This is a genomic window from Pseudomonas flavocrustae (genome assembly GCF_029872515.1).
Lineage (GTDB): Bacteria > Pseudomonadota > Gammaproteobacteria > Pseudomonadales > Pseudomonadaceae > Chryseomonas > Chryseomonas aestiva.
The window spans coordinates 1-56271 of sequence record NZ_JAPDIQ010000015.1 but is presented as its reverse complement, the minus strand read 5'-3'; the positions used below and the strand labels follow the sequence as shown (position 1 = coordinate 56271).

The following is a 56271-nucleotide window of genomic DNA, read 5'->3' as shown; positions in this document are numbered from 1 at the left end:
ACGAACAGAACTCCCAGACCCCCGAGCACGAAGCAGCCGTTCAGGGCGACGTCCAGCACGAGGATCTCGCCACCCGCGTCGCCACGCTCGAAGAGCAGCTCGCTGCTGCCCAGGATCAGTCGCTGCGCAGCGTCGCCGAACTGCAGAACGTGCGTCGTCGCGCCGAGCAGGATGTGGAGAAGGCGCACAAGTTCGCGCTGGAAAAATTCGCCGGCGATCTCCTGCCGGTGCTCGACAGCCTGGAGCGTGGCCTGGAGTTGTCCAACGCCAGCGACGAGGCCCTCAAGCCCATGCGTGAAGGCATGGAGCTGACCTTGAAGATGCTGCAGGACACCCTCAAGCGCTATCAGGTCGAGGCCGTCGATCCCCACGGCGCGCCCTTCAACCCGGAGCACCACCAGGCCATGGCCATGGAGGAGAGCGCTACCGCCGAGCCGGGCAGCGTGCTCAAGGTGTTTCAAAAGGGCTATCTGCTCAATGGTCGCCTGCTGCGGCCGGCGATGGTGGTAGTCAGCAAGGCACCTGCGGCGCAGCAGCCGAGCATCGACGAAAAGGCTTGAAATTCTTTCGCTCGGCCCCATCTGGTAGGCAAGCGAACATCAAAGGCCCCCTGAGCGGGCCGCGCGGAATCTGAGATTTCTGGAGAAGACTACATGGGCAAGATCATCGGTATCGACCTGGGGACGACCAACTCCTGCGTCGCGATCCTCGAAAACGGTAACGTCAAGGTACTGGAAAACGCCGAAGGCACCCGTACCACGCCGTCCATCATCGCCTACACCAACGATGGCGAGACCCTGGTCGGCCAGCCGGCCAAGCGCCAGGCGGTGACCAATCCGCAGAACACCCTGTACGCGGTCAAGCGTCTGATCGGTCGGCGTTATGAAGAAAACGTCGTGCAGAAAGACATCGAGATGGTCCCCTACAAGATCGTCAAGGCCGACAACGGTGACGCCTGGGTCGAGGCCAAGGGCCAGAAGATGGCGCCGCCCCAGGTGTCTGCCGAAGTCCTGAAAAAGATGAAGAAGACCGCCGAGGACTACCTGGGCGAAGCCGTGACCGAGGCGGTCATCACCGTACCGGCCTACTTCAACGACAGCCAGCGCCAGGCCACCAAGGATGCCGGTCGCATCGCCGGTCTGGACGTCAAGCGCATCATCAACGAGCCCACCGCGGCTGCCCTGGCCTATGGCCTGGACAAGGCCAAGGGCGACCACACCGTGATCGTCTATGACCTGGGCGGCGGCACCTTCGACGTCTCGGTCATCGAGATCGCCGAGGTAGATGGTGAGCATCAGTTCGAGGTGCTGGCCACCAATGGCGACACCTTCCTGGGTGGCGAAGACTTCGACATCCGCCTCATCGACTATCTCGTCGAAGAATTCAAGAAAGAAAGCGGCATGAACCTCAAGGGTGACCCGCTGGCCATGCAGCGCCTGAAGGAAGCTGCCGAGAAGGCCAAGATCGAGTTGTCCTCGGCTACCCAGACCGACGTCAACCTGCCGTACATCACCGCCGATGCCAGCGGTCCCAAGCACCTGAACGTCAAGGTCTCCCGCGCCAAGCTGGAGTCCCTGGTGGAAGAGCTGGTCGAGCGCACCATCGAGCCGTGCCGCACTGCGCTGAAGGACTCCGGCCTGGACGTCTCCGACATCCACGAGGTCATCCTGGTGGGCGGTCAGACCCGCATGCCGCTGGTGCAGAAGCGCGTAGCCGACTTCTTCGGCAAGGAAGCGCGCAAGGACGTCAACCCGGATGAAGCCGTCGCCATCGGTGCCGCCATCCAGGGCGCCGTGCTGGCCGGCGACGTCAAGGACGTGCTGCTGCTGGACGTCACTCCGCTGACCCTGGGCATCGAGACCATGGGTGGTGTGATGACCGCGCTGATCGAGAAGAACACCACCATCCCGACCAAGAAGTCGCAGGTGTTCTCCACCGCCGACGACAACCAGGGCGCCGTGACCATCCACGTGCTGCAGGGCGAGCGCAAGCAGGCCGCGCAGAACAAGTCGCTGGGCAAGTTCGACCTGGCCGAGATCCCGCCGGCGCCGCGTGGCGTGCCGCAGATCGAGGTGACCTTCGACATCGACGCCAACGGCATCCTCAACGTGTCCGCCAAGGACAAGGCCACCGGCAAGCAGCAGTCCATCGTCATCAAGGCGTCCTCCGGTCTGTCCGAGGACGAGATTCAGCAGATGGTGCGTGACGCCGAGGCCAATGCCGACGAGGATCGCAAGTTCGAAGAGCTGGCTGCCGCCCGCAACCAGGGTGATGCCCTGGTGCACGGCACCCGCAAGATGCTGACCGAGGCCGGCGACAAGGCCACCGCGGAAGAGAAGAGCACCATCGAGAAGGCCATCGGCGAACTGGAAACCGCGGTACGCGGCGACGACAAGGATGCCATCGAAGCCAAGATGAATGCCCTGTCCCAGGCCTCCGCGCCGCTGGCCCAGAAGCTCTATTCCGAGCAGGGTGCTGCCGCGGGTGCCGAAGGCGCCTCGGCCAAGGCGGACGGTGATGCCAAGAAGCCCGGCGACGACGTGGTCGATGCCGAGTTCGAGGAAGTGAAGGACAACAAGTAAGCCGCGTGCTTACCGCACCTGACGGGCTTCGGCCCGTCGGATCCGCCACGCGGGAGCCTGCTCCCGCGTTGGCGTGTCTGGAGGGTGAGAAAATTTAAGGTGCAGAAAGTCTATGGCCAAACGTGATTACTATGAGGTGCTCGGGGTCGAGCGCGGCGCCAGCGAAGCCGAGCTCAAGAAGGCCTACCGACGCCTGGCGATGAAATACCACCCGGATCGCAATCCGGGTGACGCGGCTGCCGAGGAGCAGTTCAAGGAGGCCGCCGAGGCCTACGAAGTGCTGTCCGATGCGGGCAAGCGCTCGGCCTACGACCAGTACGGCCATGCTGGCGTCGATCCGAGCATGGGTGGCGGCGGTTTCGGTGGTGCGGCGGGTGGCGCGAGCTTCTCCGACATCTTCGGCGACGTCTTCAGCGACTTCTTCGGTGGGCGCGGTGGTGCCGGTGGGCGTGGCGGTCCGCAGCGCGGCGCCGATCTGCGCTACACCCTGGACTTGGATCTGGAAGAGGCGGTGCGCGGGACCACGGTCACCATTCGCGTGCCCACCCTGGTCGAGTGCAAGGTCTGCGACGGCAACGGCGCCAAGCCGGGTACCTCGGCGTCCACCTGCCCTACCTGCGGCGGCATCGGTCAGGTGCGCATGCAGCAGGGCTTCTTCTCGGTGCAGCAGACCTGCCCACGCTGCCACGGCAGCGGCAAGATCATTCCCGAGCCTTGCAACGCCTGCCATGGTCAGGGACGTGTGGAAGAGCAGAAGACCCTGTCGGTCAAGGTGCCGGCGGGCGTCGACACTGGCGACCGCATCCGCCTGACCGGCGAGGGCGAGGCCGGGACCCTGGGTGGTCCGAGCGGCGATCTCTACGTGGTGGTCAATGTGCGCGAGCACTCGATCTTCCAGCGCGACGGCAAGCATCTCTATTGCGAGGTGCCGATCAACTTCACCGATGCCGCCCTGGGTGGCGAGCTGGAAGTGCCGACCCTGGATGGCCGCGTCAAGCTGAAGATCCCCGAGGGTACCCAGACCGGCAAAATGTTCCGCCTGCGTGGCAAGGGCGTGACGCCCGTGCGTGGCGGTGGCGCCGGCGACCTGATGTGCAAGGTGGTGGTGGAGACTCCGGTCAACCTGAGCCGGCGGCAGCGCGAGCTGCTCGAGGAATTCCGCAACACCCTGCAGAGCGACAGTTCCCATTCGCCCCGGGCCAGTGGCTGGTTCGACGGCATGAAGCGCTTCTTCGACGACCTCTAAACCGGCAGGGGCGCCGTCGCGAGGCGGCGCCCGGCCAGCAGCCTGGAGCTGATGATGCGACGTATAGCTGTAATGGGCGCCGCGGGGCGCATGGGCAAGACCCTGATCGAAGCGGTCCAGCAGACCCAGGGCGCTGCCGGCCTGACCGCCGCGGTGGATCGTCCCGAGAGCAGCCTGGTGGGTGCCGACGCAGGCGAACTCGCCGGCATCGGCCGTAACGGGGTGATGCTGTCGGGTGACCTAGCGCGGGTGCTGGATGATTTCGATGTCGTCATCGACTTCACCCACCCCAACGTGACCCTGCAGAATCTGGCGCTCTGCCGCAAGGCGAAGAAGGCCATGGTGATCGGCACCACCGGCTTCACCGCCGAGCAGAAGCTGACCCTGCTGGAGGCCAGCAAGGAAATCCCCATCGTCTTCGCGGCCAACTTCAGCGTCGGCGTCAATCTCTGTCTCAAGTTGCTGGATACCGCTGCCCGGGTGCTGGGTGACGAGGTCGATATCGAGATCATCGAGGCGCACCACAGGCACAAGGTCGATGCGCCCTCGGGTACTGCCCTGCGCATGGGCGAGGTCGTTGCCCAGGCGCTGGGTCGTGATCTGGAAGAAGTGGCCGTCTATGGCCGGGAAGGCCAGACCGGTGCCCGCGATCGCCAGACCATCGGCTTCGCCACCGTACGTGCCGGCGACGTGGTGGGCGATCACACGGTGCTGTTCGCCAGTGAAGGCGAGCGGGTCGAGATCACCCACAAGGCGTCCAGTCGCATGACCTTCGCCAAGGGCGCCGTACGCGCAGCCCTCTGGCTCAAGGACAAACAACCGGCGCTATATGACATGCAGGACGTGCTGGAGTTGCGCTGAACCGCTCGCGGGGGTGCCAGCCGTGATCAATTCCTGTACAATGCAGCTTTAGTGTATCCACTAAAAGCTAGCGCAGAATGAAATCACAACATTAAAACGGGATGACTCTTCGAGATGTCATCCCGTTTTTTTGCACCCTGCGTTTGCCCGCCAAGGCTTGATTTTCGGAGGTCTTCTTGACTAAGCCAGCCATACTCGCACTTGCCGATGGCAGCATCTTTCGCGGTGAATCCATCGGTGCCGACGGCCACACGGTCGGCGAAGTGGTGTTCAACACCGCCATGACCGGCTACCAGGAAATCCTGACCGATCCTTCCTATGCGAAGCAGATCGTCACCCTGACCTATCCGCACATCGGCAACACCGGCACCACGCCGCAGGATGGCGAGGCCGCCCAGGTCTGGGCCGCCGGACTGATCATCCGTGACCTGCCGCTGCTGGCCAGCAACTGGCGCAACAAGCAGTCGCTGCCGGACTATCTCAGGGAAAACGGCACCATCGCCATCGCCGGCATCGACACCCGTCGACTGACCCGCATCCTCCGCGAGAAGGGCGCCCAGGATGGCTGCATCCTCACCGGCGAAGACGCCACCGAAGAGCGCGCCCTGGAACTGGCCCGCGCCTTCCCCGGCCTCAAGGGCATGGACCTGGCCAAGGAAGTCAGCGTCAAGGAACGCTACGAATGGCGTTCCAGCGTCTGGTCGCTGGAGACCGACAGCCACGCCGAGATCCCGGCCGAACAGCTGCCCTATCACGTGGTGGCCTTCGACTACGGCGTCAAGCTGAACATCCTGCGCATGCTGGTGGCCCGCGGCTGCCGCATCACCGTGCTGCCGGCCCAGACCCCGGCCAGCGAAGCCCTGGCGCTGCAGCCCGACGGTGTCTTCCTGGCCAATGGCCCGGGCGATCCCGAGCCCTGCGACTACGCCATCAAGGCGATCCAGGACGTCCTGGAAACCGAGATTCCGGTGTTCGGCATCTGCCTGGGCCACCAGTTGCTGGCCCTGGCTTCCGGCGCCAAGACGGTGAAGATGCCCAATGGTCACCACGGCGCCAACCATCCGGTGCAGGATCTCGACAGCGGCGTGGTGATGATCACCAGCCAGAACCACGGTTTCGCCGTGGACGAGGCCAGTCTGCCGGCCAATGTGCGGGCCACCCACAAGTCGCTGTTCGACGGCACCCTGCAGGGCATCGAGCGTACCGACAAGGTCGCCTTCAGCTTCCAGGGTCACCCCGAGGCGAGCCCTGGTCCGCACGACGTGGCACCGCTGTTCGACAAGTTCATCCAGGCCATGGCGGCACGCCGCTAAGACGGAAGGAGGGTAAGGCTCATGCTGGCGAATCTGGGTGTCATCGACTTCTGGACCTACGTGGTCGGGACCCTGTTCGTCATCCTGCTGCCCGGCCCCAACTCCTTCTTCGTGCTTGCCACCAGCGCCCAGCGCGGTATCCGCAGCGGTTACCAGGCGGCTTCCGCGGTGTTCCTCGGTGACGCCGTGCTGATGCTGCTCTCCGCCCTGGGCGTCGCCTCGCTGCTCAAGGCCGAGCCACTGTTCTTCCAGATCCTCAAGTATCTGGGCGCGGCCTATCTGTTCTACCTCGGCTGGGGCATGTTGCGCGGCGGACTCAAGTCCTGGCGCAGTCCGGCCCAGGGCCAGGCCGAGGCGACCCTGCGCGAAGACGTCCACCAGCCGTTCCGCAAGGCCCTGCTGCTGAGTCTGTCGAACCCGAAGGCGATCCTGTTCTTCGTCTCCTTCTTCATCCAGTTCGTGGACCCCGGTTACGCCCATCCGGCGCTGTCCTTTCTGGTGCTGGGCGCGGTCCTGGAAGCCATCAGCTTCTGCTACCTGTCGTTCCTGATTTTCTGCGGCGTTCGCCTGGCGGCCTGGTTCCGTCAGCGGCGTCGCCTCAGCGCGGGCGCCACCGGTGGCGTCGGCGCCCTGTTCGTGGGGTTCGGTGTGAAGTTGGCCACCGCGACCCTGACCTGATTACCTGCATTCGAGAAGCCCATGCCTAAGCGTACAGACATCAAGAGCATCCTGATCCTCGGGGCCGGCCCCATCGTCATCGGCCAGGCCTGCGAATTCGACTATTCCGGCGCCCAGGCCTGCAAGGCCCTGCGCGAGGAAGGCTTCCGCGTCATCCTGGTGAACTCCAATCCGGCCACCATCATGACCGACCCGTCGATGGCCGACGCCACCTACATCGAGCCGATCAAGTGGGCCACCGTGGCCAAGATCATCGAGAAGGAGCGCCCCGACGCCCTGCTGCCGACCATGGGTGGCCAGACCGCACTGAACTGCGCCCTGGATCTGGAGCGCCATGGCGTGCTGGCGAAGTTCGGCGTCGAGATGATCGGCGCCAACGCCGATACCATCGACAAGGCCGAGGATCGCTCGCGCTTCGACAAGGCCATGAAGGACATCGGTCTGGCCTGTCCGGTCTCGGGCATCGCCCACAGCATGGAAGAAGCCTACGGCGTGCTGGAGAAGGTCGGCTTCCCCTGCATCATTCGCCCGTCCTTCACCATGGGCGGCACCGGTGGCGGCATCGCCTACAACCGGGAAGAATTCGAAGAGATCTGCAATCGCGGTCTGGACCTGTCGCCGACCAACGAACTGCTGATCGACGAATCCCTGATCGGCTGGAAGGAATACGAGATGGAGGTGGTCCGTGACAAGAAGGACAACTGCATCATCGTCTGCTCCATCGAGAACTTCGATCCCATGGGCGTGCACACCGGTGACTCCATCACCGTGGCGCCGGCGCAGACGCTGACCGACAAGGAATACCAGATCCTGCGCAACGCCTCCCTGGCGGTGCTGCGCGAGATCGGCGTCGAGACCGGCGGCTCCAACGTCCAGTTCGGCATCTGCCCGGACACCGGGCGCATGGTGGTGATCGAGATGAATCCGCGGGTGTCGCGTTCCTCGGCGCTGGCCTCCAAGGCCACCGGCTTCCCCATCGCCAAGATCGCCGCCAAGCTGGCGGTCGGCTACACCCTGGACGAGCTGCAGAACGACATCACCGGCGGTCGTACCCCGGCGTCCTTCGAGCCGGCCATCGACTATGTGGTCACCAAGATCCCGCGCTTCGCCTTCGAGAAATTCCCCAAGGCCGACGCCCGTCTGACCACCCAGATGAAATCCGTGGGCGAGGTCATGTCCATCGGCCGTACCTTCCAGGAATCCCTGCAGAAAGCCCTGCGCGGTCTGGAAGTGGGCGTGGTCGGCTTCGATCCCAAGCTGGACCCGACCGATCCCGAGGCCGACAGCACCCTCAAGCGCGAGCTGACCGTGCCCGGTGCCGATCGCATCTGGTACATCGGCGACGCCTTCCGTCAGGGCTACAGCCTGGACAAGGTCTTCGAACTGACTCGTATCGATCCCTGGTTCCTGGTGCAGATCGAAGACCTGATCAAGGACGAGGAGCGCATCAAGACCCTGGGCCTGGCCGACCTCGACTACGACCTGATGCGCAAGCTCAAGCGCAAGGGCTTCTCCGATGCGCGTCTGGCCAAGCTGCTCGGCGTCACCGAGAAGAACCTGCGGGCCCATCGCCACAAGCTCAAGGTGCTGCCGGTATACAAGCGGGTGGATACCTGCGCCGCCGAATTCGCCACCGACACCGCCTACCTCTACTCCACCTACGAGGAAGAGTGCGAGGCCAAGCCCAGCGGTCGCGACAAGATCATGATCCTCGGCGGCGGTCCCAACCGCATCGGCCAGGGCATCGAGTTCGACTACTGCTGCGTGCACGCGGCCCTGGCCATGCGTGAAGACGGCTACGAGACCATCATGGTCAACTGCAACCCGGAAACCGTCTCCACCGACTACGACACCTCCGACCGCCTGTTCTTCGAGCCGGTGACCCTGGAGGACGTGCTGGAGATCGTTCGCGTCGAGCAGCCCAAGGGCGTCATCGTCCAGTACGGCGGCCAGACCCCGCTCAAGCTCTGCCGCGCCCTGGAAGAAGCCGGCGTGCCCATCATCGGCACCAGCCCCGACGCCATCGACCGCGCCGAAGACCGCGAGCGCTTCCAGCAGATGGTGCAGCGTCTGAATCTGCGTCAGCCGGCCAACGCCACCGCGCGCAGTGAAGACGAGGCCCTGGCCCTGTCCAAGAACATCGGCTATCCGATGGTGGTCCGTCCCTCCTACGTGCTGGGCGGCCGGGCGATGGAAATCGTCTACCAGGAAGAAGAGCTCAAGCGCTACATGCGCGAAGCGGTGAAGGTGTCCAACGACAGTCCCGTGCTGCTCGACCACTTCCTCAACTGCGCCATCGAGGTGGACGTGGATGCGGTGTGCGACGGCAAGACCGTGGTGATCGGCGCCATCATGCAGCACATCGAACAGGCCGGCGTGCACTCCGGTGACTCCGCCTGTTCGCTGCCGCCCTATTCGCTGCCCAAGCACATCCAGGACGAGATCCGCGAGCAGGTCAAAAAGATGGCCCTGGAACTTGGCGTAATCGGTCTGATGAACGTGCAGATGGCCGTGCAGGGTGAAGACATCTACGTCATCGAGGTCAACCCGCGCGCTTCCCGTACCGTGCCCTTCGTCTCCAAGTGCATCGGCGAGTCCCTGGCCAAGGTGGCCGCCCGGGTCATGGCTGGCAAGACCCTGGCCGAGGTGGGCTTCACCCAGGAGATCATCCCGCCGTTCTTCAGCGTCAAGGAAGCGGTGTTCCCCTTCAACAAGTTCCCCGGCGTCGACCCCATCCTCGGCCCGGAAATGAAGTCCACCGGCGAGGTGATGGGGGTCGGCGACAGCTTCGGCGAAGCCTTCGCCAAGGCCCAGCTGGGCGCCAACGAGATCCTGCCGAATTCCGGTTGCGCCTTCATCAGTGTGCGGGACGATGACAAGCCCGAAGCCGTGCAGGTCGCCCGCGATCTGGTCGGCCTCGGCTTCGAGGTCGTGGCCACCGCCGGTACCGCGCGGGTGATCGAGGCAGCCGGCCTGCCGGTGCGCCGCGTGAACAAGGTGACCGAAGGCCGTCCCCACGTGGTCGACATGATCAAGAATGACGAGGTCACCCTGATCATCAACACCACCGAAGGCCGGCAGTCCATCGCCGATTCCTATTCGATCCGCCGCAACGCGCTGCAGCACAAGCTCTGCTGCACCACCACCATTGCCGGCGGCCAGGCCATTTGCGAAGCTTTGAAATTCGGCGCCGAGAAGACCGTGCGCCGTCTGCAAGATCTGCATGCAGGAGTGAAGGCATGACCAAGTACCCGATGACCGTTCAGGGCGCTCGCGCCCTGGAAGACGAACTCAAGCATCTCAAGACCGAGCTACGCCCGCAGATCACCCAGGCCATCGCCGAGGCGCGCGAGCTGGGTGACCTCAAGGAGAACGCCGAATACCATGCCGCCCGTGAGCAGCAGGGTATGGTCGAGGCGCGTATCCGCGATATCGAAGGTCGCCTGCAGAACGCTCAGGTGATCGACGTGGCCGCCTTGCCGCACACCGGCAAGGTGATCTTCGGCACCACCGTGGAGATCGCCAACACCGAGACCGACGAGACGGTGACCTACCAGATCGTTGGTGACGACGAGGCGGATATCAAGCAGAGCAAGCTGTCGGTGGGTTCGCCCATCGCGCGCGCGCTGATCGGCAAGGAAGAAGGGGACGTGGTGGTGGTGAAGACCCCGGGTGGCAATGTCGAATACGAAATTGTCGCCGTCCGTCACGTCTGATCACCGCGCCAGCGGCTGGCTCGCCAGGCTGCTCGCCGCCGCCTGGCAGCTGGCCCAGGTGTTCTGGGTCGGCCCGCTGGTCGCCCTGCACCTGTGCATCCCCGTGGCGCTGGCCCAGGCGGGCTGGGCGCCGCTGCTGATCCAGTCCGGACGCGAAGAATTGCTACGCATGATGCTCAGCGCCGCAGGCGGTGGGGTCTTTACTCAGATCGTGGTGCTGGTGTGGTGGGCAGGTGTGGGCGCCTTGTGGCGTGACCTGCGCGGCCAGCTGCTGCTGGCCAGTGCACTGGCGGTGCTGCTGCAGAACGAACTGGCACGCTTCTGGACCGGGCCGACCGCCTTGGCCGGCTACCTGGTTCTGCTGCTCTGCGGACTGATCCTGGTGCTGCAGCCCGTTCCCGGGCGCGCGCCGGGCAATCAGGCGGTGTAGCGCACCACGTTGGACAGATTGCGATTCTGCTCGCGGGCCTTGCGATAGATCAGCGCCATCTTGCCGATCACCTGCACCAGCTCCGCCTTGCTCGACGCGCACAGCTCGTCGATCAGGGCCCGGCGGTCATCACGCTCGGTGACGGCCAGCTTGATCTTGATCAGTTCGTGATCGTTCAGCGCGCGGTCGAGTTCACCCAGTACGCCTTCGCTCAGGCCGTTCTCGCTGATGGTGACCACCGGCTTGAGTTGATGACCGATCGCCTTGAACCGCTTTTTGAGCTCGTTGTTGAGCGCCATAATTCACCCCGGATAAAAGCCGAACAGTTTATCCCAGCTGCCCGGTGCCGCCCAGCGATACGCGACAACGTGACGGTGGCCCCCGACAGAACCGGTCTCGCCGGCTCAAGGGATACCGCCACGAGCGCAGGCGTCAGGTCACTGTGAGGCATGACCGTAGTGGATGGACTCGCGGCTGGAAGCAAGCCACCCGGGGGACCTGCCTGGGCAGTTCGCAGGGCCAGATACCAGGTGTCCGGCGGGAGGCCTTGTTATTTCCGTCCTGGCCCCCATATGAGCGAGCGGAGTACGGCGGGCTGATCCAAGGCTCTCCGTGTCGCGGGACCAGATCGCGCCAGCAATAGCTATTGGGTCGCGGTTTTAGGGGCAATTGAGAGAATTGATGGCCGCAACGTCTGCCTTGCCCTAGAGTCAAAGGCAGAGGACTCATATAGCGTTACAGACGATGTCTGCCGTGGGCCAGGCTTTGTGTAGTAACTTACCGGTCACTGCCGGTTTCGCTTCGAACGGTTTACCCACGAAACCGGCGCAGAGGGTAGTCAATTGAACGACATGGCAAAGAATCTGATCCTGTGGCTGATCATCGCCGCGGTGCTCGTCACCGTGATGAACAACTTCTCCAGCCCCAACGAACCCCAGACGCTCAACTATTCCGACTTCATCCAGCAGGTGAAGGACGGGCAGATCGAGAGCGTGACCGTGGATGGCTATGTCATCACCGGCAAGCATCGTGACGGCGATCCCTTCAAGACCATCCGTCCGGCGATCCAGGACAATGGCCTGATCGGCGATCTGGTGAACAACAGCGTCACCATCACCGGCAAGCAGCCCGAGCAGCAGAGCATCTGGACTCAGCTGCTGGTGGCCAGCTTCCCGATCCTGGTGATCATCGCGGTCTTCATGTTCTTCATGCGCCAGATGCAGGGGGGCGCTGGTGGTCGCGGCGGCCCCATGAGCTTTGGCAAGAGCAAGGCGCGGCTGTTGTCGGAAGACCAGGTCAAGACCACCTTCGCCGACGTCGCCGGGTGCGACGAAGCCAAGGAAGAAGTCACCGAGCTGGTCGAATTCCTGCGTGATCCGGGCAAGTTCCAGCGCCTCGGCGGGCGTATTCCCCGCGGTGTGCTGATGGTCGGTTCGCCGGGTACCGGCAAGACGCTGCTGGCCAAGGCCGTGGCAGGCGAGGCCAAGGTGCCGTTCTTCACCATTTCCGGCTCGGACTTCGTCGAGATGTTCGTCGGTGTCGGCGCCAGCCGTGTCCGCGACATGTTCGACCAGGCCAAGAAGCATGCCCCCTGCATCATCTTCATCGACGAGATCGATGCGGTCGGTCGCCATCGTGGCAATGGCATGGGCGGTGGTCACGACGAGCGCGAGCAGACCCTGAACCAGCTGCTGGTCGAGATGGACGGCTTCGAAATGAACGATGGCATCATCGTCATCGCAGCCACCAACCGGCCTGACGTACTGGACCCGGCACTGCTGCGTCCCGGTCGTTTCGACCGCCAGGTCGTGGTCGGTCTGCCGGACATCCGCGGCCGCGAGCAGATCCTCAAGGTGCACATGCGCAAGGTGCCGATTGGCGAGCGCGTCGACGCGGGCGTCATCGCGCGGGGTACCCCGGGTTTCTCCGGTGCCGACCTTGCCAACCTGGTCAATGAGGCCTCCCTGTTCGCCGCTCGTTCCAACAAGCGCACCGTTGATATGCGCGAGTTCGAGCTGGCCAAGGACAAGATCATGATGGGCGCCGAGCGCAAGACCATGGTCATGTCCGAGAAGGAGAAGCGCAACACTGCCTATCACGAAGCGGGCCATGCCATCGTGGGTCGCCTGGTGCCCGAGCACGATCCGGTCTACAAGGTCTCCATCATTCCCCGTGGCCGGGCCCTGGGCGTGACCATGTTCCTGCCCGAGGAAGATCGCTACAGCCTGTCCAAGCGGGCGCTGGAAAGCCAGATCTGTTCGCTGTTCGGTGGCCGTATCGCCGAAGAGATGACCCTGGGCTTCGAAGGCGTCACCACGGGCGCTTCCAACGACATCATGCGGGCGACCTCCCTGGCGCGAAACATGGTGACCAAGTGGGGCCTGTCCGAGAAGCTCGGTCCGCTGCTGTATGGTGAGGAAGAGAACGAAGGCTACCTGGGTCGTTCGGGGGGTAGTGGCGCCGGCAACATGTCGGGAGAGACCGCCAAGCTGATCGATCTGGAGATTCGTCGCATCATCGACGACTGCTATAACACTGCCAAGCGCCTGCTGGACGAGAATCGCGACAAGCTCGAACTCATGTCCGATGCCCTGATGAAGTACGAGACCATCGATTCGGACCAGATCGACGACATCATGGCGGGCAAGGTGCCGCGTGAGCCGCGCGACTGGCATGACCGGGGTGGTCCTACCGGTGATTCGCCGGCACCGCAGAGCGGTAGCGATCGTCCTGAAACACCCATCGGTGGTCCGGCCGGAGAACACTGAAACACCCATGTTCAATCCGTTCCCTTCGACCCGATTGCCTTGCGGCAATCGGGTTCTTGTTTTTGACGCGCCCAAAGTCATGGGCATCCTCAACGTGACGCCAGATTCCTTCTCCGACGGCGGTCGCTATACGGCTGTCGACAGCGCGTTGCGCCATGCCGAGGCGATGATGACGGCCGGTGCTGCCATCATCGATGTGGGTGGAGAGTCCACGCGACCAGGGGCGCCCCCAGTGTCCGAGGTCGAGGAGCTCGAGCGTGTCGTGCCGGTGGTCGAGGCGATCGCCCGAGAGCTGGATGTCGTCATCTCCATGGACACCTCCTCGCCGGTAGTCATGCGGGAAGGTGCTCAGGCAGGGGCCGGTCTGATCAATGATGTCCGCTCGCTGCGCCGGCCCGGCGCCCTGGAAGCTGCCGCCGCGACCGATCTGGCGGTCTGCCTGATGCACATGCGGGGCGAGCCCGGCACCATGCAGCAGGCGCCCGTCTATGCTGACGTCGCCGGCGAAGTCGGCGCCTTTCTCGCCGAGCAGATTGCCCGTTGCGAAGCGGCCGGGATCTGCCGCGGGCGGCTGGTGCTGGATCCGGGCTATGGCTTTGCCAAGACCCTGGAGCACAACCTCGAGCTGTTCAGACGACAAACCGAGTTGCTCGCCTTTGGGCTACCCTTGCTGGTGGGCGTTTCTCGCAAGAGCATGATCGGCGCGGTTACCGGGCGACCCGTAGAGGGACGCCTGGCAGGCGGTCTGGCTCTGGCGGCGCTGGCGCTGGCCAAGGGTGCGCAGATCCTCAGGGTCCATGATGTGGCGGAAACGGTGGACGCGGTGAAGATGATCACCGCGGTCGAAGGCTTCAGGCAGGAACAGAACTGATGGCAAGAAAGTATTTTGGAACCGATGGTATTCGCGGCAAGGTCGGAACGTATCCCATCACCCCCGAGTTCATGCTCAAGCTGGGCTGGGCGGCGGGTATCGCCTTTCGCAGTCGCGGCGGTTGTCGAGTGCTGGTGGGCAAGGACACCCGCAACTCCGGCTACATGTTCGAATCGGCACTGGAAGCCGGTCTTTCCGCTGCCGGTGCCGACGTTATGCTGCTGGGTCCCATGCCGACGCCGGGTATCGCCTATCTGACGCGGACCTTCCAGGCCAGCGCCGGCATCGTTATCAGTGCTTCGCACAATCCCTACTACGACAATGGCATCAAGTTCTTTTCCGGCGCCGGCACCAAGCTGCCCGATGAACTGGAAACCATGATCGAGGAGCTGCTCGACACGCCCATGACCGTGGTCGACTCGGCGCGTATCGGCAAGGTCTCGCGCATCAACGATGCCGCGGGTCGTTACATCGAATTCTGCAAGAGCAGCGTGCCGACCGGGACCAGTTTCGCCGGTATGAAGATCGTGCTGGACTGCGCCAATGGCGCTACCTACAAGATCGCACCCAGCGTCTTCCGTGAGCTCGGAGCTGATGTCAGCGTGCTCGGGGTGCAGCCGGACGGTCTCAATATCAACAAGGATTGCGGTTCCACCCATCTGGAGGGGCTGCAACAGGCGGTGCTCGACCAGCACGCCGACATCGGCATCGCCTTCGACGGCGACGGTGATCGAGTGCTGATGGTGGATCACACCGGAGCGGCAGTGGATGGCGATGAGCTGCTCTATCTGATCGCCCGCGATCTCAAGCGTCGTGGTCGCCTCGAGGGTGGGGTGGTCGGTACCCTGATGAGCAATCTCGGTCTCGAGCTGGGGCTGGCCGAACTGGATATTCCCTTCGTGCGCGCCAAGGTAGGCGATCGCTATGTGATGGCCGAGCTGCTGGAGCGCAACTGGGTGCTGGGCGGCGAGAATTCCGGGCATGTGGTCTGTTGCCAGTACACCACCACCGGCGACGCCACCATCGCCGCGCTGCAGGTGCTCATCGCCCTGCGCAATGCCGGCCAGACCCTGGCCCAGGCGCGCATGGCGCTGCGCAAGTGCCCACAGGTGCTGATAAACGTGAGGTTCGGTGGCGGCCAGGATCCCTTGGAGAACCCGCGGGTCAAGCAGGCCAGTGCCGAGGTCACCGAGAAGATGGCCGGCAAGGGACGGGTACTGCTGCGCAAATCCGGTACCGAGCCGCTGCTGCGCGTCATGGTCGAAGGCGAGAACGAGCGCGAGGTGCGCGCCCATGCCGAGGCCCTCGCCGAGCTGATAAGCGAGGTATGTGCTTGATTTGCTTGCATGCCTGTTTTCGATTGAGTAACATCTGCGCCCACTTCGCTCCCTGAGGTAAAACGCATGCGTCGTTCCCTGGTTGCCGGTAACTGGAAAATGCATGGCTCGCTGCAAGGCGTGTCGGCGCTGGTCGCAGGCTTGAAAGGGTTGGATGGCGCAGCGGGTGTTGATGTCGTGGTGATTCCGACATTGGTGCATCTGCCGGGGGTGGCTGAAGCGCTGGCGGCAACGTCGCTGATGGTGGGGGCTCAGACTTGTGCCTCCGTCGCGGGTGAGAGGGCTCTGACTGGCGAGGTGTCCTCGACCCAGTTGGCAGAATTCGGTTGCCGTTACGTACTGGTGGGGCACTCCGAGCGGCGTGCACTGCTGGGCGAGGATGATGCGGTGGTGGCGAAGAAATTCGCGGCCATTCAGGAGGGCGGGATGATTCCCGTGCTCTGCGTCGGCGAAACCCGTGAAGAGCGGGAGGCTGAGCGCACTTTGGACGTGGTAGGTGGCCAGCTGAAGGCGGTCATCGAGGTGGTTGGAGTGGCAGCTTTTGCCAATGCCGTCGTGGCCTACGAGCCGGTCTGGGCGATAGGTACGGGGCTCACGGCAACGCCGGAGCAGGCGCAAGAGGTTCATGCGGCGATTCGTGCCTTGGTGCGCGAAGCCGATGCTGAGGTCGCTGATGGCCTTCAGCTGCTGTATGGCGGCAGTGTCAAGGCTGCCAGTGCTGCCGAGTTGTTCGGCATGCCGGATATTGATGGGGGGTTGGTGGGTGGAGCCTCCCTGAATGCTGAAGAGTTCAGTGCGATTTGCCGCGCTGCAGGACGTGGATAATGTTGGAAACTGCAGTAGTTGTGATCCACTTGCTGATGGCGCTTGGCCTGATCGTGCTGGTATTGATGCAGCAGGGCAAGGGTGCCGAAGCCGGTGCATCCTTTGGTGCGGGCGCCTCGGGTACCGTGTTTGGTAGTCAAGGTTCTGCTACCTTTCTGAGTCGTTTTACTGCTATACTAGCCGCGGTTTTTTTCGCGACTAGCCTAGGTCTGGGGTATTACGCCAAAGACCGTGCGCTGGGTCTGCGTGAGGTGGGTCTGCCCACTCAGCCAGTCCAGCAGGCTCCTCAGCCGAAGCAGGATGGTAACGATGTTCCTCTGAGCCAGCCACGTGCTGCCCAGGGTGGTACTTCCGGGGACGTGCCCCAGGAGTCCAAGTAGGTTTAAAAGGTTTCATGCCGAAGTGGTGGAATTGGTAGACACGCTATCTTGAGGGGGTAGTGGCCATAGGCTGTATGGGTTCGAGTCCCATCTTCGGCACCAAATAGCAAAGACGTCCTGCAGGACGCGGCGAGAATAGAGTAGGTTGACTCCTAGAGTTCAGTTGAATATAATCTCGCTCCAGCTTTGACGCGGGGTGGAGCAGTCTGGTAGCTCGTCGGGCTCATAACCCGAAGGTCGTTGGTTCAAATCCAGCCCCCGCAACCAGTTATTTAAAGCCCCTTTTTAGGGGCTTTTTGTTGGCTGGACAGTTCGGGTCGCGCTTTCTTGCGCAGACCTCTTAGGGATGGGCGTAATGCCCATTTTTTATTCTCAAAAAACGCGAGGCAACCAGGTGTCGAGCAAGCTAGAACAGTTGCAGGCCTTGCTGGCCCCCGTCGTCGAGGCGCTTGGCTATGTCTGCTGGGGTGTCGAGTACATCTCCCAAGGGCGGCATTCGCTACTGCGTGTCTACATCGATCATCCCAACGGCATTCTCGTCGAAGATTGCGAGGCTGTCAGTCGCCAGGTAAGTGGCGTACTCGATGTGGAAGATCCGATCACCAATGAATACACCCTTGAGGTGTCTTCCCCCGGTATGGATAGACCGCTGTTCACCCTGGAGCAATTCGCTGCCCACGTCGGTGAACAGGTCAAGGTCAAACTTCGGTCGCCCTTCGAAGGGCGACGTAATTTCCAGGGTTTGCTGCGCGGTGTGGAAGACCAGGACGTCGTGGTGCAGGTGGACGAGCATGAGTATCTGCTGCCCATCGAGATGATCGACAAGGCCAACGTCGTTCCCCGTTTCGAGTGATTTGAGCGCGAGACCGCGGATCCCAAGGATTGCGAATACGAGGCGTAAGATGAGCAAAGAAGTTCTGCTGGTAGTGGAATCTGTTTCGAACGAGAAGGGTGTTCCACCCGGCGTCATCTTCGAGGCACTGGAGTTGGCTCTCGCCACGGCTACCAAGAAGCGCTACGAAGAAGATGTGGATCTGCGGGTGTCGATCAACAGACACAACGGCAGCTACGAAACCTTCCGCCGCTGGACCGTGGTGGAAGACCAAGACTATCAGTTGCCCGATTCGCATCTGACGGTGGAAGACGCCCAGGAAGAGCATCCCGGCGTCAAGGCCGGTGAAGTGATCGAAGAGAAGATCGAGTCCATCGAGTTCGGTCGGATTGCCGCCCAGACCGCCAAGCAGGTGATCGTGCAGAAGGTGCGCGAGGCCGAGCGGGCTCAGGTGGTGGACGCCTATCGCGAGAAGGTCGGCGAGATCATCTCGGGTACCGTCAAGAAGGTCACCCGTGACAGCGTGATCGTCGACCTGGGCAACAATGCCGAGGCGCTGCTGCCGCGCGAGCACATCATTCCCCGCGAGACCTTCCGCATGGGCGTGCGTCTGCGTGCCCTGCTCAAGGAAATCCGTACGGAAAACCGCGGTCCGCAGCTGATGCTGTCGCGTACCGATCCGCAGATGCTGATCGAGCTGTTCCGCATCGAAGTACCGGAAATTTCCGAACAGCTGATCGATGTCATGGCGGCTGCCCGGGATCCGGGTTCGCGGGCCAAGATCGCCGTCCGTTCCAAGGACAAGCGCATCGATCCCCAGGGTGCCTGCATCGGCATGCGCGGTTCGCGTGTCCAGGCGGTATCCGGTGAACTGGGTGGCGAGCGGGTCGACATCGTCCTCTGGGACGACAACCCTGCGCAGTTCGTCATCAATGCCATGGCCCCGGCCGAAGTCGCTTCGATCATCGTCGACGAAGACAGCCGTACCATGGATATCGCCGTCGCCGAGGACAACCTGGCCCAGGCCATCGGTCGTGGCGGTCAGAACGTGCGCCTGGCCAGTCAACTGACCGGCTGGACGCTCAACGTGATGACCGAGGCGGATATCAACGCCAAGCAGCAGGCGGAGACCGGCGACATCATCCAGCGCTTCATCGACGAGCTGGATGTCGACGAGGAGCTGGCTCAGGTACTGGTGGAAGAAGGCTTCACCTCCCTCGAGGAAGTGGCCTACGTGCCCATGGAAGAGATGCTCAACATCGATGGCTTCGACGAAGACATCGTCAACGAGCTGCGTACCCGGGCCAAGGATCGCCTGCTTACCCGGGCCATCGCGACCGAAGAACAGAAGAGCCCCAGCGAAGATCTGCTGACCCTCGACGGCATGGATCCCCAGCTCGCCAGCGCGCTGGCCCAGCGTGGCGTGGTCAATCGCGAAGAGCTCGCCGAGCAGTCGATCGACGACCTGCTCGACATCAACGGCATGACCGAAGAGCGTGCCGGCAAGCTGATCATGGCTGCCCGTGCCCATTGGTTCGAGTAAGCGGCGCAGTCTGAGGAGAGAAGTGCATGACGCAAGTCACGGTGAAAGAACTGGCCCAAACGGTCAATACGCCGGTGGAACGTCTGCTACAGCAGATGCGCGAGGCAGGTCTGACGCACAGCAGTGCTGAGCAGTTGGTGAGCGATGCGGAAAAGCAGGCCCTGCTGACGCACCTGAAGGGGACCGCGCAGCTCGACGAGCCAAGCAAGATCACCCTGCAGCGCAAGACCCAGACCACGCTGAAAGTGGCCGGCAGCAAGACAGTCAGCGTCGAAGTGCGCAAGAAGAAGACCTTCGTCAAGCGCAGCACCGCTGAACTCGAGGCCGAACAGCGCCGCGAGCAGGAAGCCCAGCGCGCCGCCGAAGAGGCCGCTGTCCAGGCACGTGCCGAGGAAGAAGCCCAGCGCGCTGCCGAGGCCGCTGCCCAGCAGCAGGCCGAAGCCGCGGCTCAGGCCACGCAGCAGGCGGTCCCCGCCGAGGCTGCAGCCCCTGCCGCGCCGGAAGCCCCGGCCGTGGTGGCCGAGCAGCAACCCGCTGCCGCGCCTGCCGCCGAGGTCAAGAAAGCCGACCCGGCTGGTGAGCGCAAGCGCGAAGAACCGCGTCGTCCCGTGCATCCTGCCCCGAGCAGCAAGCGCGAAGAAGACGAGCGCCGTGAGCGCAAGAATGCCCAGCATCGCCCGTCGATCAAGGACAAGGTCGCAGCTCCCCGTACCGTGCGCAGTGGCGACGACGAGGAAGAGGGCTTTGGCCGGCGTGGCGGTCGCGGTGGCAAATCGCGACTCAAGAAGCGAAACCAACACGGGTTCCAGAGCCCGACAGGACCTGTAGTGCGCGAAGTCAATCTAGGTGAGACCATCACCGTCTCTGAGCTAGCTCAGCAGATGTCGGTGAAGGCCGCCGAAGTCATCAAGTTCATGTTCAAGATGGGGTCTCCCGCCACCATCAACCAGGTGCTCGACCGCGAGACGGCGCAGCTGGTGGCCGAAGAGCTGGGCCACAAGGTCAAGCTGGTCAACGAGAACGCCCTGGAAGACCAGCTGGCCGAGTCCCTCAAGTTCGAGGGTGGCAAGGCCCTGCACCGTGCGCCGGTGGTGACCGTCATGGGTCACGTCGACCACGGCAAGACCTCGCTGCTGGACTACATCCGTCGCGCCAAGGTCGCGTCGGGCGAAGCCGGTGGCATCACCCAGCACATCGGTGCCTACCACGTCGAAACCGAGCGTGGCATGGTGACCTTCCTGGATACCCCTGGCCACGCCGCGTTCACCGCGATGCGTGCCCGTGGTGCCAAGGCCACCGACATCGTCATCCTGGTCGTCGCGGCCGATGACGGCGTCATGCCGCAGACCGAGGAAGCCATCCAGCACGCCAAGGCGGCGGGTGTCCCCATCGTCGTGGCGGTCAACAAGATCGACAAGCCCGATGCCGATCCGGATCGCGTCAAGCACGATCTGGCCGGTCGTCAGGTCATCCCGGAAGAGTGGGGCGGCGATACCCAGTTCGTGCACGTCTCGGCCAAGGCCGGTACCGGTGTGGACGAGCTGCTCGAAGCCATCCTGCTGCAGGCCGAAGTCCTGGAGCTGACCGCTACGCCGGAAGCACCCGGTCGCGGTGTGGTCATCGAATCGCGCCTGGACAAGGGTCGTGGTCCGGTCGCTACCGTGCTGGTCCAGAACGGTACCCTGCGGCAGGGCGACATGGCGCTGGTCGGCGTCAACTTCGGCCGCATCCGTGCCATGCTCGACGAGAACGGCAAGCCGATCAAGGAAGCCGGCCCGTCCATCCCGGTCGAGATTCTCGGCCTGGACGGCACCCCGGATGCCGGTGACGAACTCACCGTGCTGACCGACGAGAAGAAGGCCCGCGAAGTGGCGCTGTTCCGTCAGGGCAAGTTCCGCGAGATCAAGCTGGCCCGCGCTCACGCCGGCAAGCTCGAGAACATCTTCGAGAACATGGGCCAGGACGAGAAAAAGACCCTCAACATCGTGCTCAAGTCCGATGTGCGCGGCTCCCTCGAGGCGCTGCAGGGTTCGCTGTCCGGTCTAGGCAACGACGAAGTCCAGGTACGGGTAGTCGGCGGTGGCGTCGGTGGTATCACCGAGAGCGATGCCAACCTGGCGCTGGCGTCCAATGCCGTGCTGTTCGGCTTCAACGTCCGGGCCGATGCCGGGGCGCGGAAGATCGTCGAGCAGGAAGGCCTCGACATGCGCTACTACAACGTCATCTACGACATCATCGAAGATGTGAAGAAGGCGCTGACCGGCATGCTGGGCAGTGACGTCCGGGAGAACATCCTGGGTATCGCCGAGGTGCGTGACGTCTTCCGTTCGCCCAAGTTCGGCGCCGTCGCCGGCTGCATGGTCACCGAGGGCATGGTGCACCGCAACCGTCCGATCCGCGTCCTGCGCGAAGACGTGGTCATCTTCGAAGGCGAGCTGGAATCCCTGCGTCGCTTCAAGGATGACGTGGCCGAAGTACGCGCTGGCATGGAATGCGGTATCGGCGTGAAGAGCTACAACGACGTCCGCGTCGGCGACAAGATCGAAGTGTTCGAGAAGGTTCAGGTCGCCCGTTCGCTGTAACGACGACTCTGCACCAGGACGGCAGGTCGCGGACCTGGCAGAACCCTGCCAGGTCCGGACTTGCCGTTCGCGTTTCCAAGGTTCATGGCTGGCAGGCCTGACGTCTGCGGCCTTTTGTACGAGAGTTTCGACATGGCCAAAGAATTCAGCCGTACCCAGCGTATCGGTGATCAGATACAGCGCGAACTGGCGCTGTTGATCCATCGCGAAATCAAAGATCCACGGCTGGGCATGGTGACGATCACCGGCGTGGACGTGGCCCGGGATCTGTCCCATGCCAAGGTGCACATCACCGTGCTGGGCAAGGACGATGACCCCGAGGCGATCAAGCAGAATATCGCCATCCTCAAGGATGCCTCCGGCTTCCTGCGGCAGCAGTTGGGTCGGGCGATGAAGCTGCGGACCGTTCCGCAACTGGGTTTCCAGTATGACGAGAGCATCCGTCGCGGCGCCCAGCTGTCGGCGCTGATCGAGCGGGCGGTCGCCGAAGACCGTCGGCAGGACGGGGAGGAGTAGGGTGGCCCAGGTCAAGCGAATTCGCCGGCAGGTGCATGGCGTGCTGGTGCTGGACAAGCCGCGCGGCTTTTCCTCCAATGCCGCCCTGCAAAAGGTCCGCTGGCTGCTCAATGCCGAAAAGGCCGGGCACACCGGTAGCCTGGATCCCCTGGCCACCGGCGTACTGCCGCTGTGCTTTGGCGAGGCGACCAAGTTTTCCCAGTACCTGCTGGATGCCGACAAGGGCTACAGCACCGTGGCGCAACTTGGCGTCACCACCACCACCGGCGATGCCGAGGGTGAGGTGCTGGAGCGACGAGCGGTCGCGGTCGACGAAGCGGCCATCCGGGCGGCGCTACCGGCCTTCCGGGGCCAGATAGAGCAGATTCCGCCGATGTATTCGGCGCTGAAGCGCGACGGTCAGCCGCTCTACAAGCTGGCGCGTGCGGGCGAAGTAGTGGAGCGCGAGCCGCGTTCTGTTACTATTGCCCGGCTGGAACTGCTGGCGTTGCAGGAAGATCGCGCGACGTTGGAAGTGGCCTGCAGCAAGGGCACCTATGTGCGCACCCTGGTCGAAGACCTCGGCGCCCTGCTCGGCTGCGGTGCCCATGTGGCCGAGTTGCGCCGTACCCAGGCCGGCCCCTTCGGTCTGGCGCAGGCCATCAGCCTGGAAGAGCTGGAGGCGGTGCACGCCGAAGGCGGTTCCGCAGCGCTGGATCGCTTCCTGCTGCCGGTCGACAGTGGCCTGGAGCACTGGCCGCTGGTGCAGTTGACTCAGCACAGCGCCTACTACTGGTTGCACGGTCAGCCCGTCCGGGCGGCCAATGCACCGAAATTCGGCTTGATGCGGGTGCAGGACGACCAGGGTCGTTTCATCGGCATCGGCGAGATTGATGACGAGGGGCAGGTTGCCCCCCGTAGACTGATTCGGTCCTAGACCGATACCGAGGGTGGCTGTCAGCAGGCACGGTCACACCTCTTTCCTAAGCACGGGACCTATCCCGGCCTGTTCCTCAGAGGAGCCCTATCATGGCACTGAGCGTTGAAGACAAAGCCCAGATCGTAAACGAGTTCAAGCGCGCCGAAGGCGACACCGGTTCGCCGGAAGTGCAGGTTGCCCTGCTGTCCGCCAACATCGACAAGCTGCAAGGTCACTTCAAGATCAACGGCAAGGATCACCACAGCCGTCGTGGTCTGATCCGCATGGTCAACCAGCGTCGTAAGCTGCTGGACTACCTGAAGTCCAAAGACACCTCTCGTTACAGCGCACTGATCGCTCGCCTGGGCCTGCGTCGTTAATACGATGCAGACCTGCTGCAAGCAGTCTGAAGCTGGAGGTCGGCTCGCGCCGGCCTCCGGCTTTTTTGCTTGAAAGGCCGGCAGAATCGGCCTGCGTCACCCCGGAGATCAGCGAGGGTCCGAATCCCTCTGGTCGCCCCTGTTTCCCCCAAGGCAATAAAGAGAAGGAAAGACTGTGAATCCAGTAATCAAGCAATTCAAGTTCGGTGAGCAGAACTTCACCCTGGAAACCGGCCGCATCGCGCGCCAGGCGACCGGTGCCGTGCTGGTCTCCACCGATGACGTCAGCGTGCTGGTCACCGTGGTCGGTGCCAAGCAGCCCGCCGTCGGCAAGGACTTCTTCCCGCTGTCCGTGCACTACCAGGAGAAGACCTACGCCGCTGGCCGTATCCCCGGTGGTTACTTCAAGCGTGAAGGCCGTCCTTCCGAGAAGGAAACCCTGACCTCGCGCCTGATCGATCGTCCGATCCGTCCGCTGTTCCCCGAAGGCTTCCTCAACGAAGTCCAGGTGGTCTGCACCGTGGTCAGCACCAACAAGAAGTCCGATCCGGACATCGCCGCCATGATCGGCACCTCCGCCGCCCTGGCCATTTCCGGTATCCCCTTTGCCGGTCCGATCGCCGCCGCCCGCGTGGGCTACCACAGCGAACTGGGCTACCTGCTGAACCCCAGCTACGAGCAGCTGCAGAGCTCCAGCCTGGACATGGTCGTGGCCGGCACCCGTGACGCCGTGCTGATGGTGGAATCCGAAGCCGACGAGCTGACCGAAGACCAGATGCTGGGCGGCGTGCTGTTCGCCCACGAAGAATTCCAGGTGGCCATCGAGGCCATCAGCCAGTTCGCTGCCGAAGCCGGCAAGCCGACCTGGAACTGGCAGGCGCCTGCCGAGAACACCGCCCTGATCGAAGCCGTCAAGGCCGAAGTCGGCGACGCCGTGTCCCGTGCCTACACCATCACCATCAAGCAGGATCGCTATGCGGCCCTGGGTGCCCTGCGTGACCAGGCCATCGCCAAGCTGGCCGGTGAGAACGGTCAGTACAGCGAAGCCGAGGTCAAGGAGACCTTCGGTCTGCTGGAATACCGCACCGTGCGCCAGAACATCGTCGACGGCAAGCCGCGTATCGATGGTCGCGACACCCGCACCGTTCGCCCGCTGCAGATCGAAGTCGGTCCGCTGAAGAAGACCCACGGTTCGGCACTGTTCACCCGTGGCGAAACCCAGGCCCTGGTCACCGCGACCCTGGGTACCGCCCGTGACTCGCAGCTGCTGGACACCCTGGAAGGCGAGCGCCGTGACAGCTTCATGCTGCACTACAACTTCCCGCCCTTCTCGGTCGGCGAGTGCGGCCGCATGGGCAGCCCGGGCCGTCGCGAGATCGGTCACGGCCGTCTGGCCCGTCGTGGCATCCAGGCCATGCTGCCGACCCAGGACGCCTTCCCCTACAGCATCCGCGTGGTCTCCGAGATCACCGAATCCAACGGCTCCAGCTCCATGGCCTCGGTCTGCGGTGCCTCTCTGGCGCTGATGGATGCCGGTGTGCCGGTCAAGGCCCCGGTTGCCGGTATCGCCATGGGTCTGGTCAAGGAAGGCGAGAAGTTCGCCGTCCTGACCGACATCCTGGGTGACGAAGATCACCTCGGCGACATGGACTTCAAGGTGGCCGGTACTGCCAAGGGCGTCACCGCCCTGCAGATGGACATCAAGATCAACGGCATCACCGAAGAGATCATGGAGATCGCTCTGGAGCAGGCGCTGGAAGCGCGTCTGAACATCCTGGGTCAGATGAACCAGGTGATCTCCGAGTCGCGTGCCGAGCTGTCCGAAAATGCCCCGACCATGCTGGCGATGAAGATCGACCAGGACAAGATCCGCGACGTGATCGGCAAGGGTGGCGCCACCATCCGTGGTATCTGCGAAGAGACCAAGGCGTCGATCGACATCGAAGACGACGGCACCATCAAGATCTACGGCGAGACTCGCGAAGCCGCTGAAGCGGCCAAGCAGCGCGTCCTGGGCATCACTGCCGAGGCCGAGATCGGCAAGATCTATGTCGGCAAGGTGGAGCGCATCGTCGACTTCGGCGCCTTCGTCAGCATCCTGCCTGGCAAGGATGGCCTGGTGCACATCTCGCAGCTGAGCGATCAGCGCATCGAGAAGGTCACCGACGTGCTGAAAGAAGGTCAGGAAGTGAAGGTGCTGGTGCTGGACGTGGACAACCGCGGTCGCATCAAGCTGTCGATCAAGGATGTGGCGGCGGCGGAAGCCTCCGGCGTCTAAGACGACCCTGAATAAAAAACCCGGCCTCGGCCGGGTTTTTCGTTTCTGGTGCGGGATGAAGTTCGCGGTGGACATCCTCATCGCGGCCGTGGCGGTCCGCCGATGCGGCCGCTCCTACAGAGAGTGATGTTTTGTAGGAGCGGCCCATGGCCGCGATCAGCAAACGGCAAGCGGTCGCACCTGCGAACCGCCATGGTCACGATTGGCCAGTGCATCAAGCCTTCTCGCGGATCCACTCGATAAAGCTGCGCACCTTGGGCACCTCGGCCATCTGTTCCGGATAGGCCAGCCAGTAGGCATGTGGGCTGGCCAGGCGATGGGGCCAGGCGAGCACCAGGCGACCGGAAGCCAGTTCTTCGGCGACCAGGAATTCCGGGAGCAGGGCTACCCCGCAGCCTTCCTGGGCGGCGCGGGCGCAGAGGGTGAAGGTGTCGAAGCGCGGGCCGTGGTGGCTGTGCACCTCGTCGCGCCCGAGGCTGGCGTACCAGTCGTGCCAGGATTCCGGGCGGGTGGTGTTCTGCAGCAGGACGAAGTCCACCAGTTGCTCGGGTCCGGCGATGCCCTCGGCGGGTAGCAGGTCCGGCGCGCAGACCGCGACCATGTGCTCGTGCAGCAGCAGTTCGCACTCGGCGCCCGGCCAGCTGCCGTGGCCGTAGAACAGCGCCACGTCATGCCGGGGGTCGCGGAAGTCCACCGGTTCCAGCGCACTGGAGACATCCAGGTGGATGTTGGGAAAGCGCAGGCGCCAGCCCTTGAGCCGCGGCACCAGCCAGCGCTCGCCAAAGGTCGGCGGGGTGGCCACGCGCAGCACCTCGGTCTCGCCGCCATAGGACCTCAGATAGCGCGCCGACATCTCCAGCTGATTGAGGATCTTGTCCACCTCGGCGAGGTAGAGGGCGCCCGCCGGGGTAAGCTGCAGGCGGCGACGGACCCGGCGAAACAAACTGTGCTGCAGCAGGTCCTCGAGCTGGGCGACCTGTTTGCTGACGGCGCTCTGGGTCAGCGCCAGTTCGTCGGCCGCGCGGGTGAAGCTCAGATGACGCGCGACCGCCTCGAAGCACTGCATGGCGGTGATGGACGGCAGGTGGCGGCGTTGCATGAGCGGACTCGCGGCATGAAAAAAGGGAATGATATGCCGAGCAAAGGTCGGTTGTCCGGCGCCGCTGGGCTGACCATACTCAGGGACGATTCCCTTTCCGCGGAGACCTCAGCATGAGCAAGGCCCTGTTGGAACGCCTCGGCGTTTCTGCCCAGCACTACACCCAAGGCGAGCACCGGGTGCATTCCCCCATCGATGGCAGCCAACTGGGCAGCGTCGCCCTGGAAAGCGCCGCCGAAGTGGAGCAGAAGATCTCCCGTGCCGAGCGCGCCTTCCAGGCCTGGCGCGCGGTGCCGGCGCCGCGCCGGGGCGAACTGGTGCGGCTGCTGGGTGAAGAACTGCGCGCGCACAAGACCGATCTCGGCGAGCTGGTGTCCTGGGAAGCCGGCAAGATCACCCAGGAGGGCCTGGGTGAAGTCCAGGAGATGATCGACATCTGCGACTTCGCCGTTGGCCTGTCGCGCCAGCTCTATGGTCTGACCATCGCCTCCGAGCGGCCCGGTCACCACATGCGCGAATCCTGGCAGCCGCTGGGCGTGGTGGGCATCATCAGTGCCTTCAACTTCCCGGTGGCGGTCTGGTCGTGGAACGCCGCCCTGGCCCTGGTCTGCGGCAATCCGGTGATCTGGAAGCCTTCGGAAAAGACCCCGCTGACCGCCCTGGCCTGCCAGGCGCTGTTCGAGAAGGCCCTGGCGCGCTTTGGCGATGCCCCGGCCGATCTGAGTCAGGTCATCGTCGGTGATCGCGCCGCCGGTGAGGCTCTGGTGGACGATCCGCGGGTGGCGCTGGTGAGCGCCACGGGTAGCACCCGCATGGGTCGCGAGGTAGGACCGCGGGTTGCAGCGCGCTTCGGCCGCAGCATCCTCGAGCTGGGTGGCAACAATGCCATGATCCTCGCGCCGAGCGCCGATCTGGACATGGCGGTACGCGCCATCCTGTTCAGCGCCGTCGGTACCGCCGGCCAGCGCTGCACCACCCTGCGCCGGCTGATCGCCCACCGTTCGGTGAAGGACGAGATCGTCGCCCGGCTGAAGACCGCCTATGCCAAAGTCCGCATCGGCCATCCGCTGGAAGGCAACCTGATCGGTCCGCTGATCGATGCGGCCAGTTTCCAGGCCATGCAGGGTGCACTGGAACAGGCGCGTGGCGAGGGCGGCGTGGTCTACGGCGGCGAGCGTCAGCTGGCTGAGCAGTATCCCGAGGCCTACTACGTGGCGCCGGCCATCGTCGAGATGCCCGAGCAGAGCGAGGCGGTGCGCCATGAGACCTTCGCCCCCATCCTCTATGTGCTGACCTATGACGATTTCGACGAGGCGGTGGCGCTGAACAACGCCGTACCCCAGGGCCTGTCGTCCTGCATCTTCACCACCGACGTGCGCGAGGCCGAGGCCTTCATGTCGGCGACCGGCAGCGACTGCGGCATCGCCAACGTCAACATCGGACCGAGCGGTGCCGAGATCGGTGGCGCCTTCGGTGGCGAGAAGGAAACCGGTGGCGGTCGCGAATCCGGCTCCGACGCCTGGAAGGCCTACATGCGCCGCCAGACCAACACCGTCAACTATTCCCGCGAACTGCCGCTGGCCCAGGGCATCGTCTTCGACTGAGTGGGTCCGCCAGGAGCGCAGAGAATGCAGTTGCGTGAAGAGTGCCTGTGGGAGCGGCTGTATCCGGCGGTGCCGGGGGCGTCGTTGCAGGGCGAGCGTGACACCGAGGTCTGCGTTATCGGCGGTGGCTATACCGGCCTGTCCACCGGCCTGCACCTGGCGCAGGCCGGGCGGCGGGTGGTGCTGCTGGAAGCCCATGGCGTCGGCCATGGCGGCTCCGGACGCAATGTCGGACTGGTCAATGCCGGCATGTGGATCCCGCCGGACGAAGCCGTGGCGACCCTGGGGCCGGAGGTCGGAGAGCGCCTGCTGGGCGTGATGGGCGATGCGCCGAGTCAGGTATTCGGTCTCATCGAGCGCTATGGCATCGATTGCCAGCCGCGCCGCGCCGGCACTCTGCACATGGCGCACAGCGCCAAGGGCCTGGCCGATCTGGGGCAGCGTGCCGAGCAATGGCAGCGGCGCGGTGCCCGGGTCGAGCTGCTGGAGGGGGAAGCCTGTTACAGCGCCTGCGGCACGCGCGACATCAGTGGCGCACTGCTCGATCATCGCGCCGGCACCCTGGTGCCCATGGGTTATGCCCTGGGCCTGGCCAGGGCGCTGCGTCAGGAAGGCGGCGAGCTGTTCGAGCGGAGCGCGGTACAGCGCCTGCAGCGGGTCGGCGAACGCTGGCAGGTGGAAACCCCACAGGGACGAGTCACCGCCGACCAGGTGGTGATCGCTTCCAATGCCTACACCGAAGGCGAGTGGACCACTCTGCGGACGCAATTCTTCCCGGGCTACTACTACCAGGTGGCCTCGCGGCCGCTCGGTCCGGAAGCGGATTTCATCCTGCCCCAGGGCCGTGGTTCCTGGGATACCCGGACGGTGCTCAGCAGCATCCGCCGCGATGCCGATGGCCGTCTGCTGCTGGGCAGTCTCGGCAACATGGCGGGGCGGCCGGCCGGCTTCATCCGCGCCTGGGCCGATCGTATCCAGCGGCACTATTTCCCGGCGCTCGGAAAGGTCGAGTGGGAGTGCAGCTGGACGGGCCGTATCGGCTTCACGCCCGATCATCTGATGCGACTGTTCGAGCCGGCGCCGGGGTTGCTGGCGGTGTCCGGCTACAACGGTCGCGGGGTGACCACGGGCACGGTGGTGGGGCAGGCCTTTGCCCGCTATCTGTGCAGCGGCGATCGCCACGACCTGCCGCTGCCCCTGGCGTCGCTGGATGCCAATCCGGTCGGCCAGTGGCGCAGTCTGATGTACGAAGCCGGCTTCACCCTCTATCACGCGGGGCAGTGCCTGCGCGTGGTGCTCTAGCGACCCCGCCATACCCGCTGTCACCGGCCCTCGGGCCGGGCGATAACGCCCCGAAGCGGCCGATTTGCGCATCTAGACCTGTGCAAGTCGGCCGCTTTTTCATGGCTGTTCATAACCGCCAGCAGGCTGAGAGAACGGCGGATTTCCCAGGGGCCTGAGGCCGCAGGATCATGGTTACTTTGGTGGCACAGTGTGGGGACGGTGTTACGTTTTGGTGCGAAACAGGTGCAACCGGGTTGCTATCTGGTAACAAACCGCTGCCTTTTGCCTGTTCCGCTGCTACCGCTTTGCAGAATTATCCAGACTAATGAGCCAGTTAAGACAAAAGTCTAAGGCGTAGTCGAGTCCACTGGCAGCAGCCCTCGCCGCCCGCAAACGAAGGTTTTGGCTCATCGCGGTGGCGGCAAATGGCCTTTGCGCCCGATACACAGCTGGGTGATGGCACAGGCTTTGCTCCGGCGAACAGGCCAACCACCCTCTGGAGCACACCTCCCATGTCGAAGATTTACAGAAAAGGCATTCTGGCTCTCGCTATCGGTTCTGCGTTCACTCTCTCCTCCCTGGCGCATGCCGACATCGTGATCGGTGTCGCCGGTCCCTACACCGGGGCCAGTGCCGCCTATGGCGAGCAGTTCTGGAAGGGGGCTACCCAGGCCGCGGCGGACATCAACGCCGCCGGTGGCATCAATGGCGAGAAGATCAAGCTGGTGCAGGGTGATGACGCCTGCGAGCCCAAGCAGGCCGTGGCCGTGGCCAACCGCCTGGTGGACTCGGAGAAGGTCAAGGCCGTGATCGGCCACTTCTGCTCCTCCAACACCATGCCCGCCTCGGAGATCTACGACGAAGCCGGCATCATCTCCATCACCCCGGCGTCCACCAACCCCAAGATCACCGAGCGTGGCCTGACCGGCGTGTTCCGCATGTGCGGACGTGACGACCAGCAGGGCATCGTGGCCGGCGACTACATCGTCGATACCCTCAAGGCCAAGAAGGTCGCCATCATCCACGACAAGGACACCTACGGTCAGGGCCTGGCCGACGCCACCAAGGCGCAGCTCAACAAGCGCGGCGTGAAAGAGGTGCTCTACGAGGGTCTGACCCGCGGCGAGAAGGACTTCAACTCCCTGGTCACCAAGATCCGTGCCTCCGGCGCCGACGTGGTCTACTTCGGCGGCCTGCACCCCGAAGCCGGTCCGCTGGTACGCCAGATGCGCGAGCAGGGCGTGACCGCCAAGTTCGTCTCCGGCGACGGCATCGTCTCCGCCGACCTGGTCACCACCGCCGGTGGCGCCCAGTACACCAAGGGCGTGCTGATGACCTTCGGCGCCGACCCGCTGCAGAACCCCGCCGGCAAGACCGTGGTGGAAACCCTGCGCAAGTCCGGCTACGAGCCCGAGGGCTATACCCTCTACTCCTACGCCTCGCTGCAGGCCGTGGCCGCCGCCTTCAACGGCATCAAGGGCACCGACGGCGCCAAGGCCGCCGAGTGGCTGAAGTCCCACAGCGTCAACACCGTACTGGGTGAGAAGAGCTGGGACAGCAAGGGCGACCTCAAGGTCTCCGACTACGTGATGTACGAATGGGACGACAAGGGCAAGTACCACCAGCTGCCCTGATCCTCGCGTGAATCCGCCAGCCGCCACCTCGTCTCCGCCCCAGGACGAGGCGGTGGCTGGCGGCCCTCGTCATCCATCCAGCGCGAGACTGCAAACGTGGACGGTATCTTCCTGCAACAACTGGTCAACGGCCTGACCCTGGGCTCGGTCTACGGACTTATCGCCATCGGCTACACCATGGTCTATGGCATCATCGGCATGATCAACTTCGCCCACGGCGACGTGTACATGGTGTCGGCCTATCTCGCCGCCATCGGCATCGCCCTGCTGAGCGTGTTCGGCCTGCATTCCTTCCCGGTGCTGATCCTCGGCACCCTGATCTTCACCGTGGTGGTCACCTCCGTGTACGGCTGGGCCATCGAGCGCATCGCCTACAAGCCGTTGCGCAACTCCACGCGCCTGGCCCCGCTGATCTCGGCCATAGGCATGTCGCTGATCCTGCAGAACTACGTGCAGCTCGCCCAGGGCGCGCGCCAGCAGGGCGTACCGACGCTGCTCGACGGCGCCCTGCGCCTGCACATCGGCGAAGGCTTCGTGATCATCACCTACACCAAGATCTTCATCATCCTGGCCTCCATCATCGGCATGGGGCTGCTCACCTACGTGATCCAGAAGACCACCCTCGGTCGCATGTGCCGGGCCACCCAGCAGGATCGCAAGATGGCGCAGATCCTCGGCATCAACACCGACCGGGTGATCTCCTACGTCTTCATCATCGGCGCGGCCATGGCGGCGCTGGCCGGGGTGCTGATCACTCTCAACTACGGCACCTTCGACTTCTATGCCGGCTTCATCATCGGCATCAAGGCCTTTACCGCGGCGGTGCTCGGCGGCATCGGTTCGCTGCCCGGCGCCATGCTCGGCGGGATCATCCTCGGCATCTCCGAAGCCCAGTTCGCCAGCCTGGTGAACTCGGACTACAAGGACGTCTTCAGCTTTTCGCTGCTGGTGGCGATCCTGATCTTTAGGCCCCAGGGGCTGCTCGGCAAACCCCAGGTCACGAAGGTGTGAATCCATGAGTCAGACGTCTTCCTCCTTCGATCTCAAGGTCGTGCTGCGCGACACCTTCATGGTCGGCCTGGTCTCGCTGATCCTGTTCGGCCCCATCGTCGGCATCGTGCTCGACGGCTATGGCTACAACGTCCAGCCCGGCCGCGTCGGCATCATGGTCGCGGTAGTCATGGCCGGTCGTTTCCTGCTCAGCCTGTTTGGCCAGACCGCCAAGGGCCGCGACTGGATCGAGTCCTTCAAGCGCAACGACGGTGGCGTCCACGTGCTGCCGCCGGGACACAAGTCCAACCTCAGATTCATCCTGCCCATCATCATCCTGGTGGCCATCGCCTTTCCCTTCCTGGCCACCAAGTACTGGCTGACGGTGATCATCCTCTGCCTGATCTATGTGCTGCTGGGCCTTGGCCTGAACATCGTGGTGGGCCTGGCCGGTCTGCTCGACCTCGGCTACGTCGGCTTCTATGCCATCGGCGCCTACGGCCTGGCGCTGGGTTACCAGTACCTCGGCCTGGGCTTCTGGACCATGCTGCCGCTCGCTGCGGTGCTGGCCGCGGTAGCGGGGGCGATACTGGGGTTCCCGGTGTTGCGCATGCACGGGGACTACCTGGCCATCGTTACCCTCGGCTTCGGCGAGATCATCCGCCTGGTGCTCAACAACTGGCTGGAAGTGACCAAGGGCCCCAACGGCATCGCCGCGCCTTCGCCGACCTTCTTCGGCATCGAATTTGGGCGTCGGGCGAAGGAGGGCGGGGTACCCATCCATGAGCTGCTGGGCATCAGCTACAACCCCAACGCGACGATGATCTTCATCTACACCGTGCTGTTCCTGGTGGTGCTGCTGGTGCTCTACATCAAGCACCGCCTGACCCGCATGCCGGTCGGTCGCGCCTGGGAAGCCCTGCGCGAAGACGAGATCGCCTGCCGCGCCATGGGCCTGAACCATGTGCTGGTCAAGCTCTCGGCCTTCATGATCGGTGCCTCCACCGCCGGCCTGGCCGGGGTGTTCTTCGCCACCTACCAGGGCTTCATCAACCCGGCCTCGTTCAACTTCTTCGAGTCGGTGCTGGTGCTGGCCATCGTGGTGCTGGGCGGCTTGGGTTCCACCGTCGGGGTGGTGGTCTCAGCCTTCGTCATGACCCTGCTGTTCGAACTGCTGCGTGAATTCGGCGACATCCGCATGCTGGTGTTCGGTGTGCTCATGGTGGTGATGATGATGTGGCGGCCGCGTGGCCTGATCCGTATCGCCCGCAGTGGCTTCGCGATTCGCAAGGGAGTGGCGCCGTGAGCGACAACATTCTGACCGTAAAGGGTCTGGGCATGAGATTCGGCGGCATCAAGGCCCTCTCGGACGTGAGCTTCGAGATCCAGCGCCAGTCCATCACCGCGCTGATCGGCCCCAACGGCGCCGGCAAGACCACGGTGTTCAACTGCCTGACCGGCTTCTACAAGGCCACCGATGGCGAGATCCGCCTGGACACCGCCAACGGTCGCTCGACCCGCGTCGGCAAAATCATGGGCGAGCGCTTCCAGGCGGCCGACTTCGTCAATCCGGTGCAGTTCGGCAGCCGGCTCTGGTACAAGATGTTCGGCGGCACTCACCTGGTGAACCGCGCCGGTCTCGCCCGCACCTTCCAGAACATCCGCCTGTTTAAGGAGATGTCGGTGGTGGAGAACCTGCTGGTGGCGCAGCACATGCAGTGCAACCGCAACCTCATCACCGGCATCCTCAACACCCCTAGCTATCGCCGCGCCGAGGAAAAGGCGCTGGACACGGCCTTCTACTGGCTGGAGGTAGTGGACCTGGTGGATCACGCCAACCGCCTGGCCGGCGAACTCTCCTACGGTCAGCAGCGCCGTCTGGAAATCGCCCGCGCCATGTGTACCCGTCCGGAGATCGTCTGCCTGGACGAACCCGCCGCCGGCCTCAACCCGGCCGAGACCGAAGCCCTGGCCGGGATGATCCGCCTGTTGCGCGACCAGCACCGCATCACCGTGGTGCTGATCGAGCACGACATGGGCATGGTGATGAACATCTCCGACCACATCGTGGTGCTGGATCATGGCCAGGTCATCGCCCGTGGCCTGCCAGCCGACATCCGCAACGATCCCAAGGTCATCGCCGCCTACCTCGGCGCCGAAGAAGAGGAGGTGGCATGACCACGCCGATCCTGGAATTTCGCAACGTCGACGTCTTCTACGGGCCGATCCAGGCCCTGAAGAGCGTCTCCCTGTCCATCAACGAAGGCGAGACGGTGAGCCTGATCGGCTCCAATGGCGCCGGCAAGTCCACCCTGCTGATGTCCATCTTCAGCCAGCCCCAGGCGCGCAATGGGCAGATCCTCTACCGGGGCGAGGACATCACCCGCAAGAACGCCCACTACGTGGCCTCCAACGGCATCGCCCAGTCGCCGGAGGGGCGCCATGTGTTCCCCGACATGACGGTCGAGGAGAATCTGCTGATGGGCACCATCCCCATCGGCACCCGCTGGGTGGACGAGGACATGCAGCGCATGTTCGAGCTCTTCCCGCGCCTCAAGGAGCGCCGCAACCAGCGCGCCATGACCATGTCCGGCGGCGAGCAGCAGATGCTGGCCATCGCCCGGGCGCTGATGGCGCGACCCAAGCTGCTGCTGCTCGACGAGCCCAGCCTGGGCCTGGCGCCCATCGTGGTGAAGCAGATCTTCCAGATCCTGCGCGAGCTGGCGCAGAGCGGCATGACCATCTTCCTGGTAGAGCAGAACGCCAACCATGCCCTGCGCCTGTCCGACCGTGCCTATGTGATGGTCACCGGCGAGATCCGCATGAGCGGCAGTGGCCAGGAATTGCTGGCCAATCCCCAGGTGCGCGAAGCCTACCTGGGCGGCCACTAGCGGTGGCGGCGGTCCGCGGTCGCTGTCTGGTCGCGGGCCAGGCCCGGGGACGCCTGGCCTGGGCGCCCCTGGGGCTGAGTTTCTGGGGTGGCGTCGATCCGGCCAGCGGCCGGGTGATCGATCGCCACCATCCCCTGCACGGCCTGGAACTGGCCGGACGCATCCTCGCCATTCCCAGCGGTCGTGGTTCCTGCACCGGCAGCGCCGTGCTGCTGGAGCTGTTGCTGGCGGGCCGCGGGCCGGCAGCCTTGCTGCTGGCCGAGCCGGACGAGATCCTCAGCCTGGGTGCCATCGTCGCGGAAGAACTCTTCGGTCGCTCCCTGCCGGTCGTCAGCCTGGGCGCCGAGGCCTTCGCGGCCCTCGCCGGGCAGGACGAGATCGCGGTAAACGATGGCTGGGTCGGCGCGCCCGGAGAGCGCTTTCCCGGCACCGCTACCGAAGCCCCTGCCGCTTTGCAGCTCAGCGCGACCGACCGAGCCAAGCTGGCGGGCGCCGAGGGCCAGGCCGTGCAGGCGGCGATGAAGATCCTGGTGCGCATGGCGCACCTGCAGGGCGCTCGCGAATTGCTCGACATCACCCAGGCCCATATCGACGGCTGCATCTACACCGGCCCGGCCAGCCTGGCCTTCGCCCAGCGCCTGGTGGAGTGGGGCGGTCGGGTACGGGTGCCCACCAGCCTCAATGCGGTATCGGTGGATCAGCGTCGCTGGCGTGCGCAGGGCGTGGCGCCAGCGTTGGGCGAACCGGCCAGCGCCCTGGCCGAGGCCTATGTGGCCCTGGGCTGCCGTCCCACCTTCACCTGTGCGCCCTATCTGCTGGACAGCGCTCCGACCCTGGGCGAGCAGGTGGTCTGGGCCGAATCCAATGCCGTGGTCTTCGCCAACAGCGTGCTGGGGGCGCGCACCCAGAAGTACGCCGACTTCCTCGATATCTGCACCGCCCTGACCGGTCGAGCACCCCTGGCCGGCTGCCATCTGGACAGCGGCCGCCGCGCGGGCAAGGTCTTCCGGATCAGCGTACCCGAGGGCCATGACGACGCCTTCTATCCGCTGCTCGGCTACTGCATCGGCCTGCGTTCGCCCACCCGGATCCCCGCGGTGCTCGGGCTGGAACAGGCCCAGCCCAGCCGCGACGATCTCAAGGCCTTTGGCGCCGCCTTCGCCACCACCTCGGCGGCGCCGCTGTTCCATCTGGTCGGGGTGACGCCCGAGGCGCCGATCCTGGCCGCGGTCGCGGCGCCCGAGCTGGAGGTCGAGGACATAGATCTGGCGGACCTGCGCCAGGCCTGGGCCGAACTGGACAGCGCCGCTGCGCGCGAGGTGCAGCTGGTGGCCCTGGGCAATCCACATTTTACCGCCGAGGAATGCCAGCGCCTGGCCGAGCTCTGCCGCGGCCGGCAGCGGCATCCCGCGGTGGCCCTGGTGATCACCCTGGGGCGAGACGTGCGCGCCGCGGCCGAACGGGCCGGTAGCCTGGCCGAACTGGAAGCCTTCGGCGCCCAGCTGGTAGGGGACACCTGCTGGTGCATGCTCGGCGAGCCCCTGGTGCCGCCCGCGGCCCGTACCCTGCTGACCAATTCCGGCAAGTTCGCCCACTACGGCCCGGGCCTTACCGGTCGCGAGCTGCGCTTCGCCGGCCTCGCCGCCTGTGTCGAGGCGGCCTGCACCGGACTGGCGCCGGCCGAGCCGCCCGCCTGGCTGGTCCGCGCGGACTTATCCACCTGAAGCCCGGTCCGAGTTCTGTACAGGAATTCCGTGGATCGTCCTGTGGATAAGCTTGGCATAGCCGGGCGTGAGGCCCAGCGCACCTGGCCTGGCGGAAACTGTTCAAAAATTCGCCAATGCGCGGAAAACCGTGCAATTCCAAGGCGTTATAACTGATCCGCTGGATTCCCGGTGATCTGAGTATTCGCCTGACCAATGACCCTGAGCTATCGTGGGCCTCGGCCAAACTCCCTCGCAGAAGGAAACTTTCATGTCTTCGATCTTCATCACCGGCGCTACCTCCGGCTTCGGCGCCGCCACCGCTCGCCGCTTCGCCAAGGACGGCTGGTCGATCGTCATCACCGGCCGCCGCGAGGATCGCCTGCACGCCCTGGCCGAGGAACTGTCCGGGCAGGCCAAGGTGCTGCCGCTGGTGCTGGACGTCCAGGATCGCGCGGCCGTGGAAGCCGCGGTCGCCGGCCTGCCGGAGGAATTCAACCAGTTGCGCGCCCTGGTCAACAATGCCGGTCTGGCGCTGGGCAACACGCCGGCGCAGAGCTGCGACCTGGACGACTGGGACACCATGGTCGATACCAACATCAAGGGCATGCTCTATTGCACCCGTCTGCTGTTGCCGCGACTGATCGCCCATGGCGCCGGCGCCGGCATCGTCAACCTGGGCTCGGTCGCGGGTGACTATCCCTATCCGGGCAGCCACGTCTATGGCGCCACCAAGGCCTTCCTCAAGCAATTCAGCCTGAGCCTGAGATCCGACCTGCTCGGTACCGGGGTGCGGGTGACCAACATCGAGCCCGGCCTGTCGGAAAGCGAGTTCTCGGTGGTGCGCTTCGGTGGCGACAAGGCCAAGGCCGATGCCGTCTATGCCGGCACCGAGCCCCTGACGCCGGACGACATCGCCGAATCCATCCACTGGACGCTGAACCAGCCCAGGCACGTCAACATCAACCGCATCCAGTTGATGGCGACCTGCCAGGCGTTCAACAACTTCAACATCCACCGCCAGAGTTAAGGGCGCTCGCTAGAGCACCTTCACTGCCCGGCCGATGAACTGGATCGGCCCGGTGGGTCGGCCGGTGGGCGAGCCGCCCTGGTCTTCCAGGGTGAGTTCGAACAACTGGTTGGCTTCCAGCGGCGGCAGCCGGTCCAGCGGTACCTGCAGAGTACGCCCAGGCTGGACCAGACCCAGAGATACCGGGTCCTGCCAGGCATCGGCCTTGGTCCAGAATTGCAGGGTCTTGCCGCTCGGCACGGCATCGCGCCCCAGCGGAATCAACTGCAGGTCATGGGCGCTGGCAGTCTGGATCACCCAGCCGGGCGTGCGATCGCTGGGCGCCGCCAGCACCACCAAGTAGCTTGGCGTGGGTACCGGGCGCAGCAGTAGCAGCACCGCGAGCACCAGACTGGCGGCCAGCCCTGCCGCACTCAGACCCTGCCAGAGCGCCAGCCGTTGCCACAGCGACTCGCGCCGGATGACGACCCGGGTGTCGGCCTCACCCAGACTGCGCTCGATGCGCGGCCAGAGATTCGCGCCGGGCTCGACGGGTGGCACCCGCTCGGCCAGCGGCTGCAGGCGCGCCTCCCAGCGCGCCACGGCGGCGGCCAGCATGGCGTCCGTCGCCAGCGCAGACTCCACGCGACGACGCTCTTCGGCGTCCAGGGTACCGAGCACGTATTCGCCGGCCAGGCGTTCGCGTTCTTCGTCCGGGGGCAGGGTGGCGTCGCTGTTCATGTCATGCACTCCCTGAGCGCCTTGAGACCACGCGTGATCCAGCTCTTCACCGTACCCAGGGGTGCCTGCAGGCGCTGGGCGATCTCGCCATGGGAGCAGCCGTCCAGGTAGGCGGCCAGGATGGCCTCCCGCCGCGGTGCTTCCAGGTTCTGCAGGCAGCCCTCCAGGCGGCGGCCGTCGGCCTCTCGCGCCGGATCGGCAGACTCGGCCAGGGGTTCCCAGCTGTCCGCCAGGGGCACGAGGCGCTGCCGATCGCGCAAGGCGTTGAGCGCCAGGTTGCGGGCCACGCTGCACATCCAGCCACGCGCCGAACCGCGCTCCGGGGCGAACCCGGCGGCGCCGCGCCAGATGCGCAGAAAGGCATCGTGGAGGATGTCCTCGGCCAGCCCGCGATCGCGCACCAGGCGCAGGACGATACCCAGCAACAGCGGCGCCTCGTTCTGATAGAGGCGCTGCAGGGCGGCGCGCTCGCCCCGGGCACAGGCGGCGAGCAGGGCGGCTGGATCGGGGGAACGTTCGGTCACGAGGGCGCGCGCCAGGCTGGGGACGCCAGGGTGGCGACCGGATCAGCCGAGCCTAGCCGATCCGCTCCTGGCTGTCCCCCGGACCTCAGCCCTTCTTCCAGAACAGATAGTCGGCCTGGTAGTTCACGGTCTGCTGTTCGCCCTTGTTGGCCGAGGTGCAGGCCTTCGCCGGCGCGACGCCACCCTTGAGCGCGGTGCGCTGGATGTAGGTGGTGCCCTGGAAGGCGCCCTTGCCTTCGGCGGGCGCGGCCTCCACCAGCTGATAGGGCAGGTTGCCGGCGCCGGCGGGAGCGACGGCCAGTTGCTTGCCGACCACCTTGGAGCCATCGCTTGCTTCCCAGGTCGCGGGCGGACCGTAGTAGCGCCCCACCTGCTTGCCCTGGCGATCATGCAGGTCGGCCTTGGGGCCGACAAAGAACCACTCGGTCTGGCCGGGCATGTCCTTCTTGTCGCGGCATTCGTAGACGATGGTGCCCTTGCCCACGGTTTCCAGCATCAGGCTGTTGCCGGCGGGCACGCGGACGGCCTCGGGCAACTCGCCCTGGGCCAGCAGCGGGGTGCTCAGCAGGGCGGTCAGGACCAGGATGCTGCAACGGCTGGAGGTGTTGTTCATGCGCTTGCTCCGGATTGAGAGGGGGCACAGTCGGTTGGACTGTAGGGGCTATACCCGGCAGCCGGCGCTTTGGATGCAGCTGTCATGAAAAATCTTCAATTCATCGGCATAGTCGCGACCGCCTCATCGCCGAACCGCTCTGTCCTGGGGTTCCTGTCAGCCTGCCGTCAGCCTGGTTTCAGCGATCCCTAAGGTTGTTCGGCGATAGTGGCGCCGAGGCGCGAGCCCGTCCTTCCCAGCCTGCCGGAGTCCTGCCGCGTGTCGTCCATCCCGAGTCTGGCGCGCCTGCGCCTGGAAAGTCTGGCGCTGTGTCTGCTGGCGGTGCCCCTGTTCACCCTGGGGCTGTGGGAGCAGCCCTTCATTGGCTTCGACGGCCGCTTCGCACTCTTCGCCCAGGAGATGTTTCGCCACGGGGCCAGTGCCTTCCCGACCAGCTACGGACAGCCCTATCCGGACTATCCCGCCACTTCGACGCTGCTGATAGACGTCTTCGCCCAGCTGTTCGGCGAGGTCAATCGCCTGGCCACAGTGATTCCCACCGCGCTGGCCTCGGCGGCCATCGTCGGGCTGCTCTATCGCCTGCTGGCCGAGCGGTCCCGCGCCTGGGGCCTGCTGGCGGTGCTGGTGCTGCTGCTCACCAACGGTTTCCTGGCCAAGGCCCGTTCGATCTGCCTCGATCAGTTCGTCACCCTGGCGGCGCTGGGCTGCTTCTATCTGCTGTGGAGCGCCGACCAGCGCGGCCTGTCCCGGCGGCGCGCCCTGGTGTTCCTGTGCATGGCCGCCGGCTTCGCCGTGCGCGGACCGCTGGGGTTGATCGAGCCCTGTGGCGTGGTCTGCGTCTACTGGCTGGTGCAAGGTGACTGGCGGCGCAGCTTTGGCTACGGGCTGGTGGGCGCCGTGGTGCTGGCGCTGTGCTGCGCCCTGCTGTTCGGCCTGGCCTGGCGTACCGGCGGCCCGGCCTTCGTCGAAGACGTGCTGCGCATGCAGGTTTCTGGGCGGCTGGACGACACCGACGGTGCCGGCTATCCCTGGTGGTACTTCCTGCAACTGGGGCTCTATCGCTATGCGCCGGCCTTTCCCCTGGCACTGCTGGCCTTGCCGACGCTGAGGCACCACTGGCGGCTGCGCCAGACCCAGGCGGACAGCCGCCTGCTGCTCCAGCTGGCCGGCTTCGCCACGCTGATCCTGGTGGCCCTGTCGATACCCACCTTCAAGAAGCCCTATTACATCCTGCCGGCCATCCCGGCCTGCGCCGCCCTCGGCGCCTGGGTGCTGCTGCAGGGGCAGGGTGCCCTGGCCTGGGTACGGCGGCTGTTCCTGCCGCTGCTGGTGATCTTTCCGCTGGTGCTCGGGGTGCTGGTCAAGCTGCAGCAGCCCAAGCTGCAGGCCGCGGGCTGGTGGCCTGAACTGGATCTGCGCTTCCTGCTGGGCGCCTTCGCCATCCTGACGCTGTTCGCCCTGGTGGCCGCCTGGCGCGAGCGCGGCGCCTTCCGCCTGGGCATGCCCCTGGCCGCGGCAGCCCTGGCGCAATGGCTGCTGGTGGTGCTGGCACTGGATCCGATGCAGGCGCTGCGCTACGACACCCGCGCCTTCGTCACCCGCCTGGAAAGCCTGCGCCAGGGGGAGCCCGGGCAACTGGTGTTCCTTGGCCTGGGCCAGGACACCAAGGCCTTTCGCTACCTGATGAATCTGGATTACGACGTGCCCTTGCCGACCTTCCTCGATATCGGCCAGGCGGCGCAGCTCGCCCAGGTCGCCCGACCCGCCTATGTGCTGCTCGACGCCGACAGCCAGGCGGCCCTGGCCGGCACTCCGCTGGCCAACCGCCGACCGGTATTGGAAGGCCGCTTCAACGACAACCGCTGGCAGGCCTACTACCTGCCCTGAGGCCGCTGTGATGACCGATTCACCCGATTTCAAACGTCGCCGGCTGTGCCTGGCGCTGGCCGGTCTGCCGCTGCTGGCCGCCTGCAAGCCCACCCAGCGCTACCGCCTGCCGGAACACCGCGCACTCTGGTTCGAACGGCATACCTTCGCGCCGCTGGCGCCGCTGCCGTCGCGCAGCAGCTTCCTGCTCGGTGTCCTGCCGGATACCCAGTACTACAGCGAGAACAACCACGAGATGCTGCCCAATGGCCGGCGGGTGGAGCGCTATGGGCACCTGGGCTATCCGCCGGCACTGGCCTTTCATGCCCAGACCCATTGGCTGGCGCACAACGCTGCGGCGCTGAACCTGCCGTTCGTGGTGCACCTGGGCGATCTGGTGGAAAACGCCGAGCAGCGTGGCGAATGGGCCCTGGCCAGTCACGCCATGGCACGGCTGGAGCAGGCCGGGGTGCCCTACAGCGTCATGACCGGCGACCATGATGTCGTCGAGCTCTACACCGAGGATCGCCTGCGTGACGGTCGCGAACTCTTCACCCAGTACTTCGGCCGCGAGCGGGCGGCGCGCCAGTCCACCTTCATCGAACGCGATGTCACCGGCCTCAACGAGGCCCATCGTTTCTCGGCACTGGGGCAGGGCTTCCTGCTGCTGACCCTGGACTGGTGTCCCTCGGACCAGAGTCTGGACTGGGCTCAGGGCATGCTGAATCGCTATCCGCACCTGCCGACCATCCTGGCCTCGCACAACATCGTCGATCTGGTGAACGGCCAGGCCGTGCTCTCCACCCGGCGCAACGACACCGGGGTGCGGCTATGGAATCGGCTGATCCGCCGCAACGACCAGATCTTCCTGACCCTCAACGGCCACAACCACGGCAGCGGTCATCTGCGGCTGACCAATGACCTGGGCCATCCGGTGGATCTGCTGCTGATCAACTACCAGACCGAATACGCCGGCGGCAACGGCCTGCTGCGCCTGCTGGAACTGGACCTGGCGCGGGGCCGGCTGGAGGCCTTCACCTATTCGCCCTGGGTCGCCTATCGGCAGCAGAGCGGCGACCTGCCGGTGCGGCTGGGCAGCGATCCGCGCGACACCTATTTAGCCGAGGTGCTGGCACCCCTGGCCTCGCCGCAGTTCGACAACAGATTCGTGCTCGAGGTGGATTTTGCCACACGCTTCGCCGGCTTTGGCGGCTATACCGCGCAGTTGCCGGCGGTGGCGGAAGAGGGTGTGCTGGCGCGACTGCGCCAGCAACTGGGGATCGCCTGACGGATCAGGCGGCGAGCAGCCAGCCCCCGGCCACAGCGGTGGCGACGCCGGCTAGTCGCACCAGCGGCGTGGCCGCCTGGGGCAGGTAGCGCACCACGGCATAGCCCAGGCCATGCAGGGTGGCGGTGGCGGCGACGAAGCCCAGGGCATAGGCCCAGGGATTGCCCATCTCCGGCAGCTCCAGACCATGGGCCACGCCATGGAACAGCGCGAAGGCGGCGGTCAGGCCGACGGCGGCGGCCACCGGCGGACGGGCGGCCAGGGCCACCAGCAGGCCCAGCGCCAGCACCGAGGCGGCGATGCCGGTCTCGAGCAAGGGCAGCTCCAGCCCGGTGAAGCCCAGCAGGCCGCCGATCAGCATGGTGCCGACAAAGGTGCAGGGCAGCGCCAGGCGCGCCTTGCCCTGCTGCTGGGCGGCCCAGAGACCCACGGCGAGCATGGCCAGCAGGTGGTCGAGACCGGTCAGGGGGTGCAGCACCCCGGCGGCCAGGCCATTCTCGGCATGACCCGGATGGGCAAAGGCCAGGGCCGGGGCGAGCAGCAGGGCGGCGGTGGCGAGGATCTTGGCGTGTTTCATGGGGGCTCCTTGAGTGATGAAATCCTGGACTCATAACCTGCTCACGACCTGCTGCGCGTCGGCCAAACGGCGTTGAAAAGTCCTTCGGAATGCTCATTTACCATTTGTAAACTCCGCTTCCTCAGGCCTTTTCGCCTTGTTTGTCTCTAGCTCGCGAGGTCGTGAGCAGGTTCCTAGGCGGCGGTCAGCAGACCCTGCTTCTCGATGAAGGCGATGATCTCTTCCAGGCCCACACCGGTCTTCTGATTGCTGAAGACGAAGGGCTTGTCGCCGCGCATCTTGCGGGTGTCGCGATCCATCACCTCCAGGGAGGCGCCGACCTGCTCCGCCAGGTCGATCTTGTTGATCACCAGCAGATCCGACTTGCAGATGCCGGGGCCACCCTTGCGCGGCAGCTTGTCGCCGGCCGAGACGTCGATTACGTAGAGGGTCAGGTCGGACAGCTCCGGGCTGAAGGTGGCGGACAGGTTGTCGCCGCCGGACTCCACCAGGATCAGGTCCAGGCCGGGAAAGCGGCGGTTGAGCTGATCCACCGCTTCCAGGTTGATGGAGGCGTCTTCGCGGATGGCGGTGTGCGGACAGCCGCCGGTCTCCACGCCCAGGATACGCTCGGGCGCCAGGGCTTCGTTGCGCACCAGGAAATCGGCGTCCTCGCGGGTGTAGATGTCGTTGGTCACCACCGCCAGGTTGTAGCGCTCGCGCAGGGCGCGGCAGAGGGCCAGGGTGAGGGCGGTCTTGCCGGAGCCGACCGGTCCGCCGATACCGACGCGCAGGGGTTGGGTAGTCATCAGGAGATCTCCTAGGAACGGAACAGGCGGCTGTACTGCCGCTCGTGGGCCATGCTGCTGAGGGCCAGGCCGAAGGGGGCGCCGCCCCAGGTCGCTTCGGGCAGGGCCGCGGCGTGCTCGGCCACGGCGGTCAGGGTCGGCAGCAGAAGGGAGGTGAGGCGCTGGGCGGCTTGCTGGCCCAGCGGCAGGGTTTTCATCAGTACCGCCAGCTGATTTTCCAGCCAGGTCCACAGCCAGGCGTCCAGGGCGGCCCGGGGGGCGATGGCCCAGGCCCGGGCGGCCAGCGCCCAACCCAGGGCGAAGGTCGGGGCCAGCTCGCCGAGCAGACGGCGGCTGGCGTCATCCAGCTCCGGCAGTCCGAGCAGCAGCTGCGCCAGGGAATAGCCGGTCTGGCGACTTTCCAGCTGGAATTCCGCGGTCTCGCGACTGGCACGGTGACGCTCGGCCAGTGCGCCCAGGCGCGTCCAGTCGCCCTCCGCGGCGGCTTGGCAATGGGCCAGCAGCAGCGGCGCCTCGAAGCGGGCGAGATTGAGTTCGAGGCTGTCACGCAGCCAAGTCTCGGCCTCCACCGCGCTGCGGATCAGGCCGCTGTCGATGGCCAGTTCCAGTCCCTGGGAATAGCTGTAGCCGCCAATCGGCAGCTGGGGACTGGCCAGGCGCAGCAGGGCGAAGGGCGAATTCACGTGCGCACGCCGAAGTGGTGCAGCTTGGGTGCGTAGTTGAAACCTTCCTCGCCATGGCGCGAGTGATGGTGACCGCCGCCGTAGGCGCCGTGCTCGGGCTGGAAGCCGGCCTCGATCTCGCTGACCCGGGCGCCGAGCTGCTCCAGCATGGCCTTGAGCACATAGTCGTCCAGCAGCCGCAGCCAGCCGTCACCGATCTGCAGGGCGACGTGGCGATTGCCCAGGTGGTAGGCGGCGCGGGTCAGTTCGAAGGCGCTGGCGCAGGTCACATGCAGCAGTTTTTCCGGCCGGGCGACGATGCGCACGATGCGGCCATCGCGGGCTTCCAGACAGTCGCCATCGGCCAGCGGCGGTTGTCCGCGTTCGAGGAACAGGCCGACGTCTTCGCCAGCGCTGGTGGTGGCTCTCAGGCGACTCTTGCTGCGGGCGTCGTAGGTGAGGTGGAGTTCGGCGTCCCAGGTATCCCGGGGTGCGCAGCGGCTTTGGACGACCAGCATGGCAGGACTCTTGGCAGTTTTGCCCAGCTCTACAGCAAGGGGCCTGCCAAGGCGCGCAAGTCGCCTGGTTCTGGGGCGCTGAAAGTTGACCTGGCGATCAGGTTGCTCTTATTTGGTGCGCCATTGCATCGGCTAGCAGGGCGACGCCCTCCTTTGGGGCATTGGTGCGCTCGCCGCGCCGCCAGTGCTTGCTACCGATCAGGATCAGCTTGAGTTGCTGCACCATCTTCGCCGCCGGCCACAGCGGTGGCGGTGTGGTCAGCGGCGGCGGATCGATCAGCTCCGGCAGGGTGGCGAATACCGTCTTCACCACCAGGTCGGCCAGGACATCGATCTGCGACGGACTCAGATGGGGCAGCCGACCCAGGGCGAGCAGGTCGCGGGCCAGGTCCTGGGTGATGCGCTGGCGCAACTCGGCAATGGCCTGGCGCACGGCCTGGGAGCCGCCGTATTGCTCACGGGCGAGAAAGAGGAACTGATCGCGGTTGTCGCTCACGGCGCCGAGAAAGATCTCCACCGAGGCCTCGATCATGCCGCGCTGCTGCAATTCGTGATGACGCACCTGGCGCAGGGCGTCGCGGAAGGTGTCGCCCACCTCGGCCACCAGGGCCAGGCCGAAGGTTTCCATGTCGCTGAAGTGGCGATAGAAGCCCGCCGGGACGATGCCGGCCTGGCGACTCACCTCGCGCAGGCTGAGACTGCCGAAGCCGCGGCCGCTGTTCATCAGCAGGCGCGCCGATTCCAGCAGCGCCTGGCGCGTTTGCAGCTTCTGCTGGGCACGGATCGACATGGAGAGATTCCGGAAGAGAAGGCGGCACTGTAGCAAAGGATGCCCCTGCTGACTCCAAGGGTTTTCCACGACCGCCGGGTGGTAGTCTCTGGCCCGAGCCTTGCCTTGAGAGCGTCATGAATCTCGACAACCGCATCAAATTCCGGCATTTGCTGTGTTTCCTGGAGATCGCCCAGCAGCGCAGCTTCGCCAAGGCGGCCGATGCCATCGCTGTATCCCAGCCGGCCATTTCCAAGACCATCCGCGAACTCGAGGAGATTCTCGAGGTGCGCCTGTTCGGGCGTGGCAAGGGCGAGGTGACCCTCACCGAAGCCGGCCTGCTGTTCCTGCGCCATGCCGGTCCCTGCGTCCAGGCCCTGCGTGAGGGAATGGAACTGGTGCGCGGCGGCGAGGCCGGTGGCCTGGTACGGGTCGGGGTCCTGTCGACGGTGGAAAGCCAGGTGCTGCCCGAGGTCCTGGCGCGGCTGCACGAGCGGCACCGGCAATTGATCGTCAACGTCGCCACCGGCCCCAGCGCCTACCTGCTGGGTCAGCTGCGAGTCGGCGATCTGGATCTGGTGGTCGGTCGCATGACCGACAGTCCCGACATCCACGGTCTCGACTTCGAGCACCTCTATACCGAGGCCCTGACCCTGGTGGTCCGTCCGGGGCATCCGCTGAGCCAGGCGCTGCCGGCGGACCTGGCGACCCTGGCGCGCTATCCCCTGGTGCTGCCGTTGCCCGGTACCACCATCCGCCGCCACGCCGAGAGTCTCTTCGTGCAATGCGGTATCCCACTCAGTCCCCAGCGGCTGGAAACCCTGTCGCCGACCCTCAGCCGCCAGTATGTCCGCCAGAGTGAGGCCCTGTGGATCGCTCCGCGGGATGCGGTGCGTCGCGACCTGGCCAGCGGCGAGCTGATCGAGGTGGAGCTTGGCGTCCGCGAAGCCGGCGGCTCGGTCGGCATCTGCCGCAATGGCAGCGTGTCCCTGTCGCTGGCCACCCAGAGATTCTGCGACGTCCTGCGCGAGGTGGCCGGCGAGTTGACCCTTAACCATTAGGTTATGGGTCAGGGCGCAGCTTTCAATTCAGCCAGGCGGCGACCTGGGCCACACTGGGATCAGCCAGTCTTGGCCCCGATCCTTCCGTGGAGCATTCCAATGCATAACAAGCCCCACGACGTTCGCTACGTCGCCCGTGATCGCACCTGGCATCCCCAGGCCTATACGCCCGCCTACAAATCCTCGATTCCCCGCTCACCGCGCCAGGCGCTGGTCAGTCTGCAGCACCAGACCGCGTCCGAGCGCAGCGGCCCGGACTTCTCGCGGTTGCCGCTCGGGCCGCACGACAACGACCTGCTGCTCAACTTCGGCACCGGTCAGTTGCCCCAGGGCGAACGCATCATCCTGTTCGGCACCCTGCGTGACCAGTTCGGCAAGCCGGTGCCCAATTCCCTGGTGGAGATCTGGCAGGCCAATGCCGGGGGTCGCTACCGGCACAAGAACGACGTCTACCTGGCACCGCTGGACCCCAACTTCGGTGGCGTCGGCCGCACCCGTACCGACAGCCAGGGCAACTACGTCTTCCGCACCGTCCGCCCGGGTCCCTATCCCTGGCGCAACGGCAGCAACGACTGGCGTCCGGCGCACATCCACGTCTCGGTCATGGGTCCGGCCATCGCCACCCGGCTGATCACCCAGCTCTATTTCGAGGGCGATCCGCTGATCCCGCTGTGCCCCATCGTCAAGTCCATTGCCGATCCTGACGCGGTGCAGACCCTCATCGCCCGCCTGGATATGAGCATGGCCAATCCCATGGACTGCCTGGCCTATCGCTTCGACATCGTCACCCGCGGCGCGCGGCAGACGTTCTTCGAACATCACTGAGGACGCCGACATGACCCCCAACCGCCACGACCTGCTACCGGAAACCCCCTCCCAGACTGCCGGCCCCTATGTGCATATCGGCCTGGCCCTGGCCGCCGCCGGCAATCCCACCCGCGCGGTCGAGATCTGGAACGAGCTGGCCAGTCCCGATGCTCCCGGCGAGCACATCCTGCTCACCGGCCAGGTGTTCGACGGCAACGGCAACCTGGTGCGCGATTCCTTCCTGGAGTTCTGGCAGGCCGACCATGAGGGTCAATACGACCCGGTCTACGACGTGGAAAAGGCCTTCAACGGCTTCGGTCGCACCGCCACCACCTTCGACGCCGGTGACTGGACGCTGCACACCATCAAGCCCGGCCAGGTCGCCGACCAGCGCGGCCAGCCCATGGCGCCGCACATCAACGTCACCCTGTTCGCCCGCGGCATCAACATCCACCTGCAGACCCGCCTCTACTTCGACGATGAAGCCGAGGCCAACGCCCGCTGTCCGGTCTACAACCTGCCGGAGCCGGAGCGCCGCCCCACCCTGCTGGCGCGCCGTTGCGAAATCGATGGCCGCCTGGCCTATCGCTTCGACATCCATCTGCAGGGTCCGCAGGAAACCGTCTTCTTCGATATCTAGCGTTGCAGACAGCAAAAAGCCCTGCCGAGGCAGGGCTTTTTCGTGGGCGCCAACCGCAGGTCAGATGCGGTAGGTGGTCTTGGTCATCACCTTGGACACCAGGCTCATGCCGTATTTGACCGGCGTGGGAAAGCGCCAGCCACCGGCCGCCAGGGCGTGCTCGGCATGTTGCTCTTCGTCGATACGCATCTGTTCCAGCACCGCACGGGACTTGGCGTCGGCTGCCGGCAGCGTGTCCAGGTGCTCGTCCAGATGGCGGCAGACCTGATCCTCGGTGGCGGCGACGAAGCCCAGACTCAGGCGATCGCTGATCAGCCCGGCACCGGCGCCGATCCCGAAGGACAGGCCATAGAACAGCGGATTGAGCAGGCTGGGGCGCTCACCCAGGGCACGGATGCGCTGCTCGCACCAGGCCAGGTGATCAATCTCTTCGTCTGCCGAACGCTCCATTTCCTCCCGGACTTCCGGCAACTTGGCAGTCAGCGCCTGACCCTGGTACAGCGCCTGGGCACAGACCTCGCCGGTGTGGTTGATGCGCATGAGGCCGGCCGCGTGACGACGTTCCTCGTCGCTCAGCTCGGCATCCTTGAGTGGAATGGCCGGCGAGCTGCGCGTGGGAGCGCCACTGAAGGGCGTCAGGGTACGCAGAGCGGTATCGGCCTGGATCAGCAGTCGATCGAGGGGGGAGTAGAGGCGCTTGGATCTCAAGGTGATCTCCTTGGCGGGCGAAGGGAGGAGAGAACGTGGCTCAGCCCGGAGGCCAGGTCATCTGCCGCTTGCCCAGCACATGCATATGGATGTGATAGACCGTCTGGCCCCCCAGGGCGTTGCAATTCATCGCGACGCGGAAGCCTTCTTCGCAGCCCTGCTCCTGCGCCAGGCGCTGGGCGGTGAAGAGGATATGGCCGGCGAGCTGCTTGTCATCGGCCTCGCTGAGGTCGTGCAGGGTCGCGATGTGCTTCTTGGGGATGACCAGAAAGTGCACGGGCGCCTGCGGGGCGATGTCATGGAAGGCCATGACCTGATCATCCTCGTAGAGCACCTTGGCCGGAATGTCCCCGGCGACGATCTTGCAGAACAGACAATCCACGTCGATCTCCTGCTGGCTGAATAGACCTTGAGTGTACCAGCGGCTACCGCCCACCGGCAGGTTCGACTGGCGGGATCACCCTTACGCGGGTTGAAAGAGTTTGCCGACCCGCACCGCGGCCGAACGCACCAGGGCGCGGGGGAAGAAGCGCGGCAACAGGCTGCCCAGGCGATTGCGCCAGCCCGGGACGATCACCGCCTGGCGCCTTTCCAGCCCGCGCACCGCGGCCAGGGCCACCTCCTCGGCGGACATCAGCAGCTTGCCTTGCTCCATGCGCCCGGTGTGCAGGCCGGCATTCTTGAAGAAGGCGGTACGGGTCGGCCCGGGGCAGAGCACCGACACTGAGACGCCGCGCTTCTTGAGCTCCTCGCGCAGGCCCTCGGAAAAGTGCAGCACATAGGCCTTGGTCGCCGCATAGCTGCTCATGTAGGGAATGGGCTGGAAGGCCGCGGTCGAGGCGACATTGAGAATCTGACCGCCACCCTGGATCGCCATGTGCTGGCCCAGGGCATGGCACAGGCGGGTGAGCGCCAGGATGTTCAGTTCCAGCTGCTCCTGCACCCGCGGCCAGTCGGCGGCGAGAAAATCCCCGCCGCTGCCGATCCCGGCGCAATTGACCAGCAGGCCGATGGCTCTCTCGCTCTGCTCCAGCTCGTGCAGCAGACCGGTCAGGTGCAGCGGCTCCGCCAGGTCGCAGACCCGGTACAGCACCTCCACGTCGAAGCGCTGGGCCAGTTCGGCGGCGATGCTTTCCAGCTTGTCCTTGCGCCGCGCCAGCAGGATCAGCGGCTGACCCCGTCTTGCCAGGGCCTCGGCCAGGGCCAGGCCGATCCCGCACGAGGCACCGGTTACCAGGGCATAACGCTGCATACTGCTTTCTCCAGGAAAACGCCGGTCGCCGGCGGATCTGCCGCACTGAGGGTCTGTACGAAAAGTCGCCGAGCGAAGGTCAGGCAAGGCAAAAATCGGCGAGGAAGCGGACCGGGCTCGCGAACGAGTTTACGAGTGGTAAATGAGCATTCCGCGCTGATTTCTAACGCAGCATTGCCGAGCGTAGGCACTTTTCTTACAGAGCCTAGTAGGGTTTGACCACCACCAGAATCACGATGGCGATGAGCACCAGTACCGGCACCTCGTTGAACCAGCGGTAGAACACATGACTGCGCTTGTTCTCGCCACGCTCGAATCTCTTGCGCATGGCGCCGCAGACATGGTGATAGCCGATCAGCACCACCACCAGCGCCAGCTTGGTGTGCATCCAGCCCTGGGTCAGCCAGCTCGGATTGATCACCAGCAGGCCGATGCCGAACAGCAGCGTAAGGATCATCGCCGGCAGCATGATGCCGCGATACAGCTTGCGCTCCATCAGGCAGAAGCGCTCGTGGCTCACGGCGTCGCTGCTCTGGGCGTGATAGACGAACAGACGCGGCAGATAGAACAGGCCGGCGAACCAGCAGACCAGGGCAATCAGGTGGAAGGCTTTCAACCAAAGATAGAGCATCGGGGCGTTCTCCTTATCGGGCGGCGCGATATTAGAGTGGCGCTGCCAGCAAGTCATTCACTCCGGTCGTCTCGGCTGGCAGCCCATGGTCGCGCAATAGTTGACCGTTTTGCTCGGGCAAGCGGATAATTTCCTGACTGAATTGTGTTCGGCGCAAGCCGGGAGACTACGGCAATGACCATTGAAACCTTCACCCCGACCCCCCTGCAGTTCACCCTGGGCGCGGCCAGCAAGGTGAAGAACCTGATCGAGGAAGAGGGCAATCCCCGCCTGAAGCTGCGCGTCTTCGTCACGGGTGGCGGCTGCTCGGGCTTCCAGTACGGCTTCACCTTCGACGAAGATTCCGCCGACGACGACACCGTCATCGAGCGCGATGGTGTGCACCTGGTGGTGGATCCCATGAGCTTCCAGTACCTGGCCGGCGCCGAGGTGGACTACCAGGAAGGCCTGGAAGGCTCGCGTTTCGTCATCAAGAATCCCAACGCCGCCACCACCTGTGGCTGCGGTCAGTCCTTCTCCATCTGACCCGGCAGTCCCTTCGGCCCAGCGCGCTGGCTATTGCGGGTAGAGTGCGCCCAGCACGCGAAGGCCACGGGCGCCGGTGACTTCCGGGCAGTTGCCGGGCAGGCGCTCGCAGAAGCGCTGGGCCAGCCAGGCAAAGGCCATGGCTTCCAGCCAGTCCGGCGAGACGTCATAGGCCGCGGTGCTCTGCACCACGGCTGGCGCCAGCTGCCTGGCCAGACGCGCCATCAAATCCCGGTTGTGCGCCCCGCCGCCGCAGACCAGCACCTCGTCCACCGCCTGGGCGGCCAGGATGCTCTCGGCGATGCTGCGAGCGCTCAGCTCGGCCAGGGTGGCCTGGACATCCGCCGGATCCAGCGCGTCATGCTGGGCGAGCTGTCCCTGTAGCCAGGGCAGATTGAAGTGCTCGCGCCCGGTGCTCTTTGGTCCGCTCTTCATGAAGAAGGGATCGCTCAGCAGCCGTTGCAGCAGCGCCGGCACGACCTGTCCCTGCGCCGCCCAGGCGCCATCGGCATCGAAGAATCGCCCCTGACTGTGGTGGATCCAGGCATCCAGCAGCACATTGCCCGGTCCGCAATCGAAGCCCCGTACGGGCAGACCCGGCGCCAGCAGGGTCACGTTGCTGAAGCCACCGATATTGAGTACCGCACGCGGGCGATCCAGGCCGAAGAGATCGGCATGGAAGGCCGGGACCAGGGGTGCCCCCTGACCCCCGGCGGCCAGGTCGCGACGGCGGAAGTCGGCGACCACGTCGATACCGCTCAACTCGGCCAGCAGGGCGGCATCGCCGATCTGCAGGGTGTAGCCCTGTGCCGGCAGATGGCGGATGGTCTGGCCGTGGCTACCCACGGCGCGGATATCCGCGGAGGTCAGTCCCTGCTGGGCCAGCAGCTCCGCGATACCCCGGGCGGCCAGCCTGACCCAGGCCTGTTCGGCCCGGGCGATGCGCTCTATCTCGTTGTCGCCAGGCGCGCACAGCGCCAGCAGCTCCTGGCGTAGCGCGTCCGGCATGGGCACGCCCAGGGCGGCGACGAAACGGGTCCGCTCGTCCTGTTCGATCAGGGCAATATCCAGTCCATCCAGACTGGTGCCGGACATCACCCCCAGGTAGCGCTCCATCTCAGCGCTTGTTCATCGCGAGCAGAGAAGCGCGCTCCTGGTCCATGCGGGCCATGAGCGGCTGGCTCTGCGCCAGGAAACGCGAGATCTCGTTCTTGGCGATGGGATCGGCCATGGGCAGCTTCACCCCGAGCGGATCGACGTGGTTGCCGTTGATGCGGAACTCATAGTGCAGGTGCGGACCAGTCGCCAGGCCGGTCATGCCCACGTAGCCGATCACCTGGCCCTGCTTCACCGAGGCACCGGCCTGCATGCCCTTGGCGATCCGGCTCATGTGGCCATAGACGGTGGTGTAGGTCTTGCCGTGCTGGATCATCACCACGTTGCCGTAGCCATTCTCGCGACCGGACTTGGCGATCTTGCCATCGCCGGTAGCATGGATCGGCGTACCCGTGGGAGCGGCATAGTCGACGCCCTTGTGCGCGCGCATCTTGTTCAGCACCGGGTGGAAGCGGCCCATGGTGAAGCGCGAGCTGATCCGCGAGAACTCCACCGGGGTACGGATGAAGGCCTTGCGCATGCTGCCGCCTTCCGCCGTGTAGTAGTTGGTGGTGCCGTTCTTGGCGGTGTAGCGCACGGCCGTGTAGGCCTTGCCCTTGTTGACGAAGCGAGCGGCCAGGATATTGCCGTAGCCGACGTGCTTGCCATTGACCACCTTGTCCTCGTAGACCACCTCGAATTCGTCGCCCTCCTGGATGTCCAGCGCGAAGTCGATGTCGTAGCCGAAGATGGTGGCCAGCGCCATGGTCATGTCATGGGACAGCCCGGCCTTTTGCGCCGAGGCGAACAGCGAACTGCTGATCCGGCCCTGGGCATAGGCCTTGCGGATGTCCGGGGTGACGGTCTTGTGCTCGACCTCGTAGCCCTGGTCGGACTTGACCAGCGACAGGGTCTGCAACGCGGTGAGCTTGGTGCGCACCGCCAGCAGGTCACCCGAAGTATCACGCTGGAATTCGATCTTCTGGCCCACCCGCAGGCGAGTCAGCTTCTTGGCTTCCTTGCTGCTGGCCAGCACCTCGTGCACCACGGCAGCGGCAAGGCCGGCCCGCTCGAACAGCGTCGAGAGGGTATCGCCCTTGCGCACGGTTTCGGTCTTCCACTGCGGCTCGACGCGTTCCGTGGCGGCAACTTCTTCTTCGGCAGGCGCTTCCTCGGCGGTCTGGGCTTCCGTCTGCTCCGGGGCTACCTGGGCAAAGGGGGAGGGGGACTGGGTGTCCGCGGCTTGAGTATCTGCGAGCACTTGCTCCTTCAGGTCATCCTGACCCTGCACGACGCTCCGGGCGTCCTGTTCAACATCCAGATTGATGGAAGTGCGTTTCGCCTCGACCTGCTGAGAGGGAAACACGAGCAAGGCCAGACTCAAGAGTGCGGCCACCCCGCTGGCGGCCACGAGGTGGCTTTTGGGGTAGAACGGACTTTTGGGGATTGGCTTCGTCATTTAGCTAAAGTGATGATCTGACGTTAAAAGAAGTGAATAACTGCCTAAAATATAATCAAAATCTGGCTGTCACAACCCTTTGGGGTGGTGATCCGACGTGCCGGCTGGCGGCTACTAGGGGCATCTTGATAAGGTTCACGCTTTCGAAATTCAGAGGCGAAGCCCCCATGAAAACGGTCCAGGAGCAGCTGGCGGTCATCAAGCGTGGAGCAGATGAGCTGCTCGTCGAGTCAGAGCTTGTAACAAAACTGGAGCGCGGCACCCCGTTGCGCATCAAGGCAGGCTTCGATCCGACCGCTCCGGATCTGCACCTCGGCCACACCGTGCTGATCAACAAGCTGCGCCAGTTCCAGGAGCTGGGCCATCAGGTCATCTTCCTGATCGGCGACTTCACCGGCATGATCGGCGACCCCAGTGGCAAGAGCGCCACCCGCCCACCACTGACCCGCGAGCAGGTGCTGGAGAATGCCGAGACCTACAAGGCCCAGGTATTCAAGATCCTTGATCCGGCGCGTACCGAAGTGGCCTTCAATGCCACCTGGATGGATCAGCTGTCGCCGGCCGACTTCATTCGTCTGTCTTCCCAGTACACCGTGGCGCGCATGCTCGAGCGCGACGACTTCAGCAAGCGTTACGCGGGCAACCAGCCCATCGCCATCCATGAGTTCCTCTATCCGCTGGTTCAGGGCTATGACTCCGTTGCCCTGCGCGCCGATGTCGAGCTGGGTGGTACCGACCAGAAATTCAACCTGCTCATGGGCCGCGAACTGCAGCGCGCCTACGGCCAGGAAGCCCAGTGCATCCTCACCATGCCGCTGCTCGAAGGTCTGGATGGCGTGAAGAAGATGTCCAAGTCCCTGGGCAACTACGTCGGTATCCAGGAAGCGCCGGGGGTCATGTACAACAAGCTGGTGTCCATTCCCGACACCCTCATGTGGCGCTACTTCGAGCTGCTCAGTTTCCGCAGCCTGGAAGAGATCGCCCAGTTCCGTAGCGATGTGGAGCAGGGCGCCAATCCCCGCGACATCAAGATCAAGCTCGCCGAAGAGATCGTCGCCCGCTTCCACGGGGAAGAGGCCGCCCAGACCGCCCACCGCTCCGCGGGTAACCGCATGAAGGATGGCGAGCTGCCGGAAGACCTGCCGGAAGTCGAGCTGGAAACCGATGCGGCGCTGCCGGTCGCTGCCGTCCTCAACAAGGCCGGGCTGGTGAAGAACGCTGCGGCAGCTCGCGATCTGCTGGCGGCAGGGAGCGTCAAGGTGGATGGCGAGGTGGTCGATCGCGGCTTCCTGTTTGAGATCGGCCGTACCTATATATGTCAGGCCGGCAAGAAGGCCTTTGCCCGCATCAGTGTCCGTCAGCAATAAATCTGAAATAACCTGTTGACCTGTCCTGAAACTCCCCTATAATGCGCCCCACTTCCGGCGCAGACGCTGAAGCGGCTTGAAAATCAAGCACTTAGGTCTGAGCCGGGCGAGGGGTCCACGGATTCTTCGC

Annotated in this window: 53 protein-coding genes and 2 tRNA genes (1 of these 55 only partly in view); 39 read left to right on the top strand and 16 right to left on the bottom strand. The window is 64.9% G+C overall.

Annotated elements, in window-relative coordinates; all coding sequences use genetic code 11:
• The 9 genes from grpE to OMP44_RS23370 all read left to right on the top strand — a co-directional run.
• A protein-coding gene (grpE, locus tag OMP44_RS23410; RefSeq protein WP_280311447.1) for a nucleotide exchange factor GrpE crosses the window boundary here: on the top strand, nt 1-560 show its 3' portion. 7 nt of this gene lie to the left of the window's left edge; the window shows 560 of its 567 coding nt (coding positions 8-567); the start codon falls outside the window, past its left edge; the stop codon is at nt 558-560.
• 93 nt (nt 561-653) lie between these two features.
• Complete coding sequence (dnaK, locus tag OMP44_RS23405) at nt 654-2582, top strand: molecular chaperone DnaK (RefSeq protein ID WP_133863033.1); 1929 nt, start codon at nt 654-656, stop codon at nt 2580-2582.
• A gap of 112 nt (nt 2583-2694) precedes the next feature.
• A complete protein-coding gene (dnaJ, locus tag OMP44_RS23400; RefSeq protein WP_007162663.1) occupies nt 2695-3828 on the top strand; it encodes a molecular chaperone DnaJ in 1134 nt (377 codons plus the stop codon).
• Between the two features lie 54 nt (nt 3829-3882).
• The gene (dapB, locus tag OMP44_RS23395; RefSeq protein WP_133863034.1) at nt 3883-4689 is read left to right on the top strand and encodes a 4-hydroxy-tetrahydrodipicolinate reductase; all 807 of its coding nucleotides are present in this window, start codon (nt 3883-3885) and stop codon (nt 4687-4689) included.
• A 176-nt stretch (nt 4690-4865) separates the two neighbouring features.
• The gene (gene carA, locus OMP44_RS23390; protein WP_187980469.1) at nt 4866-6002 is read left to right on the top strand and encodes a glutamine-hydrolyzing carbamoyl-phosphate synthase small subunit; all 1137 of its coding nucleotides are present in this window, start codon (nt 4866-4868) and stop codon (nt 6000-6002) included.
• Nucleotides 6003-6023: 21 nt separating this feature from the next.
• Nucleotides 6024-6680, top strand: coding sequence for a leucine efflux protein LeuE (leuE, locus tag OMP44_RS23385; protein ID WP_007162660.1), 657 nt, complete (start codon nt 6024-6026; stop codon nt 6678-6680).
• Nucleotides 6681-6701: 21 nt separating this feature from the next.
• Nucleotides 6702-9923: a carbamoyl-phosphate synthase large subunit gene (carB, locus tag OMP44_RS23380; protein ID WP_133863036.1), complete on the top strand. Its 3222-nt coding sequence runs from the start codon at nt 6702-6704 to the stop codon at nt 9921-9923.
• Nucleotides 9920-10396 carry a transcription elongation factor GreA gene (gene greA, locus OMP44_RS23375; protein WP_133863037.1) on the top strand — a complete coding sequence of 159 codons (477 nt, stop codon included), beginning with the start codon at nt 9920-9922 and terminating at the stop codon, nt 10394-10396. The genes carB and greA overlap by 4 nt, the downstream gene beginning before the upstream one ends.
• A complete protein-coding gene (locus OMP44_RS23370) occupies nt 10374-10826 on the top strand; it encodes a hypothetical protein (protein ID WP_280311446.1) in 453 nt (150 codons plus the stop codon). Before greA ends, OMP44_RS23370 begins: the two co-directional genes overlap by 23 nt.
• On the opposite strand, the gene OMP44_RS23365 is transcribed toward OMP44_RS23370, so the two are convergent.
• Nucleotides 10814-11125, bottom strand: a complete 312-nt coding sequence (locus tag OMP44_RS23365; RefSeq protein WP_133863039.1) for a YhbY family RNA-binding protein — start codon at nt 11123-11125, stop codon at nt 10814-10816. The two genes, OMP44_RS23370 and OMP44_RS23365, sit on opposite strands and share 13 nt — an antisense overlap.
• Nucleotides 11126-11677: 552 nt before the next feature.
• On the opposite strand from OMP44_RS23365, the gene ftsH reads away from it, so the two are divergent.
• The 14 genes from ftsH to pnp all read left to right on the top strand — a co-directional run bounded on the left by ftsH (nt 11678) and on the right by pnp (nt 26036).
• A complete protein-coding gene (gene ftsH, locus OMP44_RS23360; RefSeq protein WP_273861265.1) occupies nt 11678-13594 on the top strand; it encodes an ATP-dependent zinc metalloprotease FtsH in 1917 nt (638 codons plus the stop codon).
• Nucleotides 13595-13601: 7 nt separating this feature from the next.
• Nucleotides 13602-14465, top strand: coding sequence for a dihydropteroate synthase (gene folP / locus OMP44_RS23355; RefSeq protein ID WP_187980468.1), 864 nt, complete (start codon nt 13602-13604; stop codon nt 14463-14465).
• The gene (glmM, locus tag OMP44_RS23350; RefSeq protein ID WP_158893783.1) at nt 14465-15802 is read left to right on the top strand and encodes a phosphoglucosamine mutase; all 1338 of its coding nucleotides are present in this window, start codon (nt 14465-14467) and stop codon (nt 15800-15802) included. The genes folP and glmM overlap by 1 nt, the downstream gene beginning before the upstream one ends.
• 66 nt (nt 15803-15868) lie before the next feature.
• A complete protein-coding gene (gene tpiA, locus OMP44_RS23345; RefSeq protein WP_273861266.1) occupies nt 15869-16627 on the top strand; it encodes a triose-phosphate isomerase in 759 nt (252 codons plus the stop codon).
• Nucleotides 16627-17007, top strand: a complete 381-nt coding sequence (secG, locus tag OMP44_RS23340; protein ID WP_133863044.1) for a preprotein translocase subunit SecG — start codon at nt 16627-16629, stop codon at nt 17005-17007. The genes tpiA and secG overlap by 1 nt, the downstream gene beginning before the upstream one ends.
• Nucleotides 17008-17023: 16 nt before the next feature.
• A tRNA-Leu gene (locus OMP44_RS23335) sits at nt 17024-17109 on the top strand.
• Between the two features lie 88 nt (nt 17110-17197).
• Nucleotides 17198-17274 (top strand) — tRNA-Met (locus tag OMP44_RS23330).
• 127 nt (nt 17275-17401) lie between these two features.
• Nucleotides 17402-17860 (top strand): ribosome maturation factor RimP, encoded by a 459-nt coding sequence (gene rimP / locus OMP44_RS23325; protein WP_133863045.1) that lies wholly within the window; start codon nt 17402-17404, stop codon nt 17858-17860.
• Nucleotides 17861-17909: 49 nt separating this feature from the next.
• Nucleotides 17910-19382, top strand: a complete 1473-nt coding sequence (nusA, locus tag OMP44_RS23320) for a transcription termination factor NusA (protein ID WP_017640621.1) — start codon at nt 17910-17912, stop codon at nt 19380-19382.
• Nucleotides 19383-19408: 26 nt separating this feature from the next.
• Nucleotides 19409-21964: a translation initiation factor IF-2 gene (gene infB / locus OMP44_RS23315; RefSeq protein ID WP_133863046.1), complete on the top strand. Its 2556-nt coding sequence runs from the start codon at nt 19409-19411 to the stop codon at nt 21962-21964.
• Nucleotides 21965-22096: 132 nt separating this feature from the next.
• Nucleotides 22097-22480, top strand: coding sequence for a 30S ribosome-binding factor RbfA (rbfA, locus tag OMP44_RS23310; RefSeq protein WP_133863047.1), 384 nt, complete (start codon nt 22097-22099; stop codon nt 22478-22480).
• A gap of 1 nt (nt 22481) precedes the next feature.
• Nucleotides 22482-23396, top strand: a complete 915-nt coding sequence (gene truB / locus OMP44_RS23305; protein ID WP_280311445.1) for a tRNA pseudouridine(55) synthase TruB — start codon at nt 22482-22484, stop codon at nt 23394-23396.
• A gap of 92 nt (nt 23397-23488) precedes the next feature.
• Nucleotides 23489-23758, top strand: coding sequence for a 30S ribosomal protein S15 (gene rpsO / locus OMP44_RS23300; RefSeq protein ID WP_133863049.1), 270 nt, complete (start codon nt 23489-23491; stop codon nt 23756-23758).
• Between the two features lie 175 nt (nt 23759-23933).
• On the top strand, nt 23934-26036 hold the full coding sequence (gene pnp, locus OMP44_RS23295; RefSeq protein WP_133863050.1) for a polyribonucleotide nucleotidyltransferase: 2103 nt from the start codon (nt 23934-23936) through the stop codon (nt 26034-26036).
• 214 nt (nt 26037-26250) lie between these two features.
• Here the strand turns inward: pnp and OMP44_RS23290 are convergent, their stop codons facing one another.
• Nucleotides 26251-27135: a LysR substrate-binding domain-containing protein gene (locus tag OMP44_RS23290; protein WP_133863051.1), complete on the bottom strand. Its 885-nt coding sequence runs from the start codon at nt 27133-27135 to the stop codon at nt 26251-26253.
• A 113-nt stretch (nt 27136-27248) separates the two neighbouring features.
• Here OMP44_RS23290 and amaB point away from each other — a divergent pair, with 113 nt between their 5' ends.
• From amaB to OMP44_RS23245, 9 genes are all read left to right on the top strand, one after another.
• A complete protein-coding gene (amaB, locus tag OMP44_RS23285) occupies nt 27249-28739 on the top strand; it encodes an L-piperidine-6-carboxylate dehydrogenase (RefSeq protein WP_273861269.1) in 1491 nt (496 codons plus the stop codon).
• Nucleotides 28740-28763: 24 nt separating this feature from the next.
• On the top strand, nt 28764-30041 hold the full coding sequence (gene amaA / locus OMP44_RS23280; protein ID WP_273861270.1) for an L-pipecolate oxidase: 1278 nt from the start codon (nt 28764-28766) through the stop codon (nt 30039-30041).
• 494 nt (nt 30042-30535) lie between these two features.
• The gene (locus OMP44_RS23275) at nt 30536-31657 is read left to right on the top strand and encodes a branched-chain amino acid ABC transporter substrate-binding protein (RefSeq protein WP_058792644.1); all 1122 of its coding nucleotides are present in this window, start codon (nt 30536-30538) and stop codon (nt 31655-31657) included.
• A 96-nt stretch (nt 31658-31753) separates the two neighbouring features.
• Complete coding sequence (locus OMP44_RS23270; RefSeq protein ID WP_007162639.1) at nt 31754-32668, top strand: ABC transporter permease subunit; 915 nt, start codon at nt 31754-31756, stop codon at nt 32666-32668.
• Nucleotides 32669-32672: 4 nt separating this feature from the next.
• Nucleotides 32673-33953: a high-affinity branched-chain amino acid ABC transporter permease LivM gene (livM, locus tag OMP44_RS23265; protein ID WP_133863054.1), complete on the top strand. Its 1281-nt coding sequence runs from the start codon at nt 32673-32675 to the stop codon at nt 33951-33953.
• On the top strand, nt 33950-34825 hold the full coding sequence (locus OMP44_RS23260) for an ABC transporter ATP-binding protein (RefSeq protein WP_280311444.1): 876 nt from the start codon (nt 33950-33952) through the stop codon (nt 34823-34825). Before livM ends, OMP44_RS23260 begins: the two co-directional genes overlap by 4 nt.
• On the top strand, nt 34822-35538 hold the full coding sequence (locus OMP44_RS23255; RefSeq protein ID WP_007162636.1) for an ABC transporter ATP-binding protein: 717 nt from the start codon (nt 34822-34824) through the stop codon (nt 35536-35538). The genes OMP44_RS23260 and OMP44_RS23255 overlap by 4 nt, the downstream gene beginning before the upstream one ends.
• Nucleotides 35539-35540: 2 nt before the next feature.
• Nucleotides 35541-37262: a cis-3-hydroxy-L-proline dehydratase gene (gene lhpI, locus OMP44_RS23250; RefSeq protein ID WP_273861272.1), complete on the top strand. Its 1722-nt coding sequence runs from the start codon at nt 35541-35543 to the stop codon at nt 37260-37262.
• Between the two features lie 250 nt (nt 37263-37512).
• On the top strand, nt 37513-38271 hold the full coding sequence (locus OMP44_RS23245) for an SDR family oxidoreductase (protein WP_158893757.1): 759 nt from the start codon (nt 37513-37515) through the stop codon (nt 38269-38271).
• 9 nt (nt 38272-38280) lie between these two features.
• Here the strand turns inward: OMP44_RS23245 and OMP44_RS23240 are convergent, their stop codons facing one another.
• The 3 genes from OMP44_RS23240 to OMP44_RS23230 form a co-directional block, all read right to left on the bottom strand.
• Complete coding sequence (locus tag OMP44_RS23240) at nt 38281-38991, bottom strand: anti-sigma factor (RefSeq protein ID WP_280311443.1); 711 nt, start codon at nt 38989-38991, stop codon at nt 38281-38283.
• A complete protein-coding gene (locus tag OMP44_RS23235; RefSeq protein ID WP_280311442.1) occupies nt 38988-39515 on the bottom strand; it encodes a sigma-70 family RNA polymerase sigma factor in 528 nt (175 codons plus the stop codon). Before OMP44_RS23235 ends, OMP44_RS23240 begins: the two co-directional genes overlap by 4 nt.
• Before the next feature lie 85 nt (nt 39516-39600).
• Nucleotides 39601-40128: a DUF3455 domain-containing protein gene (locus OMP44_RS23230; protein ID WP_187980457.1), complete on the bottom strand. Its 528-nt coding sequence runs from the start codon at nt 40126-40128 to the stop codon at nt 39601-39603.
• Nucleotides 40129-40386: 258 nt separating this feature from the next.
• Here OMP44_RS23230 and OMP44_RS23225 point away from each other — a divergent pair, with 258 nt between their 5' ends.
• The gene (locus OMP44_RS23225; protein ID WP_273861273.1) at nt 40387-42015 is read left to right on the top strand and encodes an ArnT family glycosyltransferase; all 1629 of its coding nucleotides are present in this window, start codon (nt 40387-40389) and stop codon (nt 42013-42015) included.
• Between the two features lie 10 nt (nt 42016-42025).
• Entirely contained in the window at nt 42026-43282 is a 1257-nt protein-coding gene (locus tag OMP44_RS23220; protein ID WP_280311441.1) for a metallophosphoesterase family protein, read from the top strand.
• Nucleotides 43283-43286: 4 nt separating this feature from the next.
• On the opposite strand, the gene OMP44_RS23215 is transcribed toward OMP44_RS23220, so the two are convergent.
• The 5 genes from OMP44_RS23215 to OMP44_RS23195 form a co-directional block, all read right to left on the bottom strand.
• Nucleotides 43287-43859, bottom strand: a complete 573-nt coding sequence (locus OMP44_RS23215) for a HupE/UreJ family protein (RefSeq protein ID WP_187980454.1) — start codon at nt 43857-43859, stop codon at nt 43287-43289.
• 173 nt (nt 43860-44032) lie between these two features.
• Entirely contained in the window at nt 44033-44647 is a 615-nt protein-coding gene (ureG, locus tag OMP44_RS23210) for an urease accessory protein UreG (protein ID WP_187980453.1), read from the bottom strand.
• Nucleotides 44648-44658: 11 nt separating this feature from the next.
• Nucleotides 44659-45330 (bottom strand): urease accessory protein UreF, encoded by a 672-nt coding sequence (locus OMP44_RS23205; RefSeq protein ID WP_187980452.1) that lies wholly within the window; start codon nt 45328-45330, stop codon nt 44659-44661.
• On the bottom strand, nt 45327-45827 hold the full coding sequence (ureE, locus tag OMP44_RS23200) for an urease accessory protein UreE (RefSeq protein ID WP_187980451.1): 501 nt from the start codon (nt 45825-45827) through the stop codon (nt 45327-45329). Before ureE ends, OMP44_RS23205 begins: the two co-directional genes overlap by 4 nt.
• Nucleotides 45828-45924: 97 nt before the next feature.
• On the bottom strand, nt 45925-46617 hold the full coding sequence (locus OMP44_RS23195) for a TetR family transcriptional regulator (protein ID WP_187980450.1): 693 nt from the start codon (nt 46615-46617) through the stop codon (nt 45925-45927).
• Between the two features lie 116 nt (nt 46618-46733).
• On the opposite strand from OMP44_RS23195, the gene pcaQ reads away from it, so the two are divergent.
• From pcaQ to pcaG, 3 genes are all read left to right on the top strand, one after another.
• Complete coding sequence (pcaQ, locus tag OMP44_RS23190) at nt 46734-47657, top strand: pca operon transcription factor PcaQ (RefSeq protein WP_280311440.1); 924 nt, start codon at nt 46734-46736, stop codon at nt 47655-47657.
• 99 nt (nt 47658-47756) lie between these two features.
• Nucleotides 47757-48482, top strand: a complete 726-nt coding sequence (gene pcaH / locus OMP44_RS23185) for a protocatechuate 3,4-dioxygenase subunit beta (RefSeq protein WP_007162622.1) — start codon at nt 47757-47759, stop codon at nt 48480-48482.
• 10 nt (nt 48483-48492) lie between these two features.
• Nucleotides 48493-49104, top strand: a complete 612-nt coding sequence (gene pcaG / locus OMP44_RS23180; RefSeq protein WP_187980449.1) for a protocatechuate 3,4-dioxygenase subunit alpha — start codon at nt 48493-48495, stop codon at nt 49102-49104.
• Nucleotides 49105-49164: 60 nt separating this feature from the next.
• Here the strand turns inward: pcaG and coq7 are convergent, their stop codons facing one another.
• The 4 genes from coq7 to hemJ all read right to left on the bottom strand — a co-directional run bounded on the left by coq7 (nt 49165) and on the right by hemJ (nt 51695).
• Nucleotides 49165-49812, bottom strand: a complete 648-nt coding sequence (gene coq7, locus OMP44_RS23175; RefSeq protein ID WP_187980448.1) for a 2-polyprenyl-3-methyl-6-methoxy-1,4-benzoquinone monooxygenase — start codon at nt 49810-49812, stop codon at nt 49165-49167.
• 40 nt (nt 49813-49852) lie between these two features.
• Nucleotides 49853-50194 carry a histidine triad nucleotide-binding protein gene (locus OMP44_RS23170; RefSeq protein WP_017642985.1) on the bottom strand — a complete coding sequence of 114 codons (342 nt, stop codon included), beginning with the start codon at nt 50192-50194 and terminating at the stop codon, nt 49853-49855.
• A gap of 81 nt (nt 50195-50275) precedes the next feature.
• Nucleotides 50276-51064, bottom strand: coding sequence for an SDR family NAD(P)-dependent oxidoreductase (locus tag OMP44_RS23165; RefSeq protein ID WP_133863071.1), 789 nt, complete (start codon nt 51062-51064; stop codon nt 50276-50278).
• A gap of 205 nt (nt 51065-51269) precedes the next feature.
• Complete coding sequence (gene hemJ, locus OMP44_RS23160) at nt 51270-51695, bottom strand: protoporphyrinogen oxidase HemJ (protein WP_058792657.1); 426 nt, start codon at nt 51693-51695, stop codon at nt 51270-51272.
• Between the two features lie 174 nt (nt 51696-51869).
• On the opposite strand from hemJ, the gene erpA reads away from it, so the two are divergent.
• Entirely contained in the window at nt 51870-52220 is a 351-nt protein-coding gene (gene erpA, locus OMP44_RS23155; RefSeq protein WP_007162616.1) for an iron-sulfur cluster insertion protein ErpA, read from the top strand.
• Nucleotides 52221-52250: 30 nt separating this feature from the next.
• On the opposite strand, the gene OMP44_RS23150 is transcribed toward erpA, so the two are convergent.
• On the bottom strand, nt 52251-53336 hold the full coding sequence (locus tag OMP44_RS23150) for an anhydro-N-acetylmuramic acid kinase (RefSeq protein WP_280311439.1): 1086 nt from the start codon (nt 53334-53336) through the stop codon (nt 52251-52253).
• Nucleotide 53337: 1 nt separating this feature from the next.
• Nucleotides 53338-54774 carry an OapA family protein gene (locus tag OMP44_RS23145; protein ID WP_280311438.1) on the bottom strand — a complete coding sequence of 479 codons (1437 nt, stop codon included), beginning with the start codon at nt 54772-54774 and terminating at the stop codon, nt 53338-53340.
• A 167-nt stretch (nt 54775-54941) separates the two neighbouring features.
• Here OMP44_RS23145 and tyrS point away from each other — a divergent pair, with 167 nt between their 5' ends.
• On the top strand, nt 54942-56141 hold the full coding sequence (tyrS, locus tag OMP44_RS23140; protein WP_208693709.1) for a tyrosine--tRNA ligase: 1200 nt from the start codon (nt 54942-54944) through the stop codon (nt 56139-56141).
• Nucleotides 56142-56271 lie beyond the last annotated feature (130 nt).

What these genes read in the sequence shown, in the direction of transcription:
- ftsH (WP_273861265.1), top strand. Translation starts at nt 11,678, where the DNA reads ATGGCAAAGAATCTGATCCTGTGGCTGATCATCGCCGCGGTGCTCGTC.
- OMP44_RS23230 (WP_187980457.1), bottom strand. Translation starts at nt 40,128, where the DNA reads ATGAACAACACCTCCAGCCGTTGCAGCATCCTGGTCCTGACCGCCCTG.
- ureE (WP_187980451.1), bottom strand. Translation starts at nt 45,827, where the DNA reads ATGCTGGTCGTCCAAAGCCGCTGCGCACCCCGGGATACCTGGGACGCC.
- pcaQ (WP_280311440.1), top strand. Translation starts at nt 46,734, where the DNA reads ATGAATCTCGACAACCGCATCAAATTCCGGCATTTGCTGTGTTTCCTG.
- OMP44_RS23255 (WP_007162636.1), top strand. Translation starts at nt 34,822, where the DNA reads ATGACCACGCCGATCCTGGAATTTCGCAACGTCGACGTCTTCTACGGG.
- folP (WP_187980468.1), top strand. Translation starts at nt 13,602, where the DNA reads ATGTTCAATCCGTTCCCTTCGACCCGATTGCCTTGCGGCAATCGGGTT.
- pcaG (WP_187980449.1), top strand. Translation starts at nt 48,493, where the DNA reads ATGACCCCCAACCGCCACGACCTGCTACCGGAAACCCCCTCCCAGACT.
- tpiA (WP_273861266.1), top strand. Translation starts at nt 15,869, where the DNA reads ATGCGTCGTTCCCTGGTTGCCGGTAACTGGAAAATGCATGGCTCGCTG.
- OMP44_RS23275 (WP_058792644.1), top strand. Translation starts at nt 30,536, where the DNA reads ATGTCGAAGATTTACAGAAAAGGCATTCTGGCTCTCGCTATCGGTTCT.
- glmM (WP_158893783.1), top strand. Translation starts at nt 14,465, where the DNA reads ATGGCAAGAAAGTATTTTGGAACCGATGGTATTCGCGGCAAGGTCGGA.
- OMP44_RS23195 (WP_187980450.1), bottom strand. Translation starts at nt 46,617, where the DNA reads ATGTCGATCCGTGCCCAGCAGAAGCTGCAAACGCGCCAGGCGCTGCTG.
- rpsO (WP_133863049.1), top strand. Translation starts at nt 23,489, where the DNA reads ATGGCACTGAGCGTTGAAGACAAAGCCCAGATCGTAAACGAGTTCAAG.
- OMP44_RS23150 (WP_280311439.1), bottom strand. Translation starts at nt 53,336, where the DNA reads ATGGAGCGCTACCTGGGGGTGATGTCCGGCACCAGTCTGGATGGACTG.
- nusA (WP_017640621.1), top strand. Translation starts at nt 17,910, where the DNA reads ATGAGCAAAGAAGTTCTGCTGGTAGTGGAATCTGTTTCGAACGAGAAG.
- OMP44_RS23145 (WP_280311438.1), bottom strand. Translation starts at nt 54,774, where the DNA reads ATGACGAAGCCAATCCCCAAAAGTCCGTTCTACCCCAAAAGCCACCTC.
- pcaH (WP_007162622.1), top strand. Translation starts at nt 47,757, where the DNA reads ATGCATAACAAGCCCCACGACGTTCGCTACGTCGCCCGTGATCGCACC.
- dnaJ (WP_007162663.1), top strand. Translation starts at nt 2,695, where the DNA reads ATGGCCAAACGTGATTACTATGAGGTGCTCGGGGTCGAGCGCGGCGCC.
- erpA (WP_007162616.1), top strand. Translation starts at nt 51,870, where the DNA reads ATGACCATTGAAACCTTCACCCCGACCCCCCTGCAGTTCACCCTGGGC.
- ureG (WP_187980453.1), bottom strand. Translation starts at nt 44,647, where the DNA reads ATGACTACCCAACCCCTGCGCGTCGGTATCGGCGGACCGGTCGGCTCC.
- amaB (WP_273861269.1), top strand. Translation starts at nt 27,249, where the DNA reads ATGAGCAAGGCCCTGTTGGAACGCCTCGGCGTTTCTGCCCAGCACTAC.
- infB (WP_133863046.1), top strand. Translation starts at nt 19,409, where the DNA reads ATGACGCAAGTCACGGTGAAAGAACTGGCCCAAACGGTCAATACGCCG.
- tyrS (WP_208693709.1), top strand. Translation starts at nt 54,942, where the DNA reads ATGAAAACGGTCCAGGAGCAGCTGGCGGTCATCAAGCGTGGAGCAGAT.
- OMP44_RS23365 (WP_133863039.1), bottom strand. Translation starts at nt 11,125, where the DNA reads ATGGCGCTCAACAACGAGCTCAAAAAGCGGTTCAAGGCGATCGGTCAT.
- rbfA (WP_133863047.1), top strand. Translation starts at nt 22,097, where the DNA reads ATGGCCAAAGAATTCAGCCGTACCCAGCGTATCGGTGATCAGATACAG.
- OMP44_RS23240 (WP_280311443.1), bottom strand. Translation starts at nt 38,991, where the DNA reads ATGAACAGCGACGCCACCCTGCCCCCGGACGAAGAACGCGAACGCCTG.
- secG (WP_133863044.1), top strand. Translation starts at nt 16,627, where the DNA reads ATGTTGGAAACTGCAGTAGTTGTGATCCACTTGCTGATGGCGCTTGGC.
- greA (WP_133863037.1), top strand. Translation starts at nt 9,920, where the DNA reads ATGACCAAGTACCCGATGACCGTTCAGGGCGCTCGCGCCCTGGAAGAC.
- dnaK (WP_133863033.1), top strand. Translation starts at nt 654, where the DNA reads ATGGGCAAGATCATCGGTATCGACCTGGGGACGACCAACTCCTGCGTC.
- OMP44_RS23215 (WP_187980454.1), bottom strand. Translation starts at nt 43,859, where the DNA reads ATGAAACACGCCAAGATCCTCGCCACCGCCGCCCTGCTGCTCGCCCCG.
- hemJ (WP_058792657.1), bottom strand. Translation starts at nt 51,695, where the DNA reads ATGCTCTATCTTTGGTTGAAAGCCTTCCACCTGATTGCCCTGGTCTGC.
- OMP44_RS23220 (WP_280311441.1), top strand. Translation starts at nt 42,026, where the DNA reads ATGACCGATTCACCCGATTTCAAACGTCGCCGGCTGTGCCTGGCGCTG.
- leuE (WP_007162660.1), top strand. Translation starts at nt 6,024, where the DNA reads ATGCTGGCGAATCTGGGTGTCATCGACTTCTGGACCTACGTGGTCGGG.
- OMP44_RS23245 (WP_158893757.1), top strand. Translation starts at nt 37,513, where the DNA reads ATGTCTTCGATCTTCATCACCGGCGCTACCTCCGGCTTCGGCGCCGCC.
- carB (WP_133863036.1), top strand. Translation starts at nt 6,702, where the DNA reads ATGCCTAAGCGTACAGACATCAAGAGCATCCTGATCCTCGGGGCCGGC.
- OMP44_RS23165 (WP_133863071.1), bottom strand. Translation starts at nt 51,064, where the DNA reads ATGCAGCGTTATGCCCTGGTAACCGGTGCCTCGTGCGGGATCGGCCTG.
- amaA (WP_273861270.1), top strand. Translation starts at nt 28,764, where the DNA reads ATGCAGTTGCGTGAAGAGTGCCTGTGGGAGCGGCTGTATCCGGCGGTG.
- OMP44_RS23290 (WP_133863051.1), bottom strand. Translation starts at nt 27,135, where the DNA reads ATGCAACGCCGCCACCTGCCGTCCATCACCGCCATGCAGTGCTTCGAG.
- dapB (WP_133863034.1), top strand. Translation starts at nt 3,883, where the DNA reads ATGCGACGTATAGCTGTAATGGGCGCCGCGGGGCGCATGGGCAAGACC.
- livM (WP_133863054.1), top strand. Translation starts at nt 32,673, where the DNA reads ATGAGTCAGACGTCTTCCTCCTTCGATCTCAAGGTCGTGCTGCGCGAC.